The following is a 57,671-nucleotide window of genomic DNA, read 5'->3' as shown; positions in this document are numbered from 1 at the left end:
TTATATGAACCACGTTCTAAACTATAAAGGATACCGTTTCTTCCAGTCAAGTTTTGATCCGGACAGAATGGGAACGGTATTATCTGTAAACCACGATTATTGGGGAACTTTAATTTCCTATATCGGATACGGATTATTATTCTTAGGGATGTTTGTGATCTTCTTCTGGAAAGGAACGCACTTCTGGAAATTAAATAAAATGCTGAAAGATGCTAATAAAAAGAAAATTGCAGCAGTATTTTTATTATTCTTAAGTTTAGGACTGAATGCTCAGAAAATTGAAACCCATGGAACAACTGACGGAAGCAGAGAACATGTACATGTAGAAGGTGATGGGCATACACATACAGCACCAGCACCTGAAACTAAAACAGCTCAGGACAGTGAGATAAAACAAAACTCATTAGCCTCTCCAATGGGGAAAATGAGAACCATTTCAGCTGATGAGATCATTGGAAGAAATAAAATCAGCAAAGAACACGCAGAGAAATTCGGTTACCTTTTGGTTCAGAACTTCGAAGGACGTATTATTCCAATGAACACACAGGCTTTAGAGGTTTTAAGAAAACTTTACAAGCATGATACCTTCAAAGGAACAGACGGAAAATCTCTTGATGCTAACCAATGGTTCCTTTCTATCAATACAGATACGGAAAGCTGGACATCAGTTCCTCTAATCAAAGTTGATGAAAAGGGTGGGAAAGCACTTCTTGAAAAAACAAAAGCCAATGAAGAGGGGTATACTTCTTTACTGAACTTATTCCCTGTAGATAAAAGAACTGGAATGTTGTCTTATGTTCTGGAAAGAGACTATAACGCAGCTTTTGCTAAAAAGCCGGCAGATCAGTCTGAATATGACAAGCAGGTGATTAAACTTAACGAAAGAGTTCAGATCTTTAATGAGTTTTTCAGTGGTCAGTTCTTAAGAATCGTTCCTGTGAAAAATGATGCTAATCACACTTGGCACTCATGGTTGGATCAGAAGTTTGAACCGGATATGGAGTCTCAGCAGGTAATGGGACCTTATTTTTCAGAAGTTATCGGTGCGCAGAGATCGGGAGATTGGAGCAAAGCAGATTCTGAATTGGTAAAACTTTCAGATTATCAGAAGAAATGGGGGAAAGCTGTTGTTCCTGATCAATCTAAAGTAGATCTTGAAGTATTCATGAACAATGTGAATATCAACTTTAAATTATTGATTTTCTATACGATTATCGGAGGTCTTCTTTTAATTTTAGGTTTTGTTGAGCTATTCAAGCCTAATAAAACTTTAAACAAAGTAATTAAAACAATTATTGCTATTGGGGCTATAGGATATGTATTCCACTTCCTGGGGCTTATAGCAAGATGGTATATTTCAGGACACGCACCTTGGAGTAACGGATATGAAGCAATTATCTTCATCTCATGGGTAGGTATTTCAGCAGGTTTTGCATTGTATAGAAATTCAAATGCCTTGATTCCTGCATCAGGATTCATGGTAGCTGTAATTATGATGGGATTTGCACACGGAGGTTCAGCACTTGATCCACAGATCACGCCACTGGTTCCGGTATTGAAGTCTTACTGGCTGATTGTTCACGTGGCGATCATTGTATCTAGTTATGGTTTCTTTGCCCTGTCAATGATTATTGCTGTACTATCTTTAATATTCTATATTATTTCAAGCAAAGAAACTTATAAAATTCACCATGATACAACCCTGAAAGAACTGGTAATTGTTTCTGAAATGTCATTAACAATTGGTCTTTTTGCTTTAACGGTAGGAAACTTCCTTGGAGGGATCTGGGCTAACGAATCATGGGGTAGATACTGGAGCTGGGACCCGAAAGAAACTTGGGCTTTCATTTCCATTATGGTGTACGCTTTTGTATTACACATGAGATTAGTTCCAGGATTAAGAAGCAGATGGGCGTTCCACGTAGCAACCATGTTTGCTTTCTGTTCAATGGTAATGACCTATTTTGGGGTAAACTACTACCTAAGTGGACTTCACTCATATGCAGCAGGAGATCCGGTACCAGTACCAGCTTGGGTATATATCGGAATCGCTACAATGATTACTTTAGCAGTCGTTTCTTATTTCAAGTTTAAAACTTTAACGAAGAAATAATCTTTAAAACATATCACTTAAAATCCCGGAAATCAATTCCGGGATTTTTTTGTGCCTAAGTCATCTGTGATTTTATAAATTCTATTATTTCTCTTTTTTTTCAGTCTGTTAATGCAAAAATTAAATCAGTTATTCTAAATGTTGAATTAGTTTTAACGCTATGTTCGCAAGGCTGATTATACTAGCTTTTTCATTTTCCGTTCGCAAGGGCACTTCGTTTAGCAAAGTGTGGTTTTTAGCTGAGTGAAACGCCTCTGCGTTCTTTTTCATTATAATTCATAAACTCTTAGTGAACCTCGCGTTTACTTTATCTGGTATTGATTTTATATTGCTAAAAAACTATGATTACTGATACGTTTTGAGATCTCGAAACACGTAACTCGTACCTCACCCTACATCAAAAAATCAAAATTTATCATTCAGAATTCAAAAAATATTGCTACCTTTATGATATCAAATTAATATCAAAATAAAAATTCAATCATGGAAAAACATTAAAACCCATGTCGGGTTATCTTACATTAGTGATCTGTTTGGTACTCTTCGTTGCTGCAGCATATTTTTTTATTTCAGGAGTAGATCAGAGTATTACATACGTTGTTATTGCTATGTTATGCTTTCTGTTGGCATGCTTTTTCTTGAAAGGGTTAATGATTATTCAGCCTAATCATTCAAGAGTATTGAACTTCTTTGGAAAGTATGTAGGAACTGTAAAAGACAACGGATTATTCTTTATCAATCCATTGTATTCCTCTCAGAAGATGTCACTGCGTTCAGAAAACTTACAGGGACAGACTTTGAAAGTAAATGACAAGATGGGAAACCCTATTGAAATTGCAGTAGTAATGGTATGGAAAGTAGGAGATACTTATAAAGCTGCCTTTGATGTAGAACGTTATTCAGACTTTGTAAGGATGCAGAGTGAAGCAGCTGTGCGTCATTTGGCGATGAGCTTTCCGTACGATAATCTGGAAGACGATCATGCTCCGATTACATTGAGAGAAGGAGGAGACAAAATCAATTCTATTTTGGAACAGGAACTTACAGACCGTCTTTCAAAAGCTGGAATCGTAATCCAGGAGGCTAGAATCTCGCATTTAGCGTATGCTTCTGAAATTGCAGGAGCAATGCTTCAAAGACAGCAGGCTACCGCTATTGTGGCGGCAAGAACAAAAATTGTGGAAGGAGCGGTTGGAATGGTAGATCTTGCCTTGAAAAAGCTTTCTGAAGAAAATATTGTTGAGCTTGATGATGAAAGAAAGGCAGCAATGGTAAGCAATTTAATGGTGGTTCTTTGTGGCGAAAAAGCGGCAACACCAGTATTGAATGCAGGAACATTGTATAACTAGCTGTAAAAATTAATCGTTCCCGTTTTATTGAAGTTATAAAGCTGGAATATAACCCAATGCGTCTTGCATCAAAAACAAGAATAATGAAATCAGAAAAAGCTCAGAACACTTCGGAAAACAAAGGCAAGAAATCCTTTGTCTTAAGGATAGATGAGTCTACCTATAAGCTCCTCGAAAAATGGGCCAATGATGAATTCAGAAGTGTGAATGGTCAGATTGAATATCTCCTGCATCAAAGCCTTGTTAACTCGGGGAGGAAGAAAAAAGACTAGCTTTGAAGGCAAAAATGGGGAAGATAAAGCCGAAGGAAAATGGTTTTAATTCATTAAAATGAGAAAATTGATATGGTATGAATATGAAAGTGTTTAATTTATTATCAATTTTTCTTCAGTGTTAAAAGAAATTAATCATTCTAATTAACCTTATAAAAAAGAAAGCAGAGAAATCTTTCTCTGCTTTTTTATTTCATACAACTCTGAAGCGAATCTGCTCCAAAGTAGAATATAACGAGCCAAATCAAGCCTTTAATGGTAAAGAAAGCAAACCCTGCCCATCCCACACGCTTGAACCACTTTTTAAACTTTGAGTTATTTTCTTGTGAATTTTCCATCGGTGATTGTCAAAAAGATTACCCTACAAAGATAAGCATGTTTATAATTAGTCCAAATAAAAAGCATATTAAAAAATTAAAGTTTTGAGGTTCGCATAATATTTTTATCTTTAGAGAGAACGAAAAGTAAGATTTTATGTCAAAAAAAGTAAAGGATTTCGGAATCGAAAAAACACTCAAAAACCTTGGTATTAAAGAAGAGAATAAAGGGACTTCAGTGGGCGGTAAATATTTCGCTTCAGGAAAGACGATAGAAAGCGTATCTCCTGCAGACGGGAAATTAATTGCTAAAGTAAAGACTTCCGGAGAAAGTGATTATGACAAAGTAATTGAAACAGCTCAAAAGGCATTTCAGGAATTCAGGCTGATCCCGGCTCCTAAGAGAGGAGAGATCGTAAGACAGCTTGGGTTAAAGTTAAGAGAATATAAAGATGATCTTGGAAAACTTGTTTCTTATGAAATGGGTAAATCTTTGCAGGAAGGACTTGGAGAAGTACAGGAAATGATTGATATCTGCGATTTCGCAGTAGGACTTTCAAGACAGCTTCAGGGATATACAATGCATTCAGAAAGACCTGGTCACAGAATGTACGAGCAATACCATCCGCTTGGGGTAGTGGGAATCATCACTGCATTCAACTTCCCGGTAGCAGTTTGGTCTTGGAACACAGCTTTAGCTTGGATCTGCGGTAACGTGACAATCTGGAAACCATCAGAAAAAACTCCGCTTTGTGCCATTGCATGTCAGAATATTATGAATGAAGTTTTGAAAGAAAACAACCTTTCAGAAGGAATTTCAAGTGTATTGGTAGCTGATCACGAAATCGGACAGAAATTAGTGGATGATAAAAGAGTAGCTTTAGTATCTTTCACAGGTTCTACAAGAGTAGGAAGAATGGTTTCTTCTAAAGTAGCAGAAAGATTCGGGAAGTCTATCCTTGAATTAGGTGGTAACAATGCGATTATCATTACTAAAGAAGCAGATCTTAACATGTCTATCATCGGAGCTGTTTTCGGAGCGGTAGGTACTGCAGGGCAGAGATGTACTTCTACAAGAAGACTGATTATCCACGAAGATGTATATGATGAAGTAAAAACAAGACTTGTAAAAGCTTACGGACAATTGAAAATCGGAAATCCATTGGATGAAGCTAATCATGTAGGACCACTAATTGACGTTGATGCCGTAAATCAGTACGAAGAATCTATCAAGAAATGTAAAAAAGAAGGTGGAAAATTCGTTGTTGAAGGTGGTGTTTTATCTGGAAAAGGATATGAATCCGGATGCTATGTGAAGCCTTGTGTTGCTGAAGTGAAAAACTCTTATGAGATTGTTCAGCATGAAACATTTGCCCCAATTTTATATTTAATCAAATACAAAACATTAGAAGAAGCTATTGCAATTCAGAATGATGTTCCGCAGGGACTTTCTTCTGCTATCATGACTCAAAACCTTAGAGAAGCAGAATTATTCCTTTCTCATGCAGGTTCAGATTGTGGAATTGCAAACGTAAATATTGGTACTTCAGGTGCAGAAATCGGAGGCGCTTTCGGAGGTGAAAAAGAAACCGGCGGAGGTAGAGAATCTGGATCTGATGCCTGGAAGTATTATATGAGAAGACAAACTAATACTATAAATTACACTGCACAACTTCCTTTAGCACAGGGGATTAAATTTGATTTATAAAAGCTTTACTTAAAGCAACCAAAAAACTATAAAAAACTTAATAACCTGAATGATTGAATGCTCAGTCTTTTGATTGCTTAATCATTCACTTATTAAATCACACAACAATTTATTATGGAACACACATTAGATATACAAGCAAATAAAGTTAAAGAAACAGTTGGAAAACACGTGTTGGCAGACGGTTTCGATTTCGTGATGGACATTGAAAAATCTCACGGATCATGGCTTTACGATAAACTTACAGACAGAGAATACCTGGATATGTTCTCTATGTTTGCATCAGCTTCCATCGGGTACAACCACCCGTATCTTGTAGAAAGATCAGAATGGTTGGGAAGAATGGCTGTTAATAAACCAACATTGGCAGACGTTTACTCAGAAGAATATGCTCACTTCTTAGAAGTATTTGAAAGAGTAGTTATTCCTCAGGAATTACAATATGCTTTCTTTATCGAAGGGGGAACTTTAGGCGTTGAAAACGCATTGAAAGCTTGCTTCGACTGGAAAACACGTAAAAACTTTGAAAAAGGTCTTGATACTGAAGCAGGAATCTGTATTCACTTCAAACAGGCTTTCCACGGAAGAAGCGGTTATACTTTAAGTTTAACAAATACTTCAGATCCTAGAAAGTACCAATACTTTCCAATGTTTAAGTGGCCAAGAATCTTAAATCCAAAATTATCATTCCCAATTACAGAGGAGAATTTAGCTGAAACAATTAAACAAGAGCAATTAGCTTTAGTTCAGATTGAAGAAGCAATTCTGATGAATCCTGATAAAGTAGCTTGTATCATCATTGAACCTATTCAGGCAGAAGGTGGTGACAACCACTTCAGAGATGAATTCTTATTAGGTTTAAGAAAGATCTGTGATGACAATGAAATCTTACTAATTTTTGACGAAGTTCAGACAGGGATTGCCATTACAGGTAAAATGTGGGCATTCCAGCATTTTACTGCTAAGCCGGATATCATTTCTTTCGGTAAAAAAGCTCAGGTTTGTGGAGTATTGGCTAACAAGGAGAAATTTGACGAAGTTCCGAACAACGTTTTCAGAGAAAGTTCAAGAATCAACTCTACATTCGGAGGAAACTTTATCGATATGCTACGTTTCCAATTGGTAATGGAAGTCATCGAAAAAGAAAACCTTGTAGAAAATGCAAGAGTTGTAGGAGATTTCCTATTAGAAAGCTTAAAAGCATTAGCTGAGAAATATCCATCAAAAATTTCCAATGCAAGAGGAAGAGGATTAATGTGTGCCATTGATCTTCCATCTGGAGCAGACAGAAACAAGATGATGACTGAATTATTCAATGACGGATTAATCATTCTTCCTTGTGGTGATCAGTCTTTACGTTTCAGACCACACCTTAATGTTACCAAAGAAGAAATTCAGCTGGCATTAGATAAAATTGAAAGCAATATTAATAAAATTTAAAAACAAAGATTTGTAATTTTCAAAAAAACATTGTACATTTAGATACTCAAACAATTAGAATATGGAAAGAAGTACGAGAGTATCAGTTTACGAAAGTGATAACCCTTCAGAAATTCAGTTGGTTAAGTCTAAATTGGATGATGCACAAATTACAAACTCTGTTGAAAACAACTATCTTACATTTACCACAACACCTACAGCAACATCGCTAAAGGTAATGGTGGATCTGCAGGACGAGAAGAAAGCATTTGAAATTATTGATGCTTATCTTCAACAAAATGAAAATTATTAAAACAATTTCATAATTTTAAATTTTACTACTTCGAACCGAAAATTAATTTCTAATTAGTTTTCGGTTTTTTAATTAAATCAATTATTAAATTATTAAAAAACTAAATGTTTAAAAGATAATTTGAAGAAACTATTATTATCAATCAGAACCAAAAGCTAGTATTGGTCTGATTTAAATTTGACACAAAGTTTTAGTAACCTTATGCTATATTTTTTAGAAAGCAAAGAAAGAATCAATGAAATTGATTCTCATGAAGTGATCGCACAGCCATCCGCTTATTCAACGACGAAGTCACAATCTTTGCTCACTTAAAATCTTAAGCTTTATAAATAAAATATTTGCGTTAATAAAAAGCGGACTTTAGTTCAGATAATCAAAGATAAGTAGTTCAGACTTTTAACTTTTTAACTTGATGTTTTTTTAATCAAAATCAACAACATGAATCCAGAAATCAAACTAAGAAAATCGGAAATTGAAGACAGAGACATTATTTGGGGAATCATCCAGCAATCCATTGAAAGAAGAAGACAGGACGGAAGCACACAATGGCAGAATGGCTATCCTAATCTTGATACAGTAGAAAGCGATATTGCAAAAGGTTTCGGATATGTGCTTACAGTAGACGGAAAAATTGCAGTGTATGCAGCTTTAATTCTTAATGATGAGCCTGCATACAGTAAAATTGAAGGAGCCTGGCTGAGCGATGGAGAATTTGTAGTGGTACATCGTGTGGCGATTGATGAAAAATTTGCAGGACAGGGTATGACTAAGAAGCTTTTTGATCACATTGAAGACTTCACAAGATCTAATGGAATCCAAAGTGTAAAAGTAGATACCAACCATGATAATATTGCAATGCTGAAGATCCTTGAAGGCAAAGGATATTCCTATTGCGGAGAGGTCCTTTTAAAGGATGGGCTGAGAAAGGCTTTTGAGAAGATTATAATTTAAGCAAAAAGTTAAATCAACTTTCATTGAATTTTTAAAACGCTCTTTATTTATAATCTCTATCAGCTTTGTTCGTTTGGTTCTGAACTAATTTTTACATTTGTTCAAATTTTTATATTATGCACCAAAGTATAGAAATTGATGAGAAAATTTTTCAGGATGCCGTAAAGTTCTACGGCACCATTTTCAACCTACCCCCATTAGCCTCAAAATCTATTCCTACCTTCTTTTTGATTATGAGAAAGTAGGAATTACTTTTGATGAGTTTGTTGAAGTGCTTTCTGCGAGTAAAAGTTCTGTTTCTACAAGTATTTCATTGTTATTGAATGCACAACTTATTGTAGATCACAACAAAATGGATGAGCGGAAACGGTATTTTTTCATCAATGATGAATACAAGAAAATTCGATTTGAGAAAATTGTCCAAAAAATGCAGGACGAATTAAAGCTATTAGATGATTTAAACAATTTTAAAAAAAGTAAAGACGATGGATACAACGAAAGAATAGAAGTTTACAAAGCACTCTTAAATAAAAACATAGAAAATATTCAGGAATCTCTTAATAAACTATAAAATGAATAATAAGCTAGTTATACTTTCAATGGCAGCGCTTTCTCTCACAGCCTGCAAAAAAGAAGCTCCGAAACAGGATGGTGCCAAGCCGTACCCTGTTGTTTCTGTGGAGGCAAAAAATATAGTAGGTTATCAGACGTTTCCGGCTACCATTCAGGGTAGAGTGAACAATGATGTACGTGCTAAAATACAGGGATATATTACCCAGTTACTGGTAGATGAAGGACAGTATGTTACCAAAGGACAGCCTTTGTTCCGTTTGGAAACCAATATTCTTACTGAAAATGCGGCTGCTTCCAAGGCAGGAATTGGAGCTGCTGAATCCAGTATTGCTGCTGCACAGGCATCTGTAAATGCTGCACAGGTAGAAGTAAACAAACTGAAACCTCTGGTTCAGAAAAACATTATCAGTAATGTACAGTTGCAGACTGCTCAGGCTCAACTTGCACAGGCTCAGGCTCAATTACAGCAGGCACATGCTGCCAAAAGACAGGCTGAAGCCAATTATAAAGGAGTAGAAGCGAATATTGAATATTCCATCATTCGTGCGCCTATTTCAGGGGTAGTCGGAAGACTTCCGTTAAAGGTGGGAAGTTTGGTAGGACCATCTGACCAAACTCCATTGACAACGATTTCTGACACTTCAGAGATCTTTGCTTACTTTGCAATGAATGAGAAAGAATATTTCAACTTCCTTGAAAAAGCTCCAGGAGCTTCTATGCCTGAGAAAATCAAAAATTTACCAATGGTAGAGCTTCAGTTAGCCAACGGAAGCCTTTATCCTGAAAAAGGAAGAATTGAAGCCATCACAGGCCAGATTGATCCTACAACGGGAACCATTCAGTTCAGGGTTGCATTCCCTAATGCTCAAAAATTATTAAGCAATGGTAACAGTGGAACCATCAGATTCCCTCAGCATTATGATAATGTTCTTGTAGTTCCTGAAAGTGCTACTTACGAGCAGCAGGGTATTGTATATGTATACAAAATAGAAAAAGGAGATACAGCTAAAAATGTTGTTGTAAATGTTATTGACAGAATCGACAATTTAGCGTTGATCAAATCAGGAGTGAATAAAGGTGAAAGAGTTATTGCAGCAGGTATCGGAGGGTTGAAGCCAGGTACAGCTGTGAAGCCGAAACCAATTAAAATGGACAGTCTTGTTGAATCTATAAAACCGAAATTCTAATGATAAAAAACTTTATTAACAGACCGGTTTTATCTACCGTAATCTCAATTTTGATTGTGATTCTCGGTGTGCTAGGACTGATCTCGTTACCGGTTACGCAATATCCGGATATTGCACCACCTACGGTGAGTGTTTCCGCAAACTATACGGGAGCCAATGCCGAAACGGTGATGAAAAGTGTGGTAGTACCTTTGGAAGAACAGATTAACGGGGTGGAAGGAATGGATTATATCACTTCCAGTGCCGGGAATGACGGATCTGCCCAGATCCAGGTTTTCTTCAAACAAGGGATTGACCCGGATATTGCTGCAGTAAACGTGCAGAACCGTGTGGCGAGAGCAACACCACTTCTGCCATCTGAAGTAACCCGTTCAGGGGTTGTAACGCAGAAGCAGCAGACCAGCGCCCTGATGTATATGTCTTTCTATTCTGAAAATAAAGATCTGGATGACGTATATCTTCAGAACTTTTTGAATATTAATATTATTCCTAACCTGAAAAGGGTAAATGGTGTAGGGGATGCCAACGTTTTCGGAGGTAAGAACTACTCGATGAGAATCTGGCTGGACCCTGCAAAAATGGCTGCCTATGGAGTAACACCTACAGATGTTACCAATGCAATCAACGAGCAGAGTAGAGAAGCTGCTGCAGGTTCTATCGGACAAAATAGCGGAAGTTCTTTTGAATACATTATCAAATATGTAGGTAAATTTAACGATAAAGAACAGTACGATAATATCATCATTAAAGCCCTTGCAAACGGACAAAACCTGATGCTGAAAGATGTTGCCAAAGTAGAACTGGCAGGTCAGTCTTACACTGGTGTCGGGGAAAACGGAAACAATCCTTCCATCAGTATGGGGATCTTCCAGACTCCGGGATCTAACGCACAGGAGATTATTAAAAATATCAAAGCTTATCTGAAATCTGCAGAGGGAACTTTTCCGCAGGGAATCAAGTATACTTTTAACTTTGATACCAACGAATTCCTTGAAGCTTCAATTGAAAAAGTAGTACATACCCTGATTGAAGCGTTTATCCTGGTATTTATTGTAGTATATATTTTCCTTCAGGATTTCAGATCTACTCTGATCCCAGCTATTGCGGTTCCGGTATCTATTGTGGGAGCGTTCTTCTTCCTGAATCTCTTCGGATATTCATTGAACCTCTTAACCTTATTTGCACTGGTACTGGCGATCGGTATTGTGGTGGATGACGCCATTGTGGTCGTCGAGGCCGTCCATGCGAAGATGGAGCACGGTATTTCAGATGCGAAAAAAGCTACGGTAGAAGCAATGGATGAAATTACAGGAGCTATTATTTCTATTACTTTGGTAATGGCAGCTGTATTTATCCCGGTAACCTTCATTACAGGTCCTACAGGGGTATTCTACCAACAGTTTGGTATTACGCTGATTATTGCCATCATCATTTCTGCAATTAATGCATTAACATTGAGCCCTGTTTTATGTTCATTATTCTTAAAGCCTCACGCAGAGCATCATGCAGAATATCAGAACTTAAATATTCTACAGAAATTTTTCTACAAGTTCAATATTGCTTTTAAAACAACTACTGAACGTTACGGAAGAGGATTTGTATTCCTTTTAAGACATAAATGGGTAACCCTGATTATTTTTGCGGTTACCGGAGGTATTTTATTCTGGGCAAGCAGCAGTATGAAGAAAGGTTTTGTACCTACAGAAGACAGAGGAATTATCTTTACAGACGTTCAGCTTCCTCCGGGAGCTTCTATGGAAAGAACTTACAACGCTTTGAAAACTCTTCAGGCTAAAGCTTTGAAAGTTCCGGGGGTACAGAATGTTACCATTTCTACAGGTAGAGGATTCTTATCCGGAAACGGAAGTAATAATGGTCTTGCGTTTGTTAAGTTGAAGCCATTTGAAGAAAGGAAAAAAGGTGGGCAGACTTCTGAAGATATTACGAAAAAACTATTCGGAATTGTAGGAGCTGTTCCTGATGCTAAAGTAGTATTCTTCCAGCCACCAAGTGTACCAGGTTTTGGTAGTAGTGCAGGTTTTGAAATGGTATTGCTGGACAAATCAGGGGGAGATTATGCTGATCTGGACAATAAAACAAATGAATTTATTGGTAAGTTGATGCAGAGACCGGAAATTCAGTTTGCCCAAACGTCATTCAATACCAGATACCCTCAGTATCAGATGGAGATTAATGTTCCGCTAGCTAAACAGCTTGGAGTTTCTGTAAATGATATTCTGGCTACCATGCAGGGATATATTGGTGGTATTTATACTGCTGACTTTACCAAGTATGGAAAACAGTTCAGAGTAATGGTTCAGGCACTCCCTGAAAACAGAAAGAATATTGACAATCTAAACGAACTTTATATAAGAACTGGTTCAGGTATCATGTCTCCGATTTCACAATTTGTAACATTAACAAAAGCATATGGGCCACAATCTGTAAGCCGTTATAACCTATTTACCTCTGTGAAAGTAACGGGAGCTAACTCTGAAGGATACAGTTCCGGAGATGCTATTACTGCCGTACAGCAGGTGGCCAGTGAAACCCTGAATCAAAACTATGCAGTAGAATTTACCGGGTTGACGAGAGAAGAATTAAATTCAGGATCTCAGACTCTTTTGATCTTTGCATTGAGTTTAATCTTTGTATACTTTATCCTTTCTGCACAGTATGAAAGTTATATCCTTCCGCTGGTTGTTGTAATTTCTCTTCCTTTAGGGGTAATGGGAGCTTACTTAGGACAGAAGGTGATGGGCTTGGAAAATAATATTTATTTCCAGATTGCACTGATCATGCTGGTGGGACTATTGGCGAAAAATGCAATCCTTATCGTGGAATTTGCTGTTCAGAGAAGACATCATGGTGAAACGATTGTAATGTCTGCGATCAATGCTGCTAAAGCTAGGGTAAGACCTATTCTAATGACATCATTTGCCTTTATCTTCGGTTTATTACCGTTGGTTTTAGCAAGTGGAATTGGAGCTGTAGGTAACAGATCCATTGCAACCGGTGCAGCTATAGGATTGTTGATAGGAACGGTATTGGGATTATTTGTAATTCCGGTATTGTATGTGATTTTTGAATCTATACAGGAAAAGATCAAACCTATTAAAAAAGAAGACATCAATTTAGCCGAGTAAAAATAAATTAGAGAAGCTGGAACTGAACTTAGAATTTTTTCATGTTCAGTTTCTAACCTCTGATTTCTAACTTCTAATTTTAAACAATGAAGAGTTTAATAAACATCATAAAAGGAATAACTTTCTCAGCCATTATGCTGGGAGCCATCACGTCCTGTATGGCCAGAAAGGAATACGAAAGGCCGAAGAACGTTGTTGATGAAAAGCTTTTCCGTACAGATATGCTTCCTTCAGACAGTACCAGTGTAGCGAATGTTTCCTGGAAGGAAATCTTTACAGATCCAATACTTCAGGGGCATATTTCCAAAGCTTTGGACAATAACCTGGACATTAGGATTGCTTTACAAAGTATCAGTTCTGCAGAAGCTTATCTTAAACAAAGTAAGGCTGCCTATGCTCCAACTCTTTCTGTAGGACCCAATTATACTTTCCAGACACAGTCTCTTAATACCCAATTTGGGCAGATTATCGGAGAAAGACGTTACGTGAACCAGTTTGATATTACAGCCACCTTAGGTTGGGAAGCTGATATCTGGGGAAAAATGAAGGCACAGGAAAAAGCACAGGTAGCAGCGTATTTTGGAACGGTAGCAGCGCATAAAGCTGTGAAAAGCAGTCTTGTTTCTTCCATTGCTTCTGCGTATTACCAGTTGTTGACATTTGATGCACAGAAAAAGATCATTACAGAAACAATTGCTATTCGTGAGAAAAACCTGGAAACCACAAAAGCTCTGAAAGCTTCCGGAACCCTTACAGAGGTAGCCGTGCAACAGAGTGAAGCGCTTGTATTCAATGCTAAATCTTTATTAATCGATATTGATACACAGATCCAATTGCTTGAAAATACGATGAGCCTTTTGATGGGAGAACCATCTCATACTATTGAAAGATCTACGCTGGAAGGACAGAATCTTCCAATTGATCTTAAGTTAGGATATCCGGCACAATTATTAGCTAACCGTCCGGATGTCATGAGAGCAGAGTACAACTTGATGAATGCATTTGAGCTTACCAATGCTGCAAAAGCCCAGTTTTATCCTACACTAAAGCTTACAGGAACCGGTGGTCTTCAATCTGTAGATATCGATCACCTGTTTAATGTAAACTCATTATTTGCGAATGTAGTGGCAGGATTAGCTCAACCTATTCTGAACAAAAGAACCATCAAGACTAACTATGATGTAAGTCTTGCCAATCAGGAAACTGCTTATCTGAACTTCAGAAAAACAGTGCTTACCGCTGGAAAAGAAGTTTCAGATGCTATCAGAGTGTTCTCCGTTCAGGATTCATTTATTGACTTGAAGCAAAAAGAACTGAATGCCTACAAAAATTCTGTAGAATATTCCCAGGAATTGGTCAACTACGGGATGGCTAACTATCTTGAAGTTCTGAATGCCAGTGTTAATTCATTGAATGCAGAACTGAATATTTCCAATGCGAGATATAATAAAATGAAGGCTGCCGTTGAGCTCTATCAGGCTCTGGGTGGAGGCTGGAAATAAACAGTATCTTGTAATAAATAATAAATGCGTGTGTCAGAGATGGCACACGTTTTTTTATGTTGGATGCAAAAGTGTCTATATTGTTCCTAATATTTCCATTGCTTTTCTTTCCTGAACAGATAGTATTTTTAAAGTTTCTGATGCTTCCTGAATATATTTAAAATCTTTTGTCTTGCTCACTTTCTCAAATAACTGAGCTACAGTTGTCCAGTGTTCTGCAATTTCAGAAAAGGCTTCATATCCTGTTTGGAATTGCTCAAGTTTAAATAAATTATAGCTTTCTTTTAAAAAGTCCCGGTAAAGGTTCCTAAACAATGCTCCGCCGGTTCCTGCTTTTTCCATCATCATCGCTGAAAGTCCAAATTCATCTTCAATATTCTTACTGGTATGGAACCATTTGATAATCTCAGTGCTTGTTTTCAAAATTCCTTTATAAGCTACATTGGTTATAGGTGGATTCAGGTATTCGATGGAATTATTTCTGATAGAAGTGAAGACAGCCTCTTTCAAATCAAATTCTTTATCTGATTTTTTTAGGGTATAATAGAGATTTTTAGAGGCCATAGGTCCTTTTTCAGCACGTGCCATGGCCAGACTTTTTAAAGAAGTCTGAACCTGTACGCCCTGTTGTCTGGTATCAACCAGGAAAGCATTTTGATGATCATATCCATAAACGGCAGCATAATGTCCTGCAAAATGAAATGGGTTTGAAAAATATTCCAAATGAAAGCAGTCCATTTTTAATCCAACAACATGTCTATTATCAAGAAGTTCTTTCACAGCAGTCCATGCTTTTTGAGGCGAAGAAGTTTCTTTCACAGTTAATTCCAGATTCAGATTTCTAGCTATATTTTGAGTCAGCACATCAGGTTTTACCCGGCCTCCAATGAAAGGGAAGTCCATTGTTTTCATATTCCAATAGATAAAACCGAGGCCTTCACCCAATCCGAACAGCATAGGTTCAGATAGACCTATCCCAAGTTGCAGTAATAAAGTTCCTGTTGCTGTTGTTTCGCAATGCTGCCCGTTAAATGGCTTTATATTTTCTATTTTCATTCGATTTCTGGTATTAGTCTGATTAATGTCTGAAAATTACTTAAATATCACGATATAAATAAAATATGATTTGTTTTTTGATTAAAGAATTGAATAAATACAAACTGTTACCTTAAAAAAATAGGTTAAAATTTTTTAAATATAAAATTCAATTTGGAAATATGTATTTAACTACGTAGTTTTATACTTTAAAATAAACAATATGAAATTGCAGGTACAATCCATAGGGAATACATATTCAGAGCAGGCAATTGATCTGATTCTGAATATTCAGCAAAAAGAATTTAATATACCGATTACTGTAGAAGACCAGCCAGATTTAAAGCAAATAGAAAGTTTTTATCATGAGGCCGGAGGAAACTTCTGGGGAGCATTTATAGATGGAGAACTGGTAGGTTCTATTGCTTTGGTGAAGTTTGATGAGAGGGCAGGAGCCATCAGAAAGATGTTCGTGAAAAAAGAATTCAGAGGTAAAGAGTTGAATATAGCTCAGATTTTATTGGAAATTTTAATTGCTTTCTGCCGTGAAAATAAAATTCATGATCTATATTTGGGAACAATAACAGTATTGCAGGCAGCTCAACGGTTTTATGAAAGAAATGATTTCATAAAAATCAAAAAAGAAGAACTTCCGGAACGTTTTCCACTAATGAGTGCTGATGATATTTTTTATCACTTACATATTGACTGAACATGAATGTTATCAACGAAGCAGGAATCCTTGCTATCTCCACAAGAATGCACCGTCTCAGTGAACAGCTGAGAAAAGATGGTGCTCTGATTTATAAAGCCTTTGGAATTGATTTTGAACTGAAATGGTTTCCCGTAATCTACACTATTTATCAGAAAGAATTAGCAAGTGTAGTAGAAATTGCTAATGAAATAGGATACACCCATCCATCTACCATCACTTTGCTGAAAGAGTTAGAAAAACAGGAACTGATAGCATGGAAAAAAGACAAACAGGATGAGCGCAAAAGACTGTTTATGCTGACTTCCAAAGGACATGAACTTATAGAGAAAATGAAGCCTGTCTGGGAACTGATGTCTCAGATACTCGGAGACATTTCTGATAATCAGAATAACCTGCTGGCCGCTATTAATGAAGCAGAAGAGAAAATTGCCAGCCAGTCTTTCTACCAAAGAGCTTTGCAGCTTAAAAATGCAAAGTAAATATTAAAATTTACGATCCTGAGTATATTTTAATATAGAGTCAATAATTTATTGCTTACTATCCATGTTGCTGATCATCTGAATGCAACATGGATATTTTGTTTAATAAAAGCTACTGTTAAAAGACCTTTTAAATTCATTGTCGTAGTTCTACTACAATTTTTGAAATAATAGGTAATTCATTTTGTCGTGAATATTTAAGGTGATATATTGCATTACCAAAATCACCGAAAAAACTTATGAAAAAATATAATAATCAGTCCTGTATAAAAGTGCTTCCAGGTACTTAAATGTGGAATAAATTTTTCTGAAAATTCCCACTGAACCCATCTCGGATCAATCATTAAAAAGCTTGTTCAAGAGGCCGTTGCAAGCTGCCGATTGGTTCTTTGAGCTAAAGGGTCTCACCTGCAAAGGTAGAATATCCAAATAAGTCATACACCAAAAAAATTGATGTCATGTTTCAGGAACAGAATAATCTTCCCAAACCGGAAATAGATTCAGACAAGCCAGGTTTTGTAAACAAAATCCAGGACAATAAAAAAATGAAAGAAGCAAAGAAAATTGCTTCAAAAGTGAGTAACGCAGTCAATGTAGTGAATACAGGAAAACAATTCCTGAATCAGCCTTTGTTGCCGAATGAGCCTTCCATTATTAAAGAAAAACTTTGGGCAAAGCAGCCTACTTCCAGAATATTTAATGCAGACAGTATTCCCGAAAGTGCCATAGCAGGAATTAACCGGGTAGTAAAGCTTGATATTCATGTGGAGGGCAAACCCATAAAATATTTCAAAAATTTTAAACTTACACAAAGTGCCACCAAACATCATGAATTCGAGTTGATTCTCGCTCATGATACTTTAGGTAGTGCGGAAAACCATAATCTTGAAGAAGTACAGAATTTCCTTGGAAAAAGGATTACGGTAGTCTTCAAATATAAAGATGTGGAAGGTGGTGCCGAACGAAATTTTGTAGGAGTTATCACAGAAGTTGGTTTCAGCCAGGAAAAAGGAAGTCTGGGCAATCTTGTATTGTCCGGTTTCAGTCCAACTATTTTACTGGATGCGGCGCCTCACATTCAAAGTTTTGGGGGTGCACAGCCTATTAGTTTGAACAGTATAGCTAATGAAGTGATTAAAGAAGGGTTAGGCCAGGGGAAATACGATTTCAGAGTAGATGCCCGTCATGGCAATGTATCTTACAGTTCTCAATACGGAGAAACCCATTATAATTATCTGGCCAGAATGGCTGAAGCCTATGGAGAACAGTTTTTCTACGATGGAGAAGTACTTCATTTCGGACAGCTGCCACCACAGGAAAAACCTGTATTGTTAACTTATGGCAGTAACCTTACAGACGTTAAAATCAAAATGAAAGCCCAGCATGTGAACCCTTCATTTTATGGTTACAATAGCAGTAAAAATGAGAAATTTAAAGGCGGAAGTTCCAAAATAACGCATACCTCAGATATTGCCAAGCGGGCTTATGAAATTTCAGAAAAGACTTTTCAAACACCATCTTTAAGAGTAGCTCCCATTAAAGCTTCATCATTTATGGATATTGATGCTTCTCAAAAGGGAACTGCAGGAAGCAAAGCTTCAGAAGTTTTTGTGACTTCCGGGAATACAACGGTACCGTTTCTTTATCCGGGATGTATTGCAGATATTCAGATGCGTAAAACAGATACCAACGATACTTCTTATTTTACGAAATTAATGCTGATAGAGGTAACTCATCAGGTGGATGCACGTGGATATTACGATGGATCTTTCCAGGCAATAGCCTCTGACACCGGATTTATACCAAGACCGGAATTTACGGTTCCTGTAGCAGAACCTCAGTTTGGAAAGGTGATTTCAAATACCGATCCTGAAAATCAAGGCCGTGTACAGGTCCAACTCGACTGGCAAAGCGGACAGGATACTACAGAATTTATCAGGGTGATGTCACCGGATGCAGGAAGCAGTGAAAAAGTAGGCAAAAACCGTGGTTTTATGTCTATTCCAGAAGTAGGAGATCAGGTGATTGTTAATTTTGTACATCTTCATCCGGACCGTCCTTTTGTCATGGGCGGAATGTACCATGGCGGAATTGGAGCTGGTGGTGGTGCCGGAAATAATGTTATGAGTTTCAGCGGTAGAAGCGGTGCAGAATTGAAATATGACAATGGTGCCGGATCTATGAATCTTAAAGATCAGGGTGGTGCCAATATGAATTTTGACGGAACCGGAAATGCAACCACCAATGCTAATAGCAACCATACTGTAAACGCAGGAAGTACCAATGTAATCAACGTTGGTGGCAAGAAAGATGCTCCACCACAATCATTATTAAAAATGGATGCAGGAGGAAATATTACCCTTGATGGTAAAACAAGCATCACATTACAGGTGGGAGATAATTCTATTACCATATCAGAAGCTGGAATTATGGCATCAGCAGGAAAAGGTATGATTGATATTACTGCCCTTACTGGAGCATTAGGACTGTCAAGTAAAGGTGGTCCTATGGATATTAGCACAGATTCGCCACTTACCATTACAGGAGGGCCAAGTGCTGTGATGTCTTCCGGAGATACCAATATTATGTAATTCTAAAACAGAAATCATGGATGAGTTAGAATACATAACCCTCAATGCCCTGATGATGTGTGATCAGGGAGCTGCCCCGGATTTCTTCAAGCCTACGTTCAATACAAAGGTGAAAATCCACGGTTGTCTTGTGGCTACCAATAAAGATGCAACTCCTTTGATTAATATTCCATCCTTTAAGGTGTGTAAAATAAGTGGTGGTCCCTGTACGCCCACAACTGTTCCTATGACCTGGCAGGATACCTGGCAGGTAAAAATTAACGGAATCAGATCTTTAATAGGAAAAAGTACCTGCCAATGCCCTGTGGGTGGAAAGATAGAATTTATGACCAGCGGGCAGGTTCCTCTTCCGGACGATGCTGCTCAGGAAGTAAAAGATATGCAGGATCAGGCACAGCGTGAGCTTGATGACAGTGGACATGGAGACAGTGTAGGGGAAGCTGGTTTTGTAGAAGGGATGATCCCCGTTTGGGGAAGCGGCCGTGATCTTATTAATGATATACAAACTGGAGATGTTGGCGGCAGTCTTATGAATGCCGGATTTCTAATCTGGGATGTAGCTTCTATTGCTGTAGGGGTGGTTTCCTTTGGAACGGGAACGGTAGCGATGCAAGGAGCAAAAGCAGGAGTGAAAGGCGCTATAAAAGCAGGTGCGAAAGCGATCTCTAAAGAAGCATTGCAGCAGATGGGAAAAGCTGCGCTGAAAAAACTGAGCAAGGAAGCTTTAAAGAAAAGCGTAGATGATGTTGCTAAAAAACTGCTTAAAACCTGTGTTTTTGCCTGTTTTCCAGCTGGAACCCCTGTTCATACCGAACATGGAATTAAAAATATTGAAGACATCCGCATCGGAGATCTGGTATGGGCTTATGATGAAGATACGGATACTGTAGCTCTTCAGCCGGTGATTGATCTGATCACCAATGAAAGTGACCATACGATTAGTATTTATACAGAAGCCGAAGTGATTGAAACAACAGCGATACATCCTTTTTATACTGAGGAAGGCTGGAAAGATGCTTCAGAATTAGAAATAGGCGAAAAAATTCTAACCAAAAATGATGAGAAAGTTACCATTGAAAGAACAGAATATAGCTATGAACCTAAAAAAGTTTATAACTTTACGGTAGCCCATTTTCATACCTATTTTGTAGGATTGCTGGCTTTATTGGTCCATAATTCTGGAAGATGCTTGTCTCAAATGATTTTGGAATCTCAGAAATGGTTTCAGAGAGTTAGACGTGGATATTTTTTTAATTTAGTATGGAATGGTGAATTACGTAAGCAAGCATTAGAAAAAGGATTTAAATATTCTCAAGAAGTAAGAGTTTTATTAAAGAATGGTGGAGAAGGTGCTATTGATGGCTTAATAAGATTAAAAGACGGAACATATAAAATAATTGAACGTAAAGCAAGTGATTTAAGTAAAATAACTGATAAAACCATTAAAAGTTATATTGATGATGCAGCTCATTATGCTGAATCTACAATTAAAGAAACAGGTAAGAAAATACCATCAGCAAGTAGTGTAATTTTGCATGTGGAAAATAAAGGTAATTTAAGTAAAGAACTATTAGACCATGCCGCAAAAAAAGGAGTTACTATTGTTGATGATATGTCACAATTTATAAAGTAAAAATTATGTATACAAGGAAATTTGCAGATTATAATACTGCTATGGGAGAAATCATAATGAGTGAAGAAACTACTCTTGAGGTACTTTTATCCAATGAATTTGGATTGAATATCCCTGAACAATTTTCAAATATTTCTCCAGAAGATTGGGCTAAATATGCATTTGAGAATAATCTGGAATATGCTATCACATTTTATAAGGATCAGAAGCCGTATGCTACAGTTAGTAATACAACTCTTTCAATAAGTATTAAATATTATGAAGAAAAAGAAGGTGGGTTGAAAGTATATTTAAGTACAAATTTTATGAAAGGCCATATTGATGATGGATTTGTGCCTTATGATAATAATAAAATATTTTTAAGCCAAATAGATAGGATAGGAGGTTTAGGCCAAACAATACTTTTTTATTCGCAAAAGAAAAAAAATAATGTTTTTTCAGAAGAGTTTACTGAAACTAATGGTAATGTTGAGCTTGTAGAACAATTCGGAACTGCAGATTTATCTAAACATTGGTTTGATACTCCTAAAGATTATTTAGACTATGAAGCATTATTGGATTACCAGAATCTATTCAATGAGCTCCCATCAGTACCTGCTTAAAAATATTGTTTGTTTGTATGAGCAAAAAATTAAATCAAGGAGATCTATTTTATTTACAACTTGAAGAGTCTGATAAGTTTATTTTCGGGCAAATTCTGTTCGATGTTGAAAAACAATATTTTACACCCTCTATTGAGCAAGATGATGAATTATACTTTGATGTCTATGAAGAATGTCAGTTAATAAGAATGTATAAAGGGATCTATGATAAACCAGATCTTCCTGAACATTTGGAAACATTAATAGACGGGGTTTTTACTTATAGGATTGATTCAAAGGCTAATAGATTAAAATGGGGAAAGACAGGACATTTAACGGTAGACCACCAATCTGTTGAATTTCCTGAAATTATTGGTGATGCATATGGAAGTATTCAGCTGCTAAGAGGGGAACTTCATTTTAAAACACAATACAAAGATATTAATGATTTTGAAATTAATTGGAGTGCAGAATATCCCGAAGTATTGGCTAATGAGTGTGTTCATTTACAAGGGCGCGAAGATCTGATTGCTGGAGAACATTATAGCGATAGTTTTAAGGAAATGGATTTAAGGAATTTTCCTGAATTAAGAGATAAAGTTTATAAAGATTTGAATTTAGATTCTAATAAAAGCTATTATGAATTATCTAAGGAAATGGGATTTGATTTAGCCAGATTTTATGAACAGTAATTTTAATATATAATTATGGGTGCTTGGGGAGATCATTAATCAAATTGCACCGGAGTCAAAATAAAGTAATGAGCATTTCAAACTTCTTTTTTGGGGAAAATATTCCTCTTCTTCAACTTGAAAAATTCTCACAGGAATATACCCTAAATGTGGAGAACACCTTTCTGATGGGTAAGGAAAATCCCCCAGTCTCTTTAAAAACCTCATCTGAACTGTTGGTTGACCAGCAGAAAGAATCAGATTTTATTTACAATACCATAACCCTTCAGGAAATTACAGGAGATACGGAAGATCATGTCATGAAACCTTTTTTGTTGCAAAGTCTTACCCTTTCTGATATTTCGCGTAATCTTTATATCAAACGAAATACAAACGGAAAAATCCTCTCTGTTGAAAATAAAGATGAACTGTGGAAGAGTTGGGAAGAATGGAAAGAAAATAAGATGGCAACAGTTTTCCCGGAAGAAAAAGATCAGGTTAAACTGGTTGCCAATTATGAAAAAGGATTGAAAAGTTTTGAGGATGAACTGAAGAAGAACTTACAATATATTTTACTGCTACCGGAAGTTTACAGTCTGATATTTCCACCTAATGAATATTACAGTTTTCTATCCAGTCCATTGAATATCCGTTCCAGATTGATGCAGGGAGTAGAGTATCACTATCAATTGAAACTGGTAAAGCTTGAAGAAGAAAACAATACTCTTTTTACAGAGTTTCATGCTGAGCTTAACAATAGAGAAGAGCTTATGAAAAGTCATATCAAAAAGCTTTATGACAATGAGAAAGAATTTTCCATTGACCAGTTTGAGTTCAATGTGAAAGTAAAATATAATTTTGAAAAATCAACCGGCAGAATAATGGATGCTAAACTTCATTTCATAGAAAAAATGCATGAGCATCTTGCTTACCTGATTGATATGGATTTAAAGGTTAAATCGGTTGAGTAGTAATGATATTGATTGTGGGATGAAAAAAGGATTGCTGTTTCAAATACAGCTTATCATCTTCTGTGAGTTCATTGGTTCCAAGTGCAATCCCATTCCATGGCTTTCCGTTATTCGGTTTATTACCCAATTCAATAGAGTCAATTTTAATTTTTTTATGAAGTCCTATTGTTGTTAAATCCATCAATTGACCTGGAGTTATTTCTCCTTCTACAATTTCTCCAAGGAGATAAAAACTTCTGTTGGTAAGTTGGAAGACACTTTCAATTTTAAATTTTGCCACCAGATTATGCCAGCTGTATCTGCAGTATCTGCATTGCTTTGCATAAGGAGTGCGGGCCAGCCTGTTACATTTAGGACAATTATTAAAAAATACTTTTTCTGGAGTTTCAGTCATTATTCGTTGAATTATTTTTAATTCGAATTCATTATAACCATTCTGAAGAAGAGAGGTGATTTCAGGATCAGAACTTATCCAGTTTTTCTCTGTAAGTATCCTTTTCATTTTGGGATTATCAGAAGTTTTGCAAGTAAACATATGAGATTTCAGTGCTAATTTTTCGCGATTAGTCATCAGATTACTAAAATAGGTTATGATATAATATATAGTTTCCTTGTCCATTACAATAGAAATGATTTTTAATTTTTGTCCCGTCTAATTTATTACTTATTTTTTTAGATAATAGGAGAGTATAGCACTATCTTTTAAAAGAAAAGAACCCGCCAGAAGTGACGGGTTCAATTGTTTTATATTCAGATGGTATTAATTAGAATCTGAAAGTAGCAGCCACAGACCACGTTCTTCCGAATCCTAAGAAACCTGTATTGGCATTTGCAACACCTTGGTAAACTCTACCAGCTTCCTGGTATGTTTTTCCTTTATCCGGACCAGTACCAATCACATCAGTAGCATGGATATTAGAACTTAGTTCAGAAATATAATATTTGTTGAATAAGTTGTAAACGTTCGCTCTTAATGTTAACGATTTTTTCTGACCGATTTCGAATTTATAACTAGCTCCTACATCAAATAGGTTATAGCTTGGTAATTTTACAATTCCTCTTTCTCTGTCAGCCTCTGTAAGGAAGTTGATAGGGTTGAACTGTGCATATAATTTGTCATAATATTCCCAGTTTGCATCAATACTGAATGCTTTGGTAATGTTATAGTCAACTCCTAAGCTTGCAGTTGTCTGTGCAGCATCACCCACTTTCAGATTTTTAATGTTGATTACCCCTGTTGCTCCGGCAACTTCCTGGTTGCTTTGAACATCAAGAATATTGAAGTTTGCATTTCCTTTGTATTTCCAGTTTCCAAATGAAACCATCCCTCTTAATCTAAGGTTAGCAAAAGGTCTTGCTTTCGCTTCCAATTCAACACCCTGGTGAAGTTGACCAACATTCAGTGCATTGTAGAAATAAGCATTTCCAAGTTTTAATTGAGAGAATTTAGCAACATCAGCAGCTCCTGCATTGAATGTTCTTGAAATGAATCTGTCATCCCACTGTGTTCTGTACGCGTTGATGTTAACATCGATATAACGGGATTTGAAACCATATCCTAGCTCTAAAGAGAAAATTCTTTCATTCTTCGCATCATTATAGATGTTCTGGTTGGAAGGGAACAGTGCATTAAATAATGGCTGTCTTGAAATAACTCCAGCATTGAAAAATACGTTATGATGATCATCAATGTTATAGTTAGCACCTCCTTTTACGATATAACCTGTTTTGTGGTACCATTTGGTTTCCTGGTTTCCAGGAGTGTACAACATATAGTCTCTTCTCTTGTAATATTGCTCAGAAACGGATGCCTGAACAGATGCACTTAGTTTTTCAGAGCTATATTCAACCATTCCGTATACGCCAGCCCATTTTACAAGACCTTCATTGTGGATAGATACTTTCTGTGTATCTCCAGTTTTTGTAAGAGGTTCAGGTTTTACAGTACGGTCTACATAATAACCGTTGGGAGCGTTTACTGTACTTTTAACAAATAAAGCATCAGATCCTAACAGGTCAGTAGTAATATCATAAAGAGCTCCTTTGTAAGTTTTAAGATCAATCCCTCCATTAAAAGTCCAGTTGTTCTTTTTATAATTAAGGTCAGCAATTACTCCGTACCAGTCATGAGCATTAATACTTTGCTTTCTAACGATACCAGTAGTTCCGTTTAAAGTAGCTACATTTTGTCCATTATAATCAGTAGGAGAGCCTGCAGGAGCAACGAAAGCAGATTTTTGGAAAGTATTTCCATTATAATCTGTTACTGCACCTCCTCTGTTGTAACGGTAAATCATGTCCCAATTGATAGTACCGTCAGCACTATTCATGAAATTCATAGTATTTTTACCTTGAACGATAGAACCGTTAAGTCCGGTACCGCCGCCGCCACGGCCCCAAGAACCGTAAACAACTGTGGATAGTTTAAGGTTGTCATTAATACTCCAGTCCCAGTTTAATGAAGCAATTGGCTTGTGGTAGAAGTTAGGTGCTAAATTGAATTGAGAACCGTTCAGCATTCCTGTTTGTGGGTTGTATCTTCTTCCGTAAGTTTCGAACTGCTGTAAAGTTGCTACGTTAGCTCCGGTTGCAGAAGATCTTCTTGTGTCATGTACCTGTGGTGCACCCGTTGCAATGAAGTTGAACGCATGTTTTTCATTCGGCTTAAATCCTGTAGAGAAGAACCATGAATATCCTTCACCTTTAGTTCCGTTGATGTAACCATCACCTTGCCAACGGGAAAGCAATACGGTAGTTGCCCATTTGTTTTTCAACCCAGAAGAGTACATCGCTGAAAGCTTTGAGTAATTGTCGTTACCAGCTTCAGCCTTAATCATTGCTTTTTGCTCAGAATCGGTAGCTTTGGTTACAATATTGATGGTTCCTCCAACAGAAGGAACTACAAATTTAGAAGCTCCCAAACCTCTCTGAATCTGAATAGAGCTTGCAATATCTGCTAGTCCAGTCCAGTTAGACCAGTACACAGTACCTCCCTGCATATCATTAACAGGCTGTCCGTTGATGATTACCGCAATGTTGGCACCATCAAAACCTCTCATGTTAATTCTGCTGTCTCCGAATCCACCACCTACTTTGGTAACGTAAACAGATGGAGTAGACTTCATAATTTCAGGGAATTCTCTGTTTCCCAGTTTTTCCTGAATTTCAGCTGCCTTAATGTTGGAAACTGCAACAGGTGTTTTTCTTTCTTTGGCTGTTTGGGAAAGGTTTCTACCTACCAACATCACCTCATCAATAGATTTAGATTTTTCTAAAGAATCCTTCGTACTCTGCCCATAATACAAGGCGGCCGTTGGCAATACAAGCGCTATAAGAAGTCGCTTTTTTAAAATAATGCTCATGAAATAAACTAGCGTGTTTGATTTTAAGGCTGCAAAGATGAAAATTTATTTTTTAATTGAGTATTAAATCTTTTTTACGCGATTTTGTAAACGTCGAATAATGAGCATGATTGATCCTTATTTTAAGATATGTTAACTTTATTTAACACTTTAATTTGTAGTTTGTTAGATCAATAATTTTAACCAAAATGAGTCTATTTTGATGATAATATAAACATTTATTTGATTAAAAATATTGAGAAATATCAGCATTTTTATACAAAATATAGATTTTTTTTTTGTTAAATCTATAAATAGGGAATTATGTCTATTATAGGACAATACATTTTTAAGAAAGGTAATGATTAAGACAAGATAAAATACTGTTTACTAACTTCTAGAAATATTCAAGTATGCAATAATAGTTCAAAATCTTTTCGTTAAGAATTATAATAAAAAAAGTTGCAATCATTTGGATTACAACTTTCTAATTAAAAGTGGAGAATACGGGATTCGAACCCGTGGCCTTTTGACTGCCAGTCAAACGCGCTAGCCAACTGCGCCAATCCCCCATTTTGAAGTGGTACAAAAGTAAGTATTTAAATGATATATGCAAATGTTTTATCGGAATTTTTATTGAAAAAACATTCTGTAGTAGCTATTACCACTCAAAACCATAGCATTATCTTCAAAAACTTCAAACTCTGTATTATCATATTTACAGATATTCGGTCAAGTAAATTCACTATAGCAATTCTTTCTCAAGTTCGTTACCATCCTTACTGAAATGTTTCATGAGTTTATTGAATTGTCTCAACAATTTATAACAGCAGGTTTATTACCTGTTTGTGGTATTGTCTTATACTTCTCTTTTTGTTAACTTTAGGTATCTGATAACCCATAAACATCAAAACATGAAAACTTCAATTTTAACATTGTTTACATGTATTGCAATCTGCTCATGTAATGCACCAAAGGAAAAAGTAGTCTATACGAAAGACTTTCTATCTGAAAATCCTAAGTGGCAAATTTCAAATAATACAACAAATAAAGAATTTGAAATTGGCTTCGAAGATCGTAAGGAACCTATGAAAATATCATGGACTACAGCTAAGGATCAAACCGGATGCTTACGCATTGCATCCCTTACATTAGAAAATGTTAATAGCAAATCCCAGTTAAAGATTGAGAATATAAAAACATCTAAGTTGGAATGTGCAATGAAATTTGATTCCCCGGATACAACAAGGTTTGAGACTTTAATAGTATCGGCAGACTATTCAACTTTTAAAAATATCAAAGAATATACATACCGTGGCCCAATTATCACAATTATGGGGAATGGAGAATCCAAAGTTACCAAAGAATAGATGATAACTAAATGAATGTATTGATGATGATTTCACTGTTGACAATATTGTTGTTCTGTTGAATATCATTTTAAATAATCTATTCTTACTTAAAGTTATTAATAACCAAAAACTATTAAATTATGAGTAAACCAAAAGTTCTTTGTATCCACGGAATAGGTGGTAAAGATAAAAGTATGGATGGCCCTGGCGGATGGGCAAATAAATGGCGTAGCGGACTGAAACTTCACCTTAATATTGTTGATGATCACAATATTGTATTTATGAAATTTGACAGTTTTTTTGTGAAGACAAATGCAGGTATAGTAGACTATGCCAAGTTTGTAGTGAAGACATTTCTGGATTTTATTAGACATAGAAAAACAGAAAAAGTTTTAAATCTTTCAGACTGGATGGATGATTATCCCGATATGGTTGTGGAATACTTACAGCAGCCTAGATTGAAGCGGGAACTCTGGAATGAACTACAGAAACAGATTGATGTTCATAAACCAGATATTATTTATGCACATAGCCTTGGATCTATTATGTGCTATGAATACTTTTTACTCAGGGAAAATAAGGATAAATATAAAAATTTAACACTTGTAACAGCTGGCTCTCAGCTTGGAAGTAAATTGATGTCGGCCCATACAACATTTCCCATTGCCCAGCTCCCCATCAGAAAGTGGTACAACCTGAATAATGATAATGATCTGGTCTTTGCAAGCAGAGATATTTTAGCTCAGCATCCTAATTTCAAACAGGTCGAAACATCATTTGATGATGATGGGCCGGCAAACCACGATGGATTTAAATACCTCAATCATCCCAGAGCTGTTTCAGAGGTCTGGGAAACCTTTTAATCAGGTTACAGTTTATTTTATCCCATAGCACTTATTATAAGTTATTATTAATTATAGAACTAAATATCATGAGCAAAAAAAAGAATTATTACGTTAAAGTACATGCGCAATCATTCGATAATCTAGTGAAAGCGATAGATAAGTTTGAAAAATCCAATAAAGCCATTAAGGTTAAGGATATGAAATTAAGTACATTTCTTCTGCAGGTGTCCGATTATCAGACCAGTTCCTCTACAATATCATATCAGGTGAGAGTTGCTATACTCACAACTCATGGTGATGGTGAAACGGATCCTTCGACAATTATGGATGATAAGAAAATGTCAACTTATAAATTTAAAGATCCTCAAAATTATAATGCACTTACTACAAGATTCAATAAAATAGCCCAAAAACATAATCCCTCCGCTAGAGAGATTCTCCGTAAAGAAGTAAAATCCTGTGTGACGGTAAAGGATTGCGTTGATCTGGTAGGCAAGGTCGCCTATATTCCACCTTCTAAAATTACTGTGATATGAAAAAGTTGTATATAACCCTATTAGCTATTACTTTTGGTAGTGAATTGTATGCACAGTCTGATAGTAAATTCTGGCAGAATATTCAGATCAGTGAATCTTTGGAAACTGCTGAGAAAAAAGAAAAGCCGGCCCAGTTTATGGTTACTTTTCCTAAAAACATGCCTTCATCATGGCTAATCAATTTAGGAGTTGCCTATAAATTTGATGACATTTTTAAATACGGAGTTTCCAAAGCTCTTATTGAATATCATAAGAATACACTTACAGATAAGGAGCAAAATAATTTTCAGGTCGGATATGGTATAACAAACAAAATCCTTTCCATTTCTGAAGCTGATCCTTTCTCCGAATTTGATTCAGAAAAGAGCATTTATATCGATGCGGATTTAAAATATGTATATGATGGTGTTGCTATTAAAAATTCCTTTGCCTCAACTGTTCTATTTAGCTATTATAAAGATGGTACTCATGGTACCAATATCAATAGCTTCAGCTGGTATAATAAGCACAGACAGGGGATATTCTTGTCTTTTTATGGTGGATTGCAGTCACAGGGAATATTTAATGCAAAAGACAAAGATTCTAAGGGATTAATCATAAGACCACTTTATATTGTTGGTTTGCAGTATCAAATTACATCAAAGTCAGATAATTATAATCCCATAGTACGCTTAACTCTGGACTATACAGGAAGGGTAGACGCAATCAATACTTCGGAATACAAGGAAGATTATACCCATTTGTTTAAAGCAGGTGCTGATATTTTTATTGCTTATGAACCTGTTAAAGTCTCTATTGGTGGAAGTTTTAATTATGGTTCTGATCCGCTTAAAGGATTGGAGAAACAACAATTTTGGCTACTGAGCTTGAATATTAGTAAATAAAAAGGCTTCGTATTTCAGTACTTAAATATGCTCAGGCTATTCATTTCTTAAAACCATTGAAACCCTTGTCTTTCCAGAAAAAAAGAAATAACATACAAAAGAAAGGAACCAGCATTACTTTGGAAAAAGTAACTAGCAATTGGAACCCAAAAGAGTTGGAAAGCAGCAGGTCGTTTAAGGGAATAAATAGCTTGGTTTCTCCTGAATTCGGGTTTCTCAGAATTTTGAAATTTTTCTGTTGGACGTAGTTTTCCACACGTTTTTTTAAATCCTGATTAGATTCATTTTTTTCCTTTTCTGAGTTCCAGAACACGCTGTAAGTATTATTTTTGAGTGCGTTATTTGCCGTTTTTTTAAAGGTCTTATTATTCATCCGATATTGATAGGTGATATCTGCAACCGATCTACGGTTTTTTCCACCCCGCCAGTTGACATCAGCAGTTAAGGACGTTCCTTCCGTTTCAATCCAATTAGGATGTGTTGTTTTAAATTCTGTATACTGAATTTTTGGAGAAACAGAATAAACAAACATGATTACAGCATAAATAACAGCCAGAAAATATAAAAAAGTCTTACTGAAAATAGTGGTACGAAAAACAGTAATATAAACAAGAATACTTGCTAAAACCGAAATTATAAAAAGGGATATTGGATTGAATATTACAACTAATAAACCCAAAAGAGGAACAATAATTCTGAACACAAAGTCATCAGATTTCTTTTTGGTAGTTTTCAGGAACTCGTTAGTATTCATTTTTATAATTGGTTATCATTCTAATTATTAATTTCCTTCAAAGTTAATTTTTTTCCTTTAAGTATCAAGAAAGGATCTTTTAATCGATCTGTACTTTTCAATAGGAATCAATAAGTTTATAGCTGTTTTTTTAATCGTATTAACGCCGTAATACATTCTAATCTTCATTTTTTGCATATTTTTATCCTTTATTAAAGATATAAGTAAACAAAAAGCTCTATGCCCCAACAAACCAAAGCTACTACCATTGGATTTTGTGCCATTCTCTTATGGTCTTCTATTGTAGGCCTTATCAAAGAAGTAAGCCATTCTTTTGGAGCTACTGCCGGGGCTGCATTAATATATACTGTAGCTTCTGTGTTCTTGGTTCTGACTATGAAATGGGTTCCCTTATCAAAATTTCCGAGGAAATATTTGATATATGGTGGTTTGCTGATGGTTTCCTATGAACTTTGCCTGGCACTTTCCATAGGTTATTCCACCAATAGCAGACAGGCTATTGAAGTAGGGATGGTAAATTATCTCTGGCCCACATTTACCATGGTGGCCGCCATTCTTTTTACTGGTAAAAAAACAAACTGGCTGATTGTTCCCGGAATTATTCTTTCTATGTTGGGCATTGTCTGGGTATTGGGAGGAGAGCAGGGATTGGATATTTCTCAGATGCTGGGTAATATTAAAACCAATCCGTTAAGTTATGGATTGGCTTTTATTGGAGCTCTGTTATGGTCTGCATATTGTGTGGTGACTGTTCGTATAGCTCATGGAGTAAACGGAATAACTTTGTTTTTTATAATGGTAGCAGCTGCCTTATGGGTAAAATATTTAGTAATAGGTGATTCGGGAAGTATGCAGGTTAGCCTATCCTCAGTTGTATATCTTTTACTTGCAGCATCTGCGATGGGATTTGGATATGCGGCCTGGAACATCGGAATTTTGAATGGAAATGTTACTGTTTTAACCGGCGCATCCTATTTTATCCCGGTTTTATCATCAGCTTTGTCTTCCGTTCTTCTATCTACAACATTGGGATTGTCCTTTTGGCAGGGAGCTTTAATGGTTTGCGCAGGCTCTGTACTTTGCTGGCTGGCTACAACAGAAAAAAGAACCAGGTAACAATACTGATGCTGAATACGACACATTGAATAATAACAACTCTTTAATCCTGTTAAAAATATTCAATAACCGTGCGTTTATTGAATATCAGACTGTTAATTAGTTTACGTATTGAATAATTAATGTATTTTTATTGTTCAGATGATAAACTAATAAAAATATGAAAAAGTATAGGCTAGTCTTACTCAGTACAGCTATTGTTTCCTGCATGAATGCGCAGCAAAAAAATACCCAATTACATCAGATTTTTGATCAATATTATAAAGAGTCAAATGTACTGAGTCCATTGAATGCAACTTTTAACGGTATTGACGGTTATAATGATCAGCTCCCCGCTGATGATGAAAATCAACTCAAAAAAATACATGACTTTTATATAAATTATGCTAATCTTCTGAAGCCTTTTGAAAATCAGGATCTGAACAAAGAAGACCGTATTTCGTTGGCAATTTTGGAAAATGATATTCAGATAGCGCTTAAGACAGAAAAATATCATGGGGAATATATGCCTATTAATCAAATGGGAAGTATTCCTACCTATATGGCGTTGTTGGGCTCCGGGAACTCAGCACAACCTTTCAAAACAGTAAAAGATTATGAAAATTGGCTGAAACGCTGTCAGGCCTTTTCAAGGTGGACAGATGTTTCCATACAAAATATGCGGAAAGGAATCAAAGCAGGAATTGTTTTGCCTAAATCTTTGGTGGTGAAAATTATTCCGCAACTGGAGAAGCTTGCCAAAAATAATGATCAGTCTTCTTTCTATGAACCAATAAAGAATTTTCCAAAGGATTTTTCAAAAGAAGATAAAAACCGTTTAAGTACAGAATTTAAAAATGTCCTGGGGAAAAACATTTTCCCTTCCATACAGAAACTGGCAGATTTTTTCCAGAATGAATATTTGCCGAAAGCCCGCTCATCTTCAGGGATCAATGTTTTCCCCAACGGAAAGGAGATGTATAAAGACTATATTTTTTCAATGGTAACCGTTGATAAAGATCCGGAAGAAGTATATAAGTTAGGTTTATCTGAAGTAGCAAGAATCACTGCAGAAATGGAAAAGATTAAGACATCTATTGGTTTTAAGGGCTCACTTTCTGAATTATTTGAATTTATGAAAACCGATAAACAGTTTATGCCTTTCAAAACAGACAAAGAAGTGTTGGATGCTTATCAGAATGTTTATGATAAGATTAAGCCCAACTTGTCGAAGTATTTTGGTATTATGCCTAAAACGCCTTTTGAAATTCGTAAAACAGAAGAGTTTAGAGCAGCCTCAGCTTCACCACAATATTTCCCTGGAAACCTTTCTGCCAACCGTCCTGGTATTTTTTATGCACCAATTTTAGATCCAACAAAAATCAACATTACCAATATGGATATGGAAAGCGTATTTTTACATGAAGCTATTCCGGGTCATCATTATCAGATCAGTATTCAATATGAAAATACCTCTGTTCCGGAGTTCAGACAAAAGTATATGAACGGTGCATATGTAGAAGGCTGGGCACTGTACACGGAATCCCTGGGGAAAGATCTAGGAGTTTATACCAATCCGTATCATCAGTTGGGTGCACTGGGAACAGAGATGCACCGTGCTATCCGCTTGGTTGTGGATTCAGGCCTACACACTGGAAAAATGACCCGTGAAGAGGCCATTAAATATATGCTGGATAATGAACCTGTTTCTGAACAGTTTGCCACAGCTGAAATAGAACGTTATATGGCAAACCCCGGACAGGCTCTTTCTTATAAAATAGGGGAGTTGAAAATAAAAGAACTGCGTGATAAATACAAAGCACAACTTGGTTCAAAGTTTAATATCAAAGATTTTCATGATACTATTCTGAAGGGCGGAGCAATGCCTCTTACTGTTTTTGAACAGTATATGGACGACTGGGCAAAAAGTGTTAAATAAATTGAACTCTTATAATTCGTATAGGAATAAAAAAGACTGATTGTAATCAGTCTTTTTTATTTAATTTGTTGTACCCTGTAAGTCATTATTCTACTTACAATTCTATTATAAACTTCTTGAACGCGCTACCGAAAGAAGGTAAATGAGATGGGCATACATATTTCGCTTTACAGATTCTACTTTAATATTACCGGTTGCAGGATCTATCGTGGTAACAAGATCAGCAGTACACTGTTGTCCGGCTAGATAAGAACTTGCCAGATAATTGGATGTGGTTCCGTTTGGATAAGATATTCTGGGATAATCCGGAATAGGTTGGTTGGCAATGGGAAGATTACCGGAAAAACCTTTATTATCAACATAACGGGCACTCCATACTCCAGAAAACTGACCATTGGCGGGTGTAATGTTCTGACCTACCACTATTTTAGTCTCTATAGGAGTGTTAAACCCTAAGCATGAGCTGTAATGGCTTAAAGAAACTACGCAGGATGATGCATTGTCCGTAGGCTGAAAGCACTTTCCTTCATAGATCGTAGCTCTTAATTCAGTTCCTGATGTTGATGTATTTAATATAGCTTTAGGAGAGAAAATTTCCTCCGGAGATAATAAGCCGAATGTTCCGTCTGTATTGGCGGTAACAATTTGCTGTTCATTATTTGACAGACCTCTTACCCTTACCGATCCGTTAACATCCAACGTAGTTGTAGGCGTTGTTGTGTTAATTCCAACTTGTGCACTTGCGAAACTACACAAAGCAAGTGCTGTCAAAAAAATGTCTTTGTTTTCATGGTATTTTTTAGATACGTTTAATTTTTTCACTAAGATATGAAATATGTATTAATGGAGAATAAAAAACGAATTAAAAATATGTTACATCTAAATTTATATTGTAATATATGCTTATTGATGAAAATTTTTAATAATAGCTTTTGAATATTAACTCAAAAATTAATGATCACTGTTTTGTTTGAAAAATATTTGTATTTTAGCCGGAATATGTTGGTTTTTAACAAACATATTGTCTACTAATTAAAATTCAGATAATTTGAATAAAAAATTAGTAGATTTGCACGAAATAAAAAATAATAAATATTAAGCTCATTCTCTCTAACAGGATATTTCTGAATACAATGTAATAGAGGATAACAGGATTTTAGGTTATAAAACTACTGAAACTATGAAGAAACTTTTTTTACTTTTACTAACGGCATTTTTATTTATCGGTTGCAGTTCTGATGATGATACCATTTATGATTATGTAGGAACATGGTCTGGAACTTATGAAGGCGGAGATAAAGGAGTGTGGAATTTTGTGGTTGATAAAACGGGGAAGGTATCAGGAACCATGCATTCTGATGTCAGTAGTGAAAACTATAATATTTCCGGAAACTTAAGTAACAGTGGTGATCTGGTAGGAACAGTAGGTCTTCCGTCAAAAGGAGAATTTAAAGGAAAACTTAATCCGGACAAAAAAGGAAACGGAAGCTGGTCAAATACCCTTCCAACGCCGGCACAATACGGAACCTGGAAAGGAGACAAGAAATAGAATAAAAAAACCTGCAAATCTGCAGGTTTTTTTATTTATAAAAATCCCATGTGGGAAATTTCATCACTTTCATTTCTCAGAACAACAAAGTAAAGAAGAGGATTATCCTCTGAAAAATTTTTTTAAAAGATATTGGATTTTGATTCAAAGAAAATTCTTCTTCAGTTTTCTCAACAGTATAATTTTCTGAATCCAGCTTTAACGTAATTATTGTTAAGCTTTTTGTTTTATCTTCTTTTACACAAAGGAGATCATCTTTATATTCAATTTCTGTGCATATATTTTTGATTTCACCAAACTGAAAGGCATTAAGAAGCTTTTTTCCTGCATCAGTCTTCAGACCATTTTCAACGGTTCGTTTTCCTCGTCCGGAAATAATATCCAGATCCTTTATTTCAGTCATTAGCCTGGCAAACTTCTGGTAGAGTAGGGCATCACCTGATTCTTTAAGAAAAATATCTAAACTGTTTCTGATGATCTTTCCCATCTTTGAACAATGCCCAAATTCAGAGCTGTTCTGCCTTACCTTTTCATAAGACGGATCTTTTTTAAAAGCTTTTTTATTGAACCCGCTTTTCTTCCGAACCACATTTTTGCCATTCAGAGTATAAAAAACAAGATCTCCCACGGAGCCTTTAATCTTGATGAGACTTTCATAGGTTGCCATATCGCCAAAATTGAATTCAAATATAGCAATAAATAATGAAAATCAAAATTTTAACATATATTTATTATATAGTTGTAGTATAGTTGTACTATAATTAAAATATAAAATGTATATTTGTACATCAATCGCTAATCAAGTAAAAATCAGACGAGTATGGGATCAGGATTATTTGAAAAAAAATTGAGTATAAAGCAGCTTTCTGTATTGCTGATTGCATCTGCTTTTGTAGTGTCCTGTGGGTCCTCAAAGAACGTTTCTTCCAGTAAGAAATCAGGGTCCAAAACAGTGGCGAAATCTGAAAACCTAAGAAAACTGGATTCTAAGTTTGATGGAAATGTATCAAGATCTATCAATGATGTTTTAAAGGATGCAGAAAAATATCTGGGGACTCCTTACCGGTTTGGTGGTAATACATCTTCAGGTTTTGACTGTTCCGGATTTACCGTAAAGGTTTTTGAAGAAAATGCCTTTAACCTTCCCCGAAGATCATCCGATCAGGCTGAAACAGGGAAAAATATTGATATCAGGGATGTAAAACCAGGAGATTTACTCTTTTTTGCAACAGCTGGTGGAAGTAGAGTTTCTCACGTAGGAATTGTTCATGATATCGGTCCGGACGGAGAAGTGAAATTTATTCATGCTTCAACTTCAAAAGGTGTTATTATTTCATCTCTGAACGAAAAGTATTGGAATAAAGCCTATCTTCATGCTCAAAGAGTTTTATAACAATTCTTATGGAGAACAGAACGTTTGCTTTTATTAAAACAGATAAAAAGCTGGTAAAACTTTTCTTTAAGGATATCAATTTTATCAAAGGTCTGGGGAATTATGTAGAAGTGCATACTATAGACCAAAGCAGATATATCTATTACAGAACCCTTAAAGATTTAATCGAGAACCTGCCGGAAGAATTCATGCGGGTTCATAATTCGTATATCGTTAACTTAACCAATATTGAATCTTTTGAAGACAATCAGCTTTTATGTGGTAATTTAAAAATTACGGTCGCTAAAAGCTATAAAGAGTGCCTTCTTGAAGCTATTGGTAAATGATGCTTTAAAAATCAATCCACATATATTAATAAGCAATATACATTGAGTTTAAGCTCAACGGTATAAAAAAGTTTTTATTCAATTCATCTTCTCTTAGTTTTACAGAAACTTTTTCAAAGATGAATAAAAACAAAGCACTGAACTACATTACAACCAATAATCTTATCGGAATAAAAGCTGGATCAGAAAGAACTGAATTTTTGGAGATCTGGATGGTCGTTATTCAGGACAGAATATTTGCCAGATCATGGGGGCTTGCCGAAAAAAGCTGGTATAATACCTTCCTGAAAGGTTCAACAGGACAAATCAAATGCGGCAATACAGTATATCGTATAAAAGCTGTAATCCCTGAAGATATAGATCAGTTGACTGATGAAATCAATAAGGCCTATCTTGCAAAATATAATTTCGGACGGAACAGTAAGTACGCAACCGGAATTATTGAAGACAGGCATATTGAAAAGACAATGGAATTTATTATTGATGAGACGGAATAACTGAAATTCACAGATTGTTCTATAATTGTATATTCATTCAATATAATAAAAACCTATTCCATTGGCTTTAGCCAAAATCTAATAAAAAACAACCCATAAAAAAGGGTTGTTTTTTTATTTATCTGATGATATACTGATTAGATATTTTCACATACAGGTGCCGGGAGTTCGTCCTCTTCATTTTCTTCATCTGTTGAAATACTTTTAGGAAAAGAAAAGAAACTTAGAACAAAAGTAATAGAAAGAAGTAAAATACTTACAGAAAGAACATGCTGAACTCCATAATAAGCACTTACAATTCCGCCAAGGAATGCACCCAGTGAAATTCCAATATTAAAAGATGATGTAAGCAAACTGTTGACGAATTCCAGTACATGATGAGGAATATTTTGTGTGGTTCTGATATTACAGACCAGAAAACCTCCAGTATGAATCATTCCCCAGAAAGATACGATGATAACCATAGGGATAAAAACTCCACCCAGAATATAAGCAAGAATTTGCACTGTAATTAATAACAGTAAGAATACTCTTGTGGTAATCTTTACATTTCGGTTTAAAGCAATTCCCATAAGCCAGTTTCCAAGAGTTCCCATACTTCCGAAAAGAAGCAGCATAATACTGATCTGAGCACCATCCATTCTGGTGATTTCTTCAAGGTAAGCGGTAAGATAGGTGTAGCTGGAAAACATAGCAGCTAATGTACCAATAGTGGAAATCAGGTTGATCCACAAAATAGGGTTTTTAAGTACGGTGAACTGATTCTGTTCCGATTTTTCCTTTTCTGCAGGTAGGGAAGGAATAAAAAGTAATAATCCAATAAACGCAATTAAACTGATGGCGCTGCTCAGAAAAAATGAAGCCTTCCAGTTGTGAAAGAGATCAGCAGCATAGGTTGTCATCGGAATACCGAGAACAGTGGCAAGGCTCAATCCCAGCATAACAGTAGAGACCCCTTTTGCTCCTTTTTCTTTAAATGCAATAGCAATGGAGATATTCCAGAAAAGCGGATGCAATATGGCCGGTAATATACGGGCTATCATCAACATGGTAAAGTTGGTAGAAAAAGCAGACATAAGGTTGGAAAGTACAAATATGCTCATCACAAGGCATAGAAGAATCTTTCTGTTTATTTTAGAGGTGAAAGAGGTGATAAAAGGTGAGGAAACGGCTACTGTAATGGCAAAAGCGCTCAGTAACCATCCTGCTGTATCAATTGAAACCCCGAATTGTCTGCTGATCGTAGGAAGAATTCCAACAACCCCAAATTCAGTGGTAATAATACCGAAAGCCCCGAGCGCCAGGACGTAGATTGATCTTTTCATTGAATGTAAAAATTTTGATATAGCAAATTTGAACAGAAAATTTGTAAAAAATCAGTACATTAATGGTAAATAAGTACATTTACCATATGAAAAGAGAAAATATAGATCAATTGGTAAAAGTGGAATATCATGAAACTGAAAATTGCCCTTTAAAAGACAATCGGTATTCTTTTTTTCAGATTATATATGTTATTTCCGGCAAAGGTGCCTTTACGATCAATAACAATATAGCATCTTATAGTAAAGGCAGTCTGATATTGCTGACCCCCGATGATAAACACCATTTGGATGTTGAAGAAAAAACGGAGCTTTTACTTGTAAAGTTCAGTGATCGATATGTAAAAGATTATAAATGGAATAATATTAACTCAATAGGATGCTTATTGTATGGGGCTTCTTATCTTTCCGGGTGTATTCTGCAGAATAAGCCAGATATTGTCTTGGTAGACTCTATTGTGACGTCACTCCTTCATGGCCTTAATCATCCTGATCTTTATCAGGAGGAATTAACATTGCATTATGTGAATGCGTTGATTGTGATAGCAGCAAGGAATATATCCAAAATGAGGATTGAGCATGCAGCCTCCAATACGGATAAAAGAATTGTAGAAATTATTAATTATATCCAGGGAAATATTCATGATCCGGCTCTTTTAAAAGTAACAGTTATTGCTAAAGAATTTGGACTTTCTGAAACCTATCTTGGGAGCTATTTTAAAAATCAGTGTGGAGAAACCATCACTCATTATATCCTGAATTATAAATTGAGATTGATAGAGCACAGGCTTCTTTTCAGTGATATGAGGGTTAACGAAATTGTTACAGAATTTGGCTTTTCAGATGAAAGTCACCTGAATAAATTTTTTAAAAAGCAACATAATATGAGCTTGACAGAGTTTAAAAAAAGTAAAAATAAATATAAATCTTTAGTTTAAGTAATATTATGTAAATTGCTATATTATATAAATTTATATCACGTTAGTTGAAGTTTAATTAAGCCTGTAGTTATATGTGTTAAGAAAAAAATAATACATGCAGTTCTGCAAAAAAACATCTGTCAAATAATTGTTGTCATTATTTCTTTACAATGAAAATTGCAATAGTATTGCATAGGAGAATCTTTGAAATTTGCCCTAAATTATTTAACCATGACAGATTTTATCAGATTCTTTATCCCATTTTATTTTATTCTTTTTTTTATCGTTTCATTCTTGGGAATAAGCATTTCGGTAGCCAGAAAAATTGGTAAGAACCCAAATGTTTTACCAGATGATGATTCTGCCTATGCATTGGTTGGATGGTATTTCAAACTGATTCTGATTGCTTTATTCATTTATACAATACTGTTTTTGCTATTTCCTGAAACCATAAAGAGTGCTTATGAAGTATCTGTATTAAAGTCAAATGCTTTTCAATATATCGGTATTGGATTAATGACAGTCTCTTTTATTTGGGTGATAGTAGCACAGCTTCATATGAAGGATTCCTTGCGAATCGGGATTGATCGTGATTTGAAAACGAAGCTCATTACCAATGGTGTGTTTTCATTCTCCAGAAATCCTATATTTTTAGGAATGGTAGTAAGTCTCATAGGTTTTTTTCTGCTTCTCCCTACTGTTATTTCCTTGATATTTTTGATCGTAGGAAGTATTTTAATACAGATTCAGATACGGCTTGAAGAAGCACATTTACTCCAACAGCATGGACAAATCTATCAGACTTATAAAAAGAGGGTTGGACGTATGCTGCGCCTTTATTAAAAGCACAAACTTAAAAACCGTTTTGCTGAACTTTTTTGTATCTTTGGCCGGTATAATTTTTCAAACTAATTTAAATAAGAAACATGTCGTTACAACAAACTATTGAAAACATTTGGGATAATAGAGAATTATTACAAAATGAAGACAGCCAGAAAGCGATCAGAGAGGTTATTTCTTTATTAGATTCCGGAGAACTTCGTGTAGCTGAACCTACGGAAAACGGATGGCAGGTAAATGAATGGGTGAAGAAAGCAGTAGTAATGTATTTCCCAATCCAAAAGATGGAAACTATTGAAGTTGGTCCATTTGAATTCCATGACAAGATTCCTTTAAAGAAAAATTATGCGGAAAAAGGAGTAAGAGTAGTTCCTCATGCAATTGCGAGAGAAGGTTCTTTCGTAGCTTCAGGAGTAATTATGATGCCTTCTTACGTAAATATTGGTGCTTATGTAGATTCAGGAACAATGGTAGATACCTGGGCAACAGTAGGAAGCTGTGCACAGATCGGTAAAAACGTTCACTTAAGTGGTGGTGTTGGAATTGGTGGAGTATTAGAACCATTACAGGCAGCTCCGGTAATCATTGAAGATGACTGTTTCATCGGTTCAAGATGTATCGTAGTAGAAGGAGTTCACGTAGAAAGAGAAGCTGTATTGGGAGCTAATGTTGTTTTAACAGCATCTACAAAAATTATTGACGTAACAGGAAGTGAGCCTATCGAAATTAAAGGAAGAGTTCCTGCACGTTCTGTAGTAATCCCTGGAAGCTATACAAAACAATATCCTGCAGGAGAATATCAGGTTCCTTGTGCACTGATCATCGGTCAGAGAAAAGAATCTACAGATAAAAAGACTTCTCTTAATGATGCATTGAGAGAGAATAATGTAGCTGTTTAAGATTAAGTCTTTAAACTAATACCACTTATTTTGAAAGAAAAATTTCTTAAAATACTATTAAACCCTAAATATATATTTGGGGTTTATATTATTGTAGCCATTGCTACCGCACTTTCTAAATTTTCCAGAGGACCTCAGGCGATTAATAACTATTTGATTTTCAAAGGAGTGTTTTTTAATACCCTGGATCAGAAGAATCTGTATTTACAATATCCTGAGCTCTATTCAGATATGAATCATTATGGGGTCTTTTTCAGTTTGCTGATTGCTCCATTTGCCATAATGCCGGACTGGATGGGAATTGCCCTTTGGAACGTAGCTAACACAGCCATTTTCCTGTATGCTATCCACAAACTTCCGTTTTCAGATACTAAAAAAGCACTTTTTGCTTTACTGTGTCTGCAGGAATTTATCACGGCTGCAGTAAGCTTACAGTTCAATATCGCTTTGGTAGGACTTTTAATGCTGTCAGCAACATTTATTTACGAAAGAAAAGAAGTACAGTCGGCTACAGCTATTGTGGTAGGTATTTTTGTGAAACTTTACGGAATTGTAGGATTATCACAGTTTTTCTTCATCAAAAATAAAGTCAAATTTATTCTTTCAGGAATTGCTATTGCTGTCCTGTGTTTAGTGATCCCAATGATCTATTCAAGCCCGCAGTTTGTTATTCAGTGTTATTCAGACTGGGCTACGTCTCTGATCTCAAAAAATAATGATAATCAGGTCTTAGGGAATATGCAGGATATCTCTCTTATGGGCTTTGTAAGAAGAATTTTAGGAGATGCTACTATTTCAAATCTTACATTTTTAGCTTTCGGAGTTCCTTTATTTGCCTTGCCGTATATCAGAATCAAACAATATAAAAATTATGCATTTCAATTGATGATTCTAGCTTCTACATTACTGTTTTTAGTATTGTTCAGTTCAGGTTCTGAATCACCAACGTATATTATTGCAGTAGCAGGAGTAATGATCTGGTTTACTCTTCAGAAAGAAAAAACACCGTTTATTATCGGATTACTGGTATTTGTTATCATTTTAACCTGTTTTTCACCATCAGACTTATTCCCGAAATTCATCAAACAAAATTATATCATTAAATATTCTTTGAAAGCCGTACCTTGTATTGTAGTTTGGTTAAGAGTGATTTATGAACTGATGACCAAAGATTTTGAAAAGGATTACACTTTAAATTAATATATGAAGAAAATTTCTATTGTCATTCCTGCTCATAACGAAGAAGGTAACGTAGCTTTAGTTCATGAAAAAATAAAAGAAGTTTTTTCAGGACTGGAGCATTATGATTTTGAGATCATTTTTGTTAATGACGGAAGCAGAGATAACACACAACAGAAGTTAGAGGAGCTTTCTCAAAAGCATGAAGAAGTAAAATTTATTGAATTTTCCAGAAACTTCGGACACCAGCCGGCAGTAAAAGCCGGAATGGATCATGCTGAAGGAAATGCTGTTATTTCAATGGATGGCGATCTTCAGCATCCACCGGAACTCATCCCTGAAATGATAAAAAAATGGGAAGAAGGCTATGATATTGTATTTACAGTAAGAACCTATCCTAAACAGATTTCCTTTTTTAAAAGAAAAACTTCAGATGTTTTCTATAAGCTATTATCCAGCCTTTCAGATGTAAATCTTACCAAAGGCGGCGGATCAGATTTCAGATTGATGGATGCCAATGCTGTAGAAGCGATGAGAAGTTTCAAAGAAGACGATCTGTTCTTAAGAGGATTAACAAGCTGGATGGGTTATAAACAAATCGGAATAGATTTTACAGCAGGAGAAAGAATGGCAGGAGAGAGCAGTTATAACCTGAAAAAAATGCTCAAATTTGCTTTTACGGGAATTACAGCTTTTAGTGTAAAACCACTTTATTTAGCCGCTTATCTGGGCTTTTTATTTTCTTTCTTCTCAGTAATAGGATATGCTGCATATGTTATTTACGCCTTTGTTGTCCGCACAGAAATCTCAGGTTGGGCATCATTAATTATGACTATTGTATTCTTTGGAGGTATTCAGCTGATTATCCTGGGAATCATTGGTATTTATTTAGGAAAAATCTTTAAACAGGTTAAAGAAAGACCTAATTATATTATTAAAAACAAAAATTTTTAAATGGTTTTATTAAGTTTTGATATCGAGGAGTTCGACATGCCTTTGGAATATAAAGGCGAGATCTCTTTTGATAAACAAATCTCTATATCTCAGCACGGACTAGAAAATATTTTAAATATTCTAAAAAACACGGAGCAAAAGCTACCTTTTTTTCTACCGTAGTCTTTGCAGAAAACAGCAAACATCTTATTGAAAGATTATTGAAAGAAGGACATGAACTGGCTTCACACACCTGGTTTCATTCAGAATTTGAAGATAAACATCTGAAAGAATCAAGAGAAAGACTGGAAGAATTGTTTTCCACAAAAGTGACAGGTTTAAGGATGCCGAGAATGATGCCTGTAGACGAAAAAGAAGTCGAAAAAGCAGGGTATTCATACAATTCATCCATCAATCCTACGTTTTTACCGGGAAGATATAACAACCTTAAAGTATCAAGGACTTACTTTAAAGAAGGAAATGTAATGCAGGTTCCTGCCTCTGTTTCTCCCAACTTCAGAGTCCCTTTATTCTGGTTAAGCTTTCACAATTTTCCTTTAGCCATCTATAAAAAGCTGGCTGCTGATGTGTTGAAGAAAGACAAGTATCTGAATATATATTTCCACCCCTGGGAATTTTCATCCATTAAAGACGAAGCATTCAAACTGCCTGGTTTTACCGTGAAAAACTCCGGAAAAGAGATGGTGGAAAGATTTGATACCTTTGTAGGGTGGCTTAAAGAAAAAGGCCATACTTTTGGTACATTTCAGGAATTTCAAAAACAGATACACGCATGAAAATTGCTTTTGACGCAAAACGTTTTTTCCATAATACGTCCGGGCTGGGCAACTATTCAAGAGATCTGGTAAGAATTCTTTCACAATACGAGCCGGACAATGAATATCTGCTGCTCAATAAGAACAAATCTGAGCGCGGAAAAGATATTCTTGACCGTCCCAATGTGAAGTTTGTGGAAACCTCAAAAGGAAGCCTTTCCCGCCAGCTTAAAATGGGAAAAGATGCCCAAAGACAAGGGGCTGATATATTCCATGGTTTATCCGGTGAATTACCTCTGAAATGGGATCAGAAACCTATTAAAAAGATCGTAACCATCCATGATCTGATCTTTGTAAGATATCCACAATATTATTCCTTTTTTGACCGTAAAATACATCTTTGGAAGTTTAAAAAAGCAGCTGCTATGGCTGATAAGATCATTGCCATTTCAGAACAGACCAAAAGAGATATTATCCAGTTTTTACAAGTTCCTGAAAGTAAAATTGAAGTCATTTATCAGGGTTGCCATAAAGCATTCAAAGAACAGCAGACTTCGGAACAGATTCAGGCTGCTAAAGATAAGTTTAAACTTCCGGAAAAATTCATTCTGAATGTAGGAACCATTGAAGACCGTAAGAACCTTCTGAATGTGGTAAAAGCCATCAAAGACACCGGAATTCCTTTGGTTGTTGTTGGGAAAAAGACCAAATATTATCAGAAAATAGAAAACTTCCTGAAGAAAAACAAAATGGAAAAACAGGTTTCATTTTTGGAAGGAGTTTCTATGGATGAACTGGCAGTAATCTACAAATTGGCTGATATTTTTGTATATCCAAGCTTCTTTGAAGGCTTTGGAATCCCTGTAATAGAAGCACTTTTCTCAAAAACAGTTGTGGTTACGAGTAACACAAGCTGCCTGCCGGAAGCAGGAGGGAAAAACTCAGTATACATTGATCCGAATAATGACCTTGACATCAGAGCCAAGATCAAATTTTTATGGGATAATGAATCCGAAAGAAAACGCCGTGTGGAAAAGGGTTTCGAGTTCGTTCAGCAGTTTAATGATGAGCCTATCGCAAAGAATCTGATGAATCTTTATCAAAAAATTATCTAAAAAAACTTTGCATTTTAAAAATAAACCCTACATTTGCATCATAATTCAATACAATGAAGCCAATAATTTTAGCATTACATCATTACTATCATCATCTCTGTTAGACGGAATTGATTGATATTTGTTTGTGCTAAAATCAAAAATATTTAAAAACCGTCTGAGTAAATAGACGGTTTTTTTGTTTCCTGAATTCTCCTCAGAAATTTCAACAGATCAGTTTTTATTTACTCGGACTCAAAAAAGACGAAATGAGTAAATTAAAAATTGCGATTCAGAAAAGTGGCCGTTTATACGAAGAATCCCTGCAGCTTCTCAAAGACTGTGGAATCTTTGTCAACAACGGTAAAGACCAACTAAAAGTTTCCGTAGATAACTTCCCGATGGAAATCATGTATCTGCGAAATTCAGACATTCCTCAATACCTGGAAGATGGAGTGGTAGATGTAGCCATTGTAGGCGAAAATCTTTTAGTTGAAAAACAAAAAAAGATCCAGATTGTTGAGAAACTTGGTTTTTCAAAATGCCGTGTATCCATCGCTGTTCCGAAAGAAATCGAAACCGATGATCTGGCTTACTTTCAAGGCCGAAAAATAGCCACTTCTTATCCTAATACCCTTAAAAAATTTTTAGAACAAAAAGGAATCACTTCAGATATCCACGTGATCTCCGGTTCCGTTGAAATTGCCCCTAATATTGGCCTGGCAGAAGGAATCTGTGATATTGTTAGCTCCGGAAGCACCTTATTCAAAAACGGGTTGAGAGAAACGGTAACGCTATTGAAATCAGAGGCCGTTTTGGCACAAACCCCACAATTATCATCCGAAAAAACAGCTATTCTTGATAAATTCCTTTTCAGAATTAAGGCTGTTTTAAAAGCTAAAAATTCAAAATATATCCTGATGAATGTTCCCAATGATATGATTCAGAAAGTGGCGGATGTACTTCCCGTACTGAAAAGCCCGACTGTTATTCCATTGGCAGAAGAGGGCTGGAGCAGTATTCATTCTGTAATTGATGAAGAAAGATTCTGGGAAGTGATTGATGAGCTGAAGGAAAACGGAGCGCAGGATATACTTATTATTCCTATTGATAAATGGTGATTTAAAATATAAAAACAATGAACTATTAAGAAAAGACAGGTAAGGTAAATTTAAGATAAGTTAAGTTTCAAAATATAATGCTAACGACCTTAAAATCCTAATAGTTAAAATAAAATTAATAAAACAGCAATAATAAACCATTAAGAAAAATGTAGATGTTAAGATAAGTTAAGGCTTCATTAAAGACAGTTTAAGCTATACTCTTAAGGGCTCAAAAAATAATTCAATTCACACTAAGAAAAAATAATACAGATGAAAATATATCGATATCCAACAAAAGATACATGGGAAGACCTCGTAAAGCGTCCTGTTTTTGAACGGGAAGAAATTTCCGGATTGATAGAAGGAATATTTACCGAAGTTGAAAACAAGGGAGATAAAGCTTTAATAGCATTCAATAAAAAATTTGATAAAGCAGAAACTAAAAGTATTGCTGTTATCGAAGAAGAAATTATTAAGGCAGAAAACGAGCTTAGCAACGAATTAAAAGAGGCTATCCAACAGGCAAAAGAGAATATTTTTAAATTTCACAACTCTCAAAGTCCGGAGATTCAGAAAATAGAAACCACAAAAGGGGTTGTTTGCTGGAGAGAAAACAGGGCCATAGAGAAGGTAGGAATTTATATTCCGGGAGGAACAGCGCCTTTATTTTCAACCGTGCTGATGCTTGCGGTACCTGCTAATATTGCTGGGTGTAAAGAGATTGTTCTTTGCACGCCACCAGACAAAAACGGAGCAGTAAATCCTGCGATTTTATATACGGCAAAACTGTGTGGAGTTTCAAAGATCTTCAAAACAGGCGGTGCTCAGGCGGTCGCAGCAATGACTTTAGGAACGGAAAGTATTCCACAGGTATATAAGATTTTTGGCCCTGGAAATCAGTTTGTGGTAGCTGCCAAAGAATATGCCCAACGGTATGGAGTAGCCATTGATATGCCGGCTGGTCCAAGTGAAGTTTTAGTAATTGCTGATGAACAGGCTGTCCCGGAATTCTGTGCTGCAGACTTGCTTTCACAGGCAGAACACGGTAGCGACAGTCAGGTAATTTTCTTAACTACAGATCTTAAAGTGTTTAATGAGACAATCAGTGCTGTTGAGAAGCAGATCAAAGACTTACCAAGAAATGAAATGGCTGGAAAATCGCTTGAAAATAGTTGTTTTATTTTGCTAAATAATCTTGAGGAAGCAGTTGAGTTCAGTAATTTATATGCTCCTGAACACCTTATTCTGGCCATGGATGAATTTGAAAAATATATCCCTCAGATTCAGAATGCAGGTTCAGTATTCCTTGGGAATTATTCCTGCGAAAGTGCCGGAGATTATGCCAGTGGAACCAATCACACTCTTCCCACTAATGCGTATGCAAAGAATTACAGTGGAGTGTCTCTGGACAGTTTTGTAAAGAAAATCACCTTCCAGCATTTGTCTAAGAAAGGACTTCAGAACTTAGGAAAAACAATCAAAGTAATGGCAGAAGCAGAAGGACTTCTTGCTCACAAAAATGCAGTATCAATAAGATTAAAAAAATAATATGAATACAATCAGTATCAATACATTAGTAAGAGAAAATATTTTAAAATTAAAGCCTTATATAAGTTTTAGAGATCATAATGAATTTAACGAGCCTACTTATTTAGATGCTAATGAAAGCCCGTTTGGAGAATGGAACCGTTACCCGGATTCTACCCAACGAAAACTTAAAAACAGTTTAGCAGAACTTAGAAATCTGTCTCCGGCACAGATCGCTGTAGGAAACGGAAGTGATGAACTGATTGATTTAATCATTAAAATCTTCTGTGAGCCTAAAAAAGATACTATTCTGATGATGAATCCTTCTTTTGCCATGTATGGTTTTTATGCAACCATTAATGAAAACAAGGTTTTGCAGCTTGATCTGGATGAAAACTTTGAGATCGTAAAAGAAGATTTTTTAAAAACGGTTAATGAAACGCCAATAAAGGTTTTCTTCCTGTGTTCCCCAAACAATCCAACCGGAAACAGCACGGAAGACATTGAATTCTATCTTCAGAATTTTAACGGAATTGTTGTGGTAGATGAAGCTTATATTGAGTTTTCCGGAAAAAATCAAGTCTGGAACTGTTGGTTGAGTATCCTAATCTGATTGTTCTTCAGACCTTTTCAAAAGCTTGGGGAATTGCAGGAGCCAGAGTAGGTGTTGCCTATGCTTCTGATGAGATTATTCAGTTAATCAATACAGTGAAGGCTCCTTACAATGTAAATGCATTAAGCCAGGAATTGATTCTGAATGCCCTTGAAGATGAAAATAGACTAAAAGATAATGTACGTAATATTATTGAAGAACGTATTTGGTTACAGGATCAGTTTAAGGATATAGAATGCATATCCAAAGTATTTCCAACAGATGCTAACTTCTTTTTAATCAAACTTAATGATGTTGATGGAGTATATGAAAAGATGTTGGAACGGGAAATTTTAACAAGCAGAAGAGATCCGGCGATTCCGGGATGCATCAGGATTAATGTAGGAACCCGCCAGGAGAATGAAAAGCTGATTACTCTTTTAAAAAATAATTAAAGATGAAAAAAATATTGTTTATCGATCGGGATGGAACCCTAATTATAGAGCCGCCTACAGATTTTCAGGTGGATTCACTGGAAAAGCTGGAATTTTATCCTGGTGTCTTTCAAAATCTTTCAAAAATTGCAAACGAACTGGATTATGAATTGGTGATGGTAACCAATCAGGATGGATTGGAAACAGAAAGTTTTCCTTTTGAGGATTTTATTAAACCTCATGAAAAAATGCTCAGAGCTTTTGAAAACGAAGGCATCATTTTTAGTGATATCTTGATTGATAAAAGCTTTGAAAGTGAAAATTTGCCTACCAGAAAACCAGGCACAGGAATGTTAATGAAATACATTTATGGTGATTATGATCTGGAAAATTCCTTTGTAATTGGTGATCGAATTACAGATATTCAACTTGCTAAAAATTTGGGGTCTAAATCTATTTTTCTAAACCAAAACTTTAATAAAGAAGCAGATCTTACAACAACACAGTGGAATGAGATTTACCAGTTCTTAAAGTCTGGAATGAGGAAGGCAAAAGTCTATAGAAAGACCAATGAAACCGAAATAGAAATTGAAGTTAATCTCGATGGAAACGGTCAGTCTGAGATATCAACAGGGCTTCACTTCTTTGATCACATGCTGGATCAGATCGCAAGACACGGAAATATGGATCTTAAGATCAAAGTGAATGGAGATCTTCAGGTAGATGAGCACCACACGGTTGAAGATACAGGGATTGTACTGGGAGAGGCCATTTTAAAAGCCTTAGGGAAGAAAAAAGGAATTGAGAGATATGGCTTTCTGCTTCCAATGGATGACTGTCTTGCGCAGGTTGCTATTGATTTCGGAGGCAGACCTTGGTTCGTCTGGGAGGCAGAATTTAAAAGAGAGAAAATAGGAGATGTACCTACAGAAATGTTTTTCCACTTTTTTAAATCGTTTACAGATTCTTCAAAAGCCAATTTAAATATCAAATCAGAAGGAGATAACGAACACCACAAGATAGAATCCATCTTCAAAGCGTTTGCAAAAGCAGTGAAAATGGCAGTCAATCAATCCGATGACAACTATAATTTACCTTCAACCAAAGGAAGTTTATAATATGATCGCAATAATAAAATATAATGGAGGGAACGTAAGCTCCGTACAGAATGCTTTAAACAGGCTAAATATAAGCTCAGTGATTACAGATGACCAGGAAGTAATCCGAAATGCAGATAAGGTGATTTTCCCCGGTGTAGGCGAGGCATCTTCTACCATGAAGCTGCTAAAAGAAAAAGGGCTAGACAAAATTATTCCTACATTGAAACAGCCAGTTTTGGGAATATGCCTTGGAATGCAGCTGATGTGTAAGGGAAATGAAGAGGGCAATACAGAAGGACTGGGGATTTTCGATATCAAAGTAAAAAGATTCCCACCATTGGAACTGGTTCCTCATATGGGATGGAACACGGTTTCAGAACAGAAATCTTCATTATTGTCCGGAATTATACCTGAAAATGGTGTGTATTTCGTTCACAGCTATTACTGTGAATTGTCAGAATATACAACTTCGGTTTGTGATTATATTCTGCCGTTCAGTGCCTCTCTGCAGAAAGATAACTTTTATGCGGTTCAGTTTCACCCTGAAAAATCGGGCAGTATAGGCAGTAAGATTCTCAACAACTTTATAAACTTATCATGATGAAGATTATTCCGGCTATTGATATTATTGAGGGAAAATGTGTGCGTTTATCCAAAGGAGATTACAGCACCAAGAAAATATACAATGAAGATCCTGTAGAAGTGGCCAGGGAATTTGAAGACTTTGGTATTCAGTTTCTTCACCTGGTGGATCTTGATGGGGCGAAATCTAAACATATTGTGAATCAGAAAGTGCTTGAAAATATTGCAAAATCAACTTCTCTGCATATTGATTTTGGGGGTGGATTAAAATCTTCACAGGATATTGAAACAGCTTTTAATTCCGGGGCAAAACAGATTACATTAGGAAGTATTGCCGTTCAGAATCCGGAATTTTGTCTCAGTACCCTTGAAAAATATGGTCCAGAAAAAATTATTCTGGGGGCAGACTGTGAGAACAGGAAGATAAAGACCTCTGGCTGGCAGGAAGAAAGTGATAAAGATATTATATACTTTATTCTTGAATATCAGAAAAAAGGGATGCAAACGACTATATGTACGGATATTTCAAAGGATGGAATGCTGGAAGGCCCTTCAACAGGTCTTTACATTGAAATTTTATATAAAACTTCCTTACAGCTGATTGCCAGTGGTGGTATTTCCGGAATTAAAGATGTGTATAAAATGAAAGATATCGGATGCACAGGAACCATTATTGGAAAGGCTATTTACGAAGGGAAAATAAGTCTTCAACAACTTCAAAATTTTATTGAAAATGCTTAAAAAAAGAATCATCCCATGTCTTGATATTAAAGATGGAAGTACGGTAAAAGGAATCAATTTTGAGGATCTTAAAAATGCCGGTGATCCGGTGGAACTGGCCAAAAAATATGAACAGGAAGGGGCTGATGAGCTAGTTTTTCTTGATATTACAGCCACTATTGAAAACAGAAAAACCTTTGTAGAACTGGTACGCAAAATCGCTCAGGAATTGAGTATTCCATTTACGGTTGGTGGCGGAATTGCCTCTGTAGAAGATGTAAGAAAGCTTTTGGAGGCTGGAGCAGATAAGATCAGCATCAATTCTTCTGCAGTAAAAGATCCGAAACTGATTGCCGAGCTGGCTAATGAATTTGGGAGCCAGTGCATCGTAGTGGCGATTGATACTAAAAGAGTCAATGAAACCGACCTTGTTCACATTAAGGGTGGAAGAGAAGCTACAGAACTGAACACGGTAGAATGGGCAAAAAGAGCAGAAGCTTTAGGAGCTGGTGAAATTCTTTTAACCTCTATGGATGGGGACGGAACCAAAAATGGATTTGACCTTAACATTACAAAGCTGGTTTCAGAGCACGTAACCATTCCTGTGATAGCTTCCGGTGGTGCCGGAACTGCAAATGATTTTGTTAAAGTATTCAATGAAACAAAAGCTACAGGAGCTTTGGCAGCCAGTATATTCCATTTTAATGAAATAGGGATTCAGGATTTAAAACAACAATTAAAAACTCAACAAATAAACGTACGATGAATATTGATTTTAATAAAGATAACGGGCTTGTTCCGGTAGTGATTCAGGATTACAGAACATTGCAGGTGCTGATGCTGGGCTACATGAATCAGGAAGCATTTGAGAAAACCGAAAAAGAAAAAGTGGTTACCTTTTTCAGTCGCTCCAAAAACAGGCTCTGGACAAAAGGAGAAGAATCAGGCAACTTTTTAACTGTAAAAAGTATTGATATTGATTGTGATCAGGATACCATACTGATTAAAGTTATTCCTACGAATGTGGTATGCCATACCGGAAGTTTCAGCTGTTTTGGAGAAAAGGATGCCAAAGGGTTTTTATATGAACTGGAAGAAAAAATAGCGCAAAGGATTGATAGTAAGACAGAAGGATCTTATACGTATTCACTGTATCAGAGAGGAATCAATAAAGTAGCTCAAAAAGTAGGTGAGGAAGCTGTAGAATTAGTTATTGAAGCCAAAGATAATAATGAAATGCTCTTTAAAAATGAAGCTGCAGATTTGCTGTATCACTTTCTGATTTTGTTGAAAGCCAAAGGATTTTCAATAGAAGAGATTGAAGAAATTCTTAAGACAAGAGATCAATAAAACCTTTGAATTATTTCAAAGGTTTTTTCGTTAAGACAGTAAAAAATTATTAAAGGAAAGAGATTGTTATCCCGTTTTATACATGATGATTATCAGTTGATATTGATAAAATAAACTATATAACTAAATTGAATTTATTATTTTATTTAAATACTTTGAATTAATTTATTTAAAACTATATCATAAAGTTAGCTATTAAAACAGCCAAATTTTGAAATAGGCTAAAAACCGTACTTTTGTTTTTAATTATTCTAAATAACACTTAAGTATGAAGAAATCTATTTTCTTAATCGGAAGCCTTGTGGTATTTTCTCAAGCCGCTGCCCAGAAAAAAGATTCATTAGAACAGAACAGACTTGATGAAGTAATTGTTACCGCATCAAGATCTCCGGAAATCGTAAAGAAAACAGCGTCTACAGTTAACATTATCAACAAAAAAGAAATTACAGAACAAGCATTAATTTCTGCTGATCTCAGTAATATTCTGGCTTATAAAGTGCCCGGATTAGCATTTGGAAATAATCTGGTAAGCAACAGAGGACAGACTTTAAGAGGAAGAAATGTGCTGATTATGATCGACGGAATTCCACAATCAAGTCCTTTACGAAACAATGACAGAGAAATACGAAGTATTGACCCTTCAGTTTTAGAACGCATTGAAGTGGTAAAAGGAGCTACATCCATTTATGGGAATGGTGCGGAAGGAGGAATCATTAATTATATTACCCAAAAAAGTACTTCTGGCAAAACTTTTTCAGGAAGAACCGTATTAGGATTTACCAGCCATGATTTGTTCAATAACAAAATGTTTAAATCAGATGGTGGTGCAGGGTATAGAATTTCACAAAGTTTCTTCGGAAAAGTAGGAAAGTTCGATTATCTTGTCAATGGAACGCTTACCCAAAACGGAGTAAAAATAGATGGTGAAGGACTGGTTCAGAATCCACGATATGGGCTGGGAGAAACTGCCGTCAATAATATTTTTGCAAAAATAGGATATGATCTGAATGATGATAACCGACTGGAAGTGATGTATAACTACTATTCCAGTCTGCAGGATTCCAAATATATTTTAGACCTCGGGAAATACGGAGAAAAACCTTCTACGGGTAAATTAGGAGACAGAGAAGGGGTGAAAGAAGGAACAAGATATAACCATAATGGGTATTTAAAATATATCAATAAGAATATTTTCCGTAACACAACCCTTAACACGACTCTGTATTTCCAGGATTTTTATACCATTTATGATTACAGAAATGCACCAAGATGGAAAACAGGAGGACAATCGGCCATTTTAGAGAAAAAATACGGTTTCAGAGCCGATTTTAATACTGAGTTTGGAAAAGAAAAAGGATTAAAAGGTTCATTGACATATGGTCTTGATCTATTAAATGAAAAAACAAGCCAGCCTCTGGTAGACGGAAGAATGTGGGTTCCGGAAATGAATATGTTGGCTGCAGCCCCTTTCGTACAGGGGAAATTATTTCTTACTGATGATCTGACAGTGAAAGCAGGTGTTCGATGGGATAAAATGTCTGTAAAAGTTCCGGATTATACTACTTTGCCTTCCAACAAAGATGTTCCGTTCAATGTAGAAGGGGGAAGACTGAATTATTCAAACCTGTCTTACAACGTAGGAGTGAGCTATGTGGCCTTTGATTTCTTTCAGCCTTTTACCTCTTATTCCAGAGGATTTAATATCTATGATCTGGGGCGTGTCCTTAGAGATGCCAAGAGCAATGTCCTCAGTGAAATTAATACAGACCCTGTAGTTATTGACAACTATGAAATAGGTTTCAATAGTAAAATAGGGCAGTACGTAGATTTTTCAGCCAGCTATTTTTATAATTATTCCAAGTTGGGAGCTGATCTGGTTTCTGTGAATGGTTTCTGGACTCCGCTTCGCGCTCCTCAGTATATTAATGGGGTAGAGCTGGCAGTCAATATCTATCCGACACAAGGATTGACTATCGGAACCAATTATACTTATCAGGAAGGAAAAGTAGATGTTAAAAATGACAACAGCTACGAAAAATATTTAAGCGGTTTAAGAATTGCACCTGCAAGGTTGAATTCTTTCGTTAAATGGAATGATAAGGTTCAAAAACTGCAGTTGGGAGTCTATCATATGTACTCATTTAAAAGAGATAAGTTTGAGCCTGCTTCTTCAGGAAAGTATGATGAAGGAGAAGGTCCTGTAAAAAGTTTTAACCTTTTCAATGTTCAAGGAAGCTATAAAATTAATAAACTTCTGACGGTAGGGCTTGGGATAGAAAATGTTTTCAATACTTCTTATTTCACACCTACTTCAATGTACACCGCGCGTGATGCGGAATATGTACGCGGAAACGGTAGATATTATACAGTTTCTCTTAATTTTAATTATTAATTTAAATCCTTTTATAGAACTCAGCCCTTTTCGTATTACGGAAAGGGCTTTTTTCAGGGAGAAAAAGCAGTAGATATAACAGAAAATACAGGTATGTTGTCCAGCTAGCTAAACCTTTGAGATTTTTTCAAAGGTTTTTTTATACAAAAATAACACGACACTTTCTGTCGTACTGCTGTATTAGCTTTGCAGAATAATGCAAGTTTATAAAAGTGCAATGAAATGTCTTCGGATTTAGAGATATTTTATATTAAATCGCATTCATGTGATTTGTATGAACTAAAAAAAGTTAAATTTGTGTCAATTTAAAAAGCTAATCATTAAACTCAAAAATAACACGGGAATGAAAAAGATTTATCTCAGTGTATGTACTGTATGCACGGTTCTTGGGCTGTCTGCTCAGGAAGTTCTCTGGCAAAAAGATATCAAATCTTCAACTCAGGATTTTCTGAGCCAGGTCACTACGACAATAGATCAGCAGTATTTGATCACAGGAAGCTCAATACAGAGCGATAAACTCCAACAGGGAAGCAGGCAGAATAACGGCTACGATTTTCACCTGGTTAAACTGAACCAACAGGGAGAAGAATCCTGGGAAAAGTATTTCTCAGGAAATAACCATGATTATCTCTCTGCTACAGTATCTACTCAGGATGGAGGATTTCTTATAGCCGGAACATCGTATTCAGGAAAAGGTCTGGATAAAAAAGAAGATTCCAAAGGCGGATCAGATATTTGGCTGATCAGAATTAATGAATTTGGAGATGAGCTATGGCAGAAAACCTTAGGAACAAGTTCCGATGAAGAAGCCAGAGCAGTGATTCAAAGTACAGATTTAGGCTTTTTTATAGCCGGAAATGTACAGAACTCATCCAAAGGTTATGGTTCCAAAGATGTCTGGATTACCAGACTCGACAAAGATGGAAAAGAACTTTCACAACTTGTCTTAGGCGGAAAAGGATTAGATGAAGTGGAGAAAATGATTCCAACAAAGGATGGTGGAGCCCTATTGGGAATTTACTCAAGGAGTTCCGAGGTTCGTGTTTCAGGATCCGGGGATAACCCTCGTGGAAATGTATCACCTTCTGATCCTCGCACCTCGAACCCCGCATCTCGTACTGCAAAATCCACAGAAAATTTCGGAGAAGGTGATTACTGGATCATCAAACTGGACAAAAACGGAAAAGTAGAATGGGAAAAGAACTTTGGGGGGAAAGGAGACGACCATATCAGAACCCTGGCTTTAACTTCAAACGGTTATATCATTGGTGGCGAATCCCGCTCCGAAAGATCCGGAAACAAAACAGTAGGGATTGAAGAAGGAACAGACCTATGGCTGATTTCTTTAAATGAAAGAGGCGATGAACAGTGGCAGAAGTCCTACAATTTCAAGAATCGTGATATTCTGATGGGAGCAAGTGTGATTCATTCTGCAGATGGCCAATCATCAAAAGGAATTTTATTAGGTGGTTACACTCAGACTGAAGGTAGAATAGAAAAAGATGATGAAACTTTCTGGATGCTGTATTTAGATGGAAACGGAAATGAACAGTGGCGAAAGCATGTAGCAGGAGAATCCCGACAAAAAGAAGAACGACTTTCAGATGTGAAATTAAACAAAGATGGCTCTATTGTATTAGCCGGAACCAGTGCCAAAGAACTGGGAAAAGAGAACTGGAAGATTGTAAAACTCGGTGATACTCAGGTGAATGACCTGATAGAAAAATATGATATCAAAATCTATCCAAATCCTGTATCAGACTATGCCTATATAGAAATTGGCTATGATTTCAAAGAAGCTGATATTATGCTGTATGATATGAGCGGAAGACAGCTTCAGAACTTTAAAACGAAGAATAGAGTGACTAAAA

53 protein-coding genes, 1 tRNA gene and 1 pseudogene (1 of these 55 running past the window's edge) are annotated in these 57,671 nt (G+C 35.9%); 47 read left to right on the top strand and 8 right to left on the bottom strand.

Annotation, left to right across the window (positions count from 1 at the left end; all coding sequences use genetic code 11):
- The 12 genes from ccsA to BOQ64_RS00215 all read left to right on the top strand — a co-directional run.
- On the top strand, nucleotides 1–2,113 hold the 3' portion of the coding sequence (gene ccsA, locus BOQ64_RS00265; protein WP_129057030.1) for a cytochrome c biogenesis protein CcsA. It extends 1,163 nt beyond the left edge of the window; the window shows 2,113 of its 3,276 coding nt (coding positions 1,164–3,276); the start codon falls outside the window, past its left edge; the stop codon is at nucleotides 2,111–2,113.
- 503 nt (nucleotides 2,114–2,616) lie between these two features.
- Nucleotides 2,617–3,462, top strand: coding sequence for an SPFH domain-containing protein (locus BOQ64_RS00260; RefSeq protein WP_129059599.1), 846 nt, complete (start codon nucleotides 2,617–2,619; stop codon nucleotides 3,460–3,462).
- Nucleotides 3,463–3,545: 83 nt separating this feature from the next.
- Complete coding sequence (locus BOQ64_RS00255) at nucleotides 3,546–3,734, top strand: Arc family DNA binding domain-containing protein (protein ID WP_129057032.1); 189 nt, start codon at nucleotides 3,546–3,548, stop codon at nucleotides 3,732–3,734.
- Nucleotides 3,735–4,208: 474 nt separating this feature from the next.
- The gene (locus BOQ64_RS00250; RefSeq protein WP_129057033.1) at nucleotides 4,209–5,759 is read left to right on the top strand and encodes an aldehyde dehydrogenase family protein; all 1,551 of its coding nucleotides are present in this window, start codon (nucleotides 4,209–4,211) and stop codon (nucleotides 5,757–5,759) included.
- A gap of 114 nt (nucleotides 5,760–5,873) precedes the next feature.
- On the top strand, nucleotides 5,874–7,199 hold the full coding sequence (lat, locus tag BOQ64_RS00245; protein WP_129057034.1) for an L-lysine 6-transaminase: 1,326 nt from the start codon (nucleotides 5,874–5,876) through the stop codon (nucleotides 7,197–7,199).
- A gap of 61 nt (nucleotides 7,200–7,260) precedes the next feature.
- A complete protein-coding gene (locus tag BOQ64_RS00240; RefSeq protein WP_129057035.1) occupies nucleotides 7,261–7,491 on the top strand; it encodes a DUF2007 domain-containing protein in 231 nt (76 codons plus the stop codon).
- Between the two features lie 438 nt (nucleotides 7,492–7,929).
- On the top strand, nucleotides 7,930–8,442 hold the full coding sequence (locus BOQ64_RS00235; protein ID WP_129057036.1) for a GNAT family N-acetyltransferase: 513 nt from the start codon (nucleotides 7,930–7,932) through the stop codon (nucleotides 8,440–8,442).
- 116 nt (nucleotides 8,443–8,558) lie between these two features.
- Nucleotides 8,559–8,687 (top strand): hypothetical protein, encoded by a 129-nt coding sequence (locus BOQ64_RS24415; RefSeq protein ID WP_262708709.1) that lies wholly within the window; start codon nucleotides 8,559–8,561, stop codon nucleotides 8,685–8,687.
- A 182-nt stretch (nucleotides 8,688–8,869) separates the two neighbouring features.
- The gene (locus tag BOQ64_RS23510; RefSeq protein WP_228448007.1) at nucleotides 8,870–9,013 is read left to right on the top strand and encodes a hypothetical protein; all 144 of its coding nucleotides are present in this window, start codon (nucleotides 8,870–8,872) and stop codon (nucleotides 9,011–9,013) included.
- A gap of 1 nt (nucleotide 9,014) precedes the next feature.
- A complete protein-coding gene (locus BOQ64_RS00225) occupies nucleotides 9,015–10,202 on the top strand; it encodes an efflux RND transporter periplasmic adaptor subunit (RefSeq protein WP_129057038.1) in 1,188 nt (395 codons plus the stop codon).
- The gene (locus tag BOQ64_RS00220) at nucleotides 10,202–13,348 is read left to right on the top strand and encodes an efflux RND transporter permease subunit (protein WP_129057039.1); all 3,147 of its coding nucleotides are present in this window, start codon (nucleotides 10,202–10,204) and stop codon (nucleotides 13,346–13,348) included. The genes BOQ64_RS00225 and BOQ64_RS00220 overlap by 1 nt, the downstream gene beginning before the upstream one ends.
- Nucleotides 13,349–13,434: 86 nt before the next feature.
- Nucleotides 13,435–14,850 carry an efflux transporter outer membrane subunit gene (locus BOQ64_RS00215; RefSeq protein ID WP_129057040.1) on the top strand — a complete coding sequence of 472 codons (1,416 nt, stop codon included), beginning with the start codon at nucleotides 13,435–13,437 and terminating at the stop codon, nucleotides 14,848–14,850.
- A 75-nt stretch (nucleotides 14,851–14,925) separates the two neighbouring features.
- Here the strand turns inward: BOQ64_RS00215 and BOQ64_RS00210 are convergent, their stop codons facing one another.
- Nucleotides 14,926–15,906, bottom strand: a complete 981-nt coding sequence (locus BOQ64_RS00210; protein ID WP_129057041.1) for a BtrH N-terminal domain-containing protein — start codon at nucleotides 15,904–15,906, stop codon at nucleotides 14,926–14,928.
- A gap of 202 nt (nucleotides 15,907–16,108) precedes the next feature.
- On the opposite strand from BOQ64_RS00210, the gene BOQ64_RS00205 reads away from it, so the two are divergent.
- The 7 genes from BOQ64_RS00205 (at nucleotide 16,109) to BOQ64_RS00175 (ending at nucleotide 23,526) form a co-directional block, all read left to right on the top strand.
- Nucleotides 16,109–16,597 (top strand): GNAT family N-acetyltransferase, encoded by a 489-nt coding sequence (locus BOQ64_RS00205; protein WP_129057042.1) that lies wholly within the window; start codon nucleotides 16,109–16,111, stop codon nucleotides 16,595–16,597.
- A gap of 2 nt (nucleotides 16,598–16,599) precedes the next feature.
- Nucleotides 16,600–17,079 (top strand): MarR family winged helix-turn-helix transcriptional regulator, encoded by a 480-nt coding sequence (locus BOQ64_RS00200; protein WP_129057043.1) that lies wholly within the window; start codon nucleotides 16,600–16,602, stop codon nucleotides 17,077–17,079.
- Between the two features lie 458 nt (nucleotides 17,080–17,537).
- The gene (locus BOQ64_RS00195) at nucleotides 17,538–19,670 is read left to right on the top strand and encodes a type VI secretion system Vgr family protein (RefSeq protein ID WP_129057044.1); all 2,133 of its coding nucleotides are present in this window, start codon (nucleotides 17,538–17,540) and stop codon (nucleotides 19,668–19,670) included.
- Between the two features lie 16 nt (nucleotides 19,671–19,686).
- Nucleotides 19,687–21,303 (top strand): polymorphic toxin-type HINT domain-containing protein, encoded by a 1,617-nt coding sequence (locus BOQ64_RS00190; RefSeq protein ID WP_129057045.1) that lies wholly within the window; start codon nucleotides 19,687–19,689, stop codon nucleotides 21,301–21,303.
- 5 nt (nucleotides 21,304–21,308) lie between these two features.
- Complete coding sequence (locus BOQ64_RS00185; RefSeq protein ID WP_129057046.1) at nucleotides 21,309–21,905, top strand: hypothetical protein; 597 nt, start codon at nucleotides 21,309–21,311, stop codon at nucleotides 21,903–21,905.
- Nucleotides 21,906–21,922: 17 nt separating this feature from the next.
- Complete coding sequence (locus BOQ64_RS00180; RefSeq protein WP_129057047.1) at nucleotides 21,923–22,576, top strand: hypothetical protein; 654 nt, start codon at nucleotides 21,923–21,925, stop codon at nucleotides 22,574–22,576.
- Between the two features lie 68 nt (nucleotides 22,577–22,644).
- Complete coding sequence (locus tag BOQ64_RS00175; RefSeq protein WP_129057048.1) at nucleotides 22,645–23,526, top strand: hypothetical protein; 882 nt, start codon at nucleotides 22,645–22,647, stop codon at nucleotides 23,524–23,526.
- Here the strand turns inward: BOQ64_RS00175 and BOQ64_RS23435 are convergent.
- The 3 genes from BOQ64_RS23435 to BOQ64_RS00160 all read right to left on the bottom strand — a co-directional run bounded on the left by BOQ64_RS23435 (nucleotide 23,510) and on the right by BOQ64_RS00160 (nucleotide 27,439).
- The gene (locus tag BOQ64_RS23435; RefSeq protein ID WP_185147049.1) at nucleotides 23,510–24,028 is read right to left on the bottom strand and encodes a hypothetical protein; all 519 of its coding nucleotides are present in this window, start codon (nucleotides 24,026–24,028) and stop codon (nucleotides 23,510–23,512) included. The genes BOQ64_RS00175 and BOQ64_RS23435 overlap by 17 nt on opposite strands.
- Before the next feature lie 262 nt (nucleotides 24,029–24,290).
- Entirely contained in the window at nucleotides 24,291–26,888 is a 2,598-nt protein-coding gene (locus BOQ64_RS00165) for a TonB-dependent receptor (protein ID WP_129057049.1), read from the bottom strand.
- Nucleotides 26,889–27,365: 477 nt separating this feature from the next.
- Nucleotides 27,366–27,439 (bottom strand) — tRNA-Ala (locus tag BOQ64_RS00160).
- Between the two features lie 342 nt (nucleotides 27,440–27,781).
- Between BOQ64_RS00160 and BOQ64_RS00155 the strand changes: the two genes are divergently transcribed.
- From BOQ64_RS00155 to BOQ64_RS00140, 4 genes are all read left to right on the top strand, one after another.
- The gene (locus BOQ64_RS00155) at nucleotides 27,782–28,237 is read left to right on the top strand and encodes a hypothetical protein (protein WP_129057050.1); all 456 of its coding nucleotides are present in this window, start codon (nucleotides 27,782–27,784) and stop codon (nucleotides 28,235–28,237) included.
- Between the two features lie 122 nt (nucleotides 28,238–28,359).
- Nucleotides 28,360–29,082, top strand: a complete 723-nt coding sequence (locus tag BOQ64_RS00150) for a hypothetical protein (RefSeq protein WP_129057051.1) — start codon at nucleotides 28,360–28,362, stop codon at nucleotides 29,080–29,082.
- Between the two features lie 125 nt (nucleotides 29,083–29,207).
- A complete protein-coding gene (locus BOQ64_RS00145; protein ID WP_129057052.1) occupies nucleotides 29,208–29,600 on the top strand; it encodes a hypothetical protein in 393 nt (130 codons plus the stop codon).
- Nucleotides 29,597–30,484 carry a hypothetical protein gene (locus BOQ64_RS00140; RefSeq protein WP_129057053.1) on the top strand — a complete coding sequence of 296 codons (888 nt, stop codon included), beginning with the start codon at nucleotides 29,597–29,599 and terminating at the stop codon, nucleotides 30,482–30,484. Before BOQ64_RS00145 ends, BOQ64_RS00140 begins: the two co-directional genes overlap by 4 nt.
- Before the next feature lie 40 nt (nucleotides 30,485–30,524).
- Here the strand turns inward: BOQ64_RS00140 and BOQ64_RS00135 are convergent, their stop codons facing one another.
- Nucleotides 30,525–31,238 carry a hypothetical protein gene (locus BOQ64_RS00135; protein WP_129057054.1) on the bottom strand — a complete coding sequence of 238 codons (714 nt, stop codon included), beginning with the start codon at nucleotides 31,236–31,238 and terminating at the stop codon, nucleotides 30,525–30,527.
- A 219-nt stretch (nucleotides 31,239–31,457) separates the two neighbouring features.
- Between BOQ64_RS00135 and yddG the strand changes: the two genes are divergently transcribed.
- Both yddG and BOQ64_RS00125 read left to right on the top strand, forming a co-directional pair.
- A complete protein-coding gene (gene yddG, locus BOQ64_RS00130; protein ID WP_129057055.1) occupies nucleotides 31,458–32,354 on the top strand; it encodes an aromatic amino acid DMT transporter YddG in 897 nt (298 codons plus the stop codon).
- A 160-nt stretch (nucleotides 32,355–32,514) separates the two neighbouring features.
- The gene (locus tag BOQ64_RS00125) at nucleotides 32,515–34,272 is read left to right on the top strand and encodes a DUF885 domain-containing protein (RefSeq protein ID WP_129057056.1); all 1,758 of its coding nucleotides are present in this window, start codon (nucleotides 32,515–32,517) and stop codon (nucleotides 34,270–34,272) included.
- Between the two features lie 105 nt (nucleotides 34,273–34,377).
- Here the strand turns inward: BOQ64_RS00125 and BOQ64_RS00120 are convergent, their stop codons facing one another.
- Nucleotides 34,378–35,094 carry a hypothetical protein gene (locus tag BOQ64_RS00120; RefSeq protein ID WP_129057057.1) on the bottom strand — a complete coding sequence of 239 codons (717 nt, stop codon included), beginning with the start codon at nucleotides 35,092–35,094 and terminating at the stop codon, nucleotides 34,378–34,380.
- 358 nt (nucleotides 35,095–35,452) lie between these two features.
- Between BOQ64_RS00120 and BOQ64_RS00115 the strand changes: the two genes are divergently transcribed.
- Nucleotides 35,453–35,821 carry a hypothetical protein gene (locus tag BOQ64_RS00115; protein WP_129057058.1) on the top strand — a complete coding sequence of 123 codons (369 nt, stop codon included), beginning with the start codon at nucleotides 35,453–35,455 and terminating at the stop codon, nucleotides 35,819–35,821.
- 76 nt (nucleotides 35,822–35,897) lie between these two features.
- On the opposite strand, the gene BOQ64_RS00110 is transcribed toward BOQ64_RS00115, so the two are convergent.
- A complete protein-coding gene (locus BOQ64_RS00110; protein WP_228448005.1) occupies nucleotides 35,898–36,488 on the bottom strand; it encodes a hypothetical protein in 591 nt (196 codons plus the stop codon).
- 153 nt (nucleotides 36,489–36,641) lie between these two features.
- Between BOQ64_RS00110 and BOQ64_RS00105 the strand changes: the two genes are divergently transcribed.
- The 3 genes from BOQ64_RS00105 to BOQ64_RS00095 all read left to right on the top strand — a co-directional run bounded on the left by BOQ64_RS00105 (nucleotide 36,642) and on the right by BOQ64_RS00095 (nucleotide 38,037).
- Nucleotides 36,642–37,214: a C40 family peptidase gene (locus BOQ64_RS00105; protein WP_129057059.1), complete on the top strand. Its 573-nt coding sequence runs from the start codon at nucleotides 36,642–36,644 to the stop codon at nucleotides 37,212–37,214.
- Between the two features lie 8 nt (nucleotides 37,215–37,222).
- Nucleotides 37,223–37,540, top strand: a complete 318-nt coding sequence (locus BOQ64_RS00100) for a LytR/AlgR family response regulator transcription factor (protein ID WP_129059598.1) — start codon at nucleotides 37,223–37,225, stop codon at nucleotides 37,538–37,540.
- A gap of 119 nt (nucleotides 37,541–37,659) precedes the next feature.
- A complete protein-coding gene (locus tag BOQ64_RS00095) occupies nucleotides 37,660–38,037 on the top strand; it encodes a DUF2255 family protein (protein WP_129057061.1) in 378 nt (125 codons plus the stop codon).
- Between the two features lie 137 nt (nucleotides 38,038–38,174).
- Here BOQ64_RS00095 and BOQ64_RS00090 read toward each other — a convergent pair whose 3' ends face one another.
- Nucleotides 38,175–39,362 carry an MFS transporter gene (locus BOQ64_RS00090; RefSeq protein WP_129057062.1) on the bottom strand — a complete coding sequence of 396 codons (1,188 nt, stop codon included), beginning with the start codon at nucleotides 39,360–39,362 and terminating at the stop codon, nucleotides 38,175–38,177.
- Nucleotides 39,363–39,424: 62 nt separating this feature from the next.
- Here BOQ64_RS00090 and BOQ64_RS00085 point away from each other — a divergent pair, with 62 nt between their 5' ends.
- The 18 genes and pseudogenes from BOQ64_RS00085 to BOQ64_RS00005 all read left to right on the top strand — a co-directional run.
- Nucleotides 39,425–40,297: an AraC family transcriptional regulator gene (locus BOQ64_RS00085; protein WP_228448002.1), complete on the top strand. Its 873-nt coding sequence runs from the start codon at nucleotides 39,425–39,427 to the stop codon at nucleotides 40,295–40,297.
- 213 nt (nucleotides 40,298–40,510) lie between these two features.
- Nucleotides 40,511–41,122: a methyltransferase family protein gene (locus BOQ64_RS00080; protein ID WP_228448000.1), complete on the top strand. Its 612-nt coding sequence runs from the start codon at nucleotides 40,511–40,513 to the stop codon at nucleotides 41,120–41,122.
- An 83-nt stretch (nucleotides 41,123–41,205) separates the two neighbouring features.
- Nucleotides 41,206–42,018 (top strand): 2,3,4,5-tetrahydropyridine-2,6-dicarboxylate N-succinyltransferase, encoded by an 813-nt coding sequence (locus tag BOQ64_RS00075; RefSeq protein WP_068943197.1) that lies wholly within the window; start codon nucleotides 41,206–41,208, stop codon nucleotides 42,016–42,018.
- A gap of 30 nt (nucleotides 42,019–42,048) precedes the next feature.
- Nucleotides 42,049–43,218 (top strand): glycosyltransferase family 87 protein, encoded by a 1,170-nt coding sequence (locus BOQ64_RS00070; RefSeq protein WP_129057065.1) that lies wholly within the window; start codon nucleotides 42,049–42,051, stop codon nucleotides 43,216–43,218.
- Nucleotides 43,219–43,221: 3 nt separating this feature from the next.
- Nucleotides 43,222–44,151, top strand: coding sequence for a glycosyltransferase family 2 protein (locus BOQ64_RS00065; RefSeq protein WP_129057066.1), 930 nt, complete (start codon nucleotides 43,222–43,224; stop codon nucleotides 44,149–44,151).
- Nucleotides 44,152–44,927, top strand: a pseudogene (locus BOQ64_RS00060) (polysaccharide deacetylase family protein).
- Nucleotides 44,924–46,021: a glycosyltransferase family 4 protein gene (locus BOQ64_RS00055; protein ID WP_129057067.1), complete on the top strand. Its 1,098-nt coding sequence runs from the start codon at nucleotides 44,924–44,926 to the stop codon at nucleotides 46,019–46,021. Before BOQ64_RS00060 ends, BOQ64_RS00055 begins: the two are co-directional and overlap by 4 nt.
- Before the next feature lie 248 nt (nucleotides 46,022–46,269).
- On the top strand, nucleotides 46,270–47,121 hold the full coding sequence (gene hisG, locus BOQ64_RS00050) for an ATP phosphoribosyltransferase (RefSeq protein WP_129057068.1): 852 nt from the start codon (nucleotides 46,270–46,272) through the stop codon (nucleotides 47,119–47,121).
- 252 nt (nucleotides 47,122–47,373) lie between these two features.
- Nucleotides 47,374–48,651, top strand: a complete 1,278-nt coding sequence (gene hisD / locus BOQ64_RS00045; protein ID WP_129057069.1) for a histidinol dehydrogenase — start codon at nucleotides 47,374–47,376, stop codon at nucleotides 48,649–48,651.
- A gap of 1 nt (nucleotide 48,652) precedes the next feature.
- A complete protein-coding gene (locus tag BOQ64_RS24410; protein WP_262708707.1) occupies nucleotides 48,653–49,243 on the top strand; it encodes an aminotransferase class I/II-fold pyridoxal phosphate-dependent enzyme in 591 nt (196 codons plus the stop codon).
- Nucleotides 49,222–49,677, top strand: a complete 456-nt coding sequence (locus BOQ64_RS24405) for an aminotransferase class I/II-fold pyridoxal phosphate-dependent enzyme (RefSeq protein WP_262708706.1) — start codon at nucleotides 49,222–49,224, stop codon at nucleotides 49,675–49,677. The genes BOQ64_RS24410 and BOQ64_RS24405 overlap by 22 nt, the downstream gene beginning before the upstream one ends.
- Nucleotides 49,678–49,679: 2 nt before the next feature.
- Nucleotides 49,680–50,774: a bifunctional histidinol-phosphatase/imidazoleglycerol-phosphate dehydratase HisB gene (gene hisB / locus BOQ64_RS00035; RefSeq protein ID WP_129057070.1), complete on the top strand. Its 1,095-nt coding sequence runs from the start codon at nucleotides 49,680–49,682 to the stop codon at nucleotides 50,772–50,774.
- A 1-nt stretch (nucleotide 50,775) separates the two neighbouring features.
- Nucleotides 50,776–51,357, top strand: a complete 582-nt coding sequence (gene hisH, locus BOQ64_RS00030) for an imidazole glycerol phosphate synthase subunit HisH (protein ID WP_129057071.1) — start codon at nucleotides 50,776–50,778, stop codon at nucleotides 51,355–51,357.
- Complete coding sequence (gene hisA / locus BOQ64_RS00025; protein ID WP_129057107.1) at nucleotides 51,357–52,079, top strand: 1-(5-phosphoribosyl)-5-[(5-phosphoribosylamino)methylideneamino]imidazole-4-carboxamide isomerase; 723 nt, start codon at nucleotides 51,357–51,359, stop codon at nucleotides 52,077–52,079. Before hisH ends, hisA begins: the two co-directional genes overlap by 1 nt.
- Complete coding sequence (hisF, locus tag BOQ64_RS00020) at nucleotides 52,072–52,824, top strand: imidazole glycerol phosphate synthase subunit HisF (protein ID WP_129057072.1); 753 nt, start codon at nucleotides 52,072–52,074, stop codon at nucleotides 52,822–52,824. The genes hisA and hisF overlap by 8 nt, the downstream gene beginning before the upstream one ends.
- Complete coding sequence (hisIE, locus tag BOQ64_RS00015; protein ID WP_129057073.1) at nucleotides 52,821–53,408, top strand: bifunctional phosphoribosyl-AMP cyclohydrolase/phosphoribosyl-ATP diphosphatase HisIE; 588 nt, start codon at nucleotides 52,821–52,823, stop codon at nucleotides 53,406–53,408. The genes hisF and hisIE overlap by 4 nt, the downstream gene beginning before the upstream one ends.
- A 268-nt stretch (nucleotides 53,409–53,676) precedes the next feature.
- A complete protein-coding gene (locus tag BOQ64_RS00010; protein WP_129057074.1) occupies nucleotides 53,677–55,800 on the top strand; it encodes a TonB-dependent receptor in 2,124 nt (707 codons plus the stop codon).
- Nucleotides 55,801–56,143: 343 nt separating this feature from the next.
- Nucleotides 56,144–57,671, top strand: a 1,528-nt coding sequence (locus tag BOQ64_RS00005) for a T9SS type A sorting domain-containing protein (protein ID WP_164975717.1), incomplete at its 3' end; no start/stop codon positions are given.

It is taken from the genome of Chryseobacterium sp. CH25 (assembly GCF_004119455.1).
Classification (GTDB): Bacteria; Bacteroidota; Bacteroidia; order Flavobacteriales; family Weeksellaceae; genus Chryseobacterium.
Note: the sequence above shows the minus strand (reverse complement) of the source record. Positions and strands in the feature narration are given on the sequence as shown.

Excerpts from the sequence above, each read along its gene's own strand:
- lat (WP_129057034.1), top strand. The coding sequence starts at position 5,874 with ATGGAACACACATTAGATATACAAGCAAATAAAGTTAAAGAAACAGTT.
- BOQ64_RS00150 (WP_129057051.1), top strand. The coding sequence starts at position 28,360 with ATGAGTAAACCAAAAGTTCTTTGTATCCACGGAATAGGTGGTAAAGAT.
- hisD (WP_129057069.1), top strand. The coding sequence starts at position 47,374 with ATGAAAATATATCGATATCCAACAAAAGATACATGGGAAGACCTCGTA.
- BOQ64_RS00185 (WP_129057046.1), top strand. The coding sequence starts at position 21,309 with ATGTATACAAGGAAATTTGCAGATTATAATACTGCTATGGGAGAAATC.
- yddG (WP_129057055.1), top strand. The coding sequence starts at position 31,458 with ATGCCCCAACAAACCAAAGCTACTACCATTGGATTTTGTGCCATTCTC.
- BOQ64_RS00190 (WP_129057045.1), top strand. The coding sequence starts at position 19,687 with ATGGATGAGTTAGAATACATAACCCTCAATGCCCTGATGATGTGTGAT.
- BOQ64_RS00175 (WP_129057048.1), top strand. The coding sequence starts at position 22,645 with ATGAGCATTTCAAACTTCTTTTTTGGGGAAAATATTCCTCTTCTTCAA.
- BOQ64_RS00250 (WP_129057033.1), top strand. The coding sequence starts at position 4,209 with ATGTCAAAAAAAGTAAAGGATTTCGGAATCGAAAAAACACTCAAAAAC.
- BOQ64_RS00165 (WP_129057049.1), bottom strand. The coding sequence starts at position 26,888 with ATGAGCATTATTTTAAAAAAGCGACTTCTTATAGCGCTTGTATTGCCA.
- BOQ64_RS00090 (WP_129057062.1), bottom strand. The coding sequence starts at position 39,362 with ATGAAAAGATCAATCTACGTCCTGGCGCTCGGGGCTTTCGGTATTATT.
- BOQ64_RS00080 (WP_228448000.1), top strand. The coding sequence starts at position 40,511 with ATGACAGATTTTATCAGATTCTTTATCCCATTTTATTTTATTCTTTTT.
- BOQ64_RS00135 (WP_129057054.1), bottom strand. The coding sequence starts at position 31,238 with ATGAATACTAACGAGTTCCTGAAAACTACCAAAAAGAAATCTGATGAC.
- BOQ64_RS00180 (WP_129057047.1), top strand. The coding sequence starts at position 21,923 with ATGAGCAAAAAATTAAATCAAGGAGATCTATTTTATTTACAACTTGAA.
- BOQ64_RS00155 (WP_129057050.1), top strand. The coding sequence starts at position 27,782 with ATGAAAACTTCAATTTTAACATTGTTTACATGTATTGCAATCTGCTCA.
- BOQ64_RS00010 (WP_129057074.1), top strand. The coding sequence starts at position 53,677 with ATGAAGAAATCTATTTTCTTAATCGGAAGCCTTGTGGTATTTTCTCAA.
- BOQ64_RS00235 (WP_129057036.1), top strand. The coding sequence starts at position 7,930 with ATGAATCCAGAAATCAAACTAAGAAAATCGGAAATTGAAGACAGAGAC.
- BOQ64_RS23435 (WP_185147049.1), bottom strand. The coding sequence starts at position 24,028 with ATGAAAAGGATACTTACAGAGAAAAACTGGATAAGTTCTGATCCTGAA.
- BOQ64_RS00055 (WP_129057067.1), top strand. The coding sequence starts at position 44,924 with ATGAAAATTGCTTTTGACGCAAAACGTTTTTTCCATAATACGTCCGGG.
- BOQ64_RS00125 (WP_129057056.1), top strand. The coding sequence starts at position 32,515 with ATGAAAAAGTATAGGCTAGTCTTACTCAGTACAGCTATTGTTTCCTGC.
- hisH (WP_129057071.1), top strand. The coding sequence starts at position 50,776 with ATGATCGCAATAATAAAATATAATGGAGGGAACGTAAGCTCCGTACAG.
- BOQ64_RS00085 (WP_228448002.1), top strand. The coding sequence starts at position 39,425 with ATGGTAAATAAGTACATTTACCATATGAAAAGAGAAAATATAGATCAA.
- BOQ64_RS00220 (WP_129057039.1), top strand. The coding sequence starts at position 10,202 with ATGATAAAAAACTTTATTAACAGACCGGTTTTATCTACCGTAATCTCA.
- BOQ64_RS00140 (WP_129057053.1), top strand. The coding sequence starts at position 29,597 with ATGAAAAAGTTGTATATAACCCTATTAGCTATTACTTTTGGTAGTGAA.
- BOQ64_RS00225 (WP_129057038.1), top strand. The coding sequence starts at position 9,015 with ATGAATAATAAGCTAGTTATACTTTCAATGGCAGCGCTTTCTCTCACA.
- BOQ64_RS00105 (WP_129057059.1), top strand. The coding sequence starts at position 36,642 with ATGGGATCAGGATTATTTGAAAAAAAATTGAGTATAAAGCAGCTTTCT.
- hisA (WP_129057107.1), top strand. The coding sequence starts at position 51,357 with ATGAAGATTATTCCGGCTATTGATATTATTGAGGGAAAATGTGTGCGT.
- BOQ64_RS00095 (WP_129057061.1), top strand. The coding sequence starts at position 37,660 with ATGAATAAAAACAAAGCACTGAACTACATTACAACCAATAATCTTATC.
- hisG (WP_129057068.1), top strand. The coding sequence starts at position 46,270 with ATGAGTAAATTAAAAATTGCGATTCAGAAAAGTGGCCGTTTATACGAA.
- hisF (WP_129057072.1), top strand. The coding sequence starts at position 52,072 with ATGCTTAAAAAAAGAATCATCCCATGTCTTGATATTAAAGATGGAAGT.
- hisB (WP_129057070.1), top strand. The coding sequence starts at position 49,680 with ATGAAAAAAATATTGTTTATCGATCGGGATGGAACCCTAATTATAGAG.
- BOQ64_RS23510 (WP_228448007.1), top strand. The coding sequence starts at position 8,870 with ATGCAGGACGAATTAAAGCTATTAGATGATTTAAACAATTTTAAAAAA.
- BOQ64_RS00205 (WP_129057042.1), top strand. The coding sequence starts at position 16,109 with ATGAAATTGCAGGTACAATCCATAGGGAATACATATTCAGAGCAGGCA.
- BOQ64_RS00215 (WP_129057040.1), top strand. The coding sequence starts at position 13,435 with ATGAAGAGTTTAATAAACATCATAAAAGGAATAACTTTCTCAGCCATT.
- BOQ64_RS00115 (WP_129057058.1), top strand. The coding sequence starts at position 35,453 with ATGAAGAAACTTTTTTTACTTTTACTAACGGCATTTTTATTTATCGGT.
- BOQ64_RS00240 (WP_129057035.1), top strand. The coding sequence starts at position 7,261 with ATGGAAAGAAGTACGAGAGTATCAGTTTACGAAAGTGATAACCCTTCA.
- hisIE (WP_129057073.1), top strand. The coding sequence starts at position 52,821 with ATGAATATTGATTTTAATAAAGATAACGGGCTTGTTCCGGTAGTGATT.
- BOQ64_RS00065 (WP_129057066.1), top strand. The coding sequence starts at position 43,222 with ATGAAGAAAATTTCTATTGTCATTCCTGCTCATAACGAAGAAGGTAAC.
- BOQ64_RS00200 (WP_129057043.1), top strand. The coding sequence starts at position 16,600 with ATGAATGTTATCAACGAAGCAGGAATCCTTGCTATCTCCACAAGAATG.
- BOQ64_RS00260 (WP_129059599.1), top strand. The coding sequence starts at position 2,617 with ATGTCGGGTTATCTTACATTAGTGATCTGTTTGGTACTCTTCGTTGCT.
- BOQ64_RS24410 (WP_262708707.1), top strand. The coding sequence starts at position 48,653 with ATGAATACAATCAGTATCAATACATTAGTAAGAGAAAATATTTTAAAA.
- BOQ64_RS00100 (WP_129059598.1), top strand. The coding sequence starts at position 37,223 with ATGGAGAACAGAACGTTTGCTTTTATTAAAACAGATAAAAAGCTGGTA.
- BOQ64_RS00255 (WP_129057032.1), top strand. The coding sequence starts at position 3,546 with ATGAAATCAGAAAAAGCTCAGAACACTTCGGAAAACAAAGGCAAGAAA.
- BOQ64_RS00210 (WP_129057041.1), bottom strand. The coding sequence starts at position 15,906 with ATGAAAATAGAAAATATAAAGCCATTTAACGGGCAGCATTGCGAAACA.
- BOQ64_RS00110 (WP_228448005.1), bottom strand. The coding sequence starts at position 36,488 with ATGGCAACCTATGAAAGTCTCATCAAGATTAAAGGCTCCGTGGGAGAT.
- BOQ64_RS00075 (WP_068943197.1), top strand. The coding sequence starts at position 41,206 with ATGTCGTTACAACAAACTATTGAAAACATTTGGGATAATAGAGAATTA.
- BOQ64_RS00195 (WP_129057044.1), top strand. The coding sequence starts at position 17,538 with ATGTTTCAGGAACAGAATAATCTTCCCAAACCGGAAATAGATTCAGAC.
- BOQ64_RS24415 (WP_262708709.1), top strand. The coding sequence starts at position 8,559 with ATGCACCAAAGTATAGAAATTGATGAGAAAATTTTTCAGGATGCCGTA.